This window comes from Brevundimonas sp. NPDC055311, assembly GCF_053645695.1.
Genome location: NZ_JBSHMV010000002.1, coordinates 724,089 through 779,250 on the forward strand (window position 1 = coordinate 724,089; position 55,162 = coordinate 779,250).

General features: G+C 68.0%; 52 protein-coding genes and 1 riboswitch (2 of these 53 only partly in view). Of the genes, 29 read left to right on the forward strand and 23 right to left on the reverse strand.

All coding sequences use genetic code 11. From position 1 onward, the window contains the following. Positions 1 to 519: the 5' portion of an aspartate/glutamate racemase family protein gene (locus ACWIDZ_RS09280; protein ID WP_453987814.1), read on the reverse strand. 144 nt of this gene lie to the left of the window's left edge; 519 of the gene's 663 nt are visible here — the first part of the coding sequence; it begins with the start codon at positions 517 to 519; its stop codon lies off the left edge, out of view. Between the two features lie 272 nt (positions 520 to 791). After that, a riboswitch (TPP riboswitch) is annotated at positions 792 to 901 on the forward strand. 65 nt (positions 902 to 966) lie between these two features. Here ACWIDZ_RS09280 and thiC point away from each other — a divergent pair. Continuing rightward, positions 967 to 2,874, forward strand: coding sequence for a phosphomethylpyrimidine synthase ThiC (gene thiC, locus ACWIDZ_RS09285; RefSeq protein ID WP_453987813.1), 1,908 nt, complete (start codon positions 967 to 969; stop codon positions 2,872 to 2,874). A gap of 185 nt (positions 2,875 to 3,059) precedes the next feature. Here the strand turns inward: thiC and ACWIDZ_RS09290 are convergent, their stop codons facing one another. Then, on the reverse strand, positions 3,060 to 3,911 hold the full coding sequence (locus ACWIDZ_RS09290) for a DUF3037 domain-containing protein (protein WP_453987812.1): 852 nt from the start codon (positions 3,909 to 3,911) through the stop codon (positions 3,060 to 3,062). Then, positions 3,908 to 4,720, reverse strand: coding sequence for a HipA family kinase (locus ACWIDZ_RS09295; protein ID WP_453987811.1), 813 nt, complete (start codon positions 4,718 to 4,720; stop codon positions 3,908 to 3,910). Before ACWIDZ_RS09295 ends, ACWIDZ_RS09290 begins: the two co-directional genes overlap by 4 nt. Before the next feature lie 213 nt (positions 4,721 to 4,933). Here ACWIDZ_RS09295 and ACWIDZ_RS09300 point away from each other — a divergent pair, with 213 nt between their 5' ends. Continuing rightward, positions 4,934 to 5,779 carry a hypothetical protein gene (locus ACWIDZ_RS09300; RefSeq protein WP_453987810.1) on the forward strand — a complete coding sequence of 282 codons (846 nt, stop codon included), beginning with the start codon at positions 4,934 to 4,936 and terminating at the stop codon, positions 5,777 to 5,779. Positions 5,780 to 5,889: 110 nt separating this feature from the next. Here the strand turns inward: ACWIDZ_RS09300 and ACWIDZ_RS09305 are convergent, their stop codons facing one another. Then, a complete protein-coding gene (locus ACWIDZ_RS09305) occupies positions 5,890 to 6,561 on the reverse strand; it encodes a DsbA family oxidoreductase (RefSeq protein WP_453987809.1) in 672 nt (223 codons plus the stop codon). Positions 6,562 to 6,672: 111 nt separating this feature from the next. On the opposite strand from ACWIDZ_RS09305, the gene ACWIDZ_RS09310 reads away from it, so the two are divergent. Together ACWIDZ_RS09310 and ACWIDZ_RS09315 are read left to right on the forward strand one after the other, a co-directional pair. Continuing rightward, entirely contained in the window at positions 6,673 to 7,608 is a 936-nt protein-coding gene (locus tag ACWIDZ_RS09310) for a nucleoside hydrolase (protein ID WP_453987808.1), read from the forward strand. Further along, a complete protein-coding gene (locus ACWIDZ_RS09315; protein ID WP_453987807.1) occupies positions 7,605 to 8,450 on the forward strand; it encodes a ribokinase in 846 nt (281 codons plus the stop codon). The genes ACWIDZ_RS09310 and ACWIDZ_RS09315 overlap by 4 nt, the downstream gene beginning before the upstream one ends. Before the next feature lie 11 nt (positions 8,451 to 8,461). On the opposite strand, the gene ruvB is transcribed toward ACWIDZ_RS09315, so the two are convergent. From ruvB to ACWIDZ_RS09350, 7 genes are all read right to left on the reverse strand, one after another. Then, positions 8,462 to 9,493, reverse strand: a complete 1,032-nt coding sequence (gene ruvB, locus ACWIDZ_RS09320; protein WP_453987806.1) for a Holliday junction branch migration DNA helicase RuvB — start codon at positions 9,491 to 9,493, stop codon at positions 8,462 to 8,464. A gap of 10 nt (positions 9,494 to 9,503) precedes the next feature. Further along, positions 9,504 to 10,130: a Holliday junction branch migration protein RuvA gene (ruvA, locus tag ACWIDZ_RS09325; RefSeq protein ID WP_453987805.1), complete on the reverse strand. Its 627-nt coding sequence runs from the start codon at positions 10,128 to 10,130 to the stop codon at positions 9,504 to 9,506. Next, positions 10,127 to 10,639, reverse strand: a complete 513-nt coding sequence (ruvC, locus tag ACWIDZ_RS09330; RefSeq protein ID WP_453987804.1) for a crossover junction endodeoxyribonuclease RuvC — start codon at positions 10,637 to 10,639, stop codon at positions 10,127 to 10,129. The genes ruvA and ruvC overlap by 4 nt, the downstream gene beginning before the upstream one ends. A gap of 58 nt (positions 10,640 to 10,697) precedes the next feature. Further along, positions 10,698 to 11,420: an MgtC/SapB family protein gene (locus tag ACWIDZ_RS09335; RefSeq protein WP_291777307.1), complete on the reverse strand. Its 723-nt coding sequence runs from the start codon at positions 11,418 to 11,420 to the stop codon at positions 10,698 to 10,700. A 59-nt stretch (positions 11,421 to 11,479) separates the two neighbouring features. Beyond that, entirely contained in the window at positions 11,480 to 12,181 is a 702-nt protein-coding gene (locus ACWIDZ_RS09340) for an MgtC/SapB family protein (protein ID WP_453987803.1), read from the reverse strand. Beyond that, positions 12,174 to 12,692, reverse strand: coding sequence for a hemerythrin domain-containing protein (locus ACWIDZ_RS09345; RefSeq protein WP_346486016.1), 519 nt, complete (start codon positions 12,690 to 12,692; stop codon positions 12,174 to 12,176). Before ACWIDZ_RS09345 ends, ACWIDZ_RS09340 begins: the two co-directional genes overlap by 8 nt. A 123-nt stretch (positions 12,693 to 12,815) precedes the next feature. Further along, complete coding sequence (locus ACWIDZ_RS09350; RefSeq protein WP_291777318.1) at positions 12,816 to 13,589, reverse strand: YebC/PmpR family DNA-binding transcriptional regulator; 774 nt, start codon at positions 13,587 to 13,589, stop codon at positions 12,816 to 12,818. 128 nt (positions 13,590 to 13,717) lie between these two features. Here ACWIDZ_RS09350 and ACWIDZ_RS09355 point away from each other — a divergent pair, with 128 nt between their 5' ends. The 12 genes from ACWIDZ_RS09355 to ftsH all read left to right on the forward strand — a co-directional run bounded on the left by ACWIDZ_RS09355 (position 13,718) and on the right by ftsH (position 24,859). After that, entirely contained in the window at positions 13,718 to 13,927 is a 210-nt protein-coding gene (locus ACWIDZ_RS09355) for a hypothetical protein (RefSeq protein ID WP_291777321.1), read from the forward strand. A 164-nt stretch (positions 13,928 to 14,091) separates the two neighbouring features. Then, complete coding sequence (locus tag ACWIDZ_RS09360; protein WP_312220599.1) at positions 14,092 to 14,448, forward strand: hypothetical protein; 357 nt, start codon at positions 14,092 to 14,094, stop codon at positions 14,446 to 14,448. Positions 14,449 to 14,451: 3 nt separating this feature from the next. Then, positions 14,452 to 14,907 carry a tol-pal system-associated acyl-CoA thioesterase gene (gene ybgC, locus ACWIDZ_RS09365; RefSeq protein WP_346520039.1) on the forward strand — a complete coding sequence of 152 codons (456 nt, stop codon included), beginning with the start codon at positions 14,452 to 14,454 and terminating at the stop codon, positions 14,905 to 14,907. 124 nt (positions 14,908 to 15,031) lie between these two features. After that, entirely contained in the window at positions 15,032 to 15,784 is a 753-nt protein-coding gene (gene tolQ, locus ACWIDZ_RS09370; RefSeq protein ID WP_453987802.1) for a protein TolQ, read from the forward strand. Positions 15,785 to 15,787: 3 nt separating this feature from the next. Then, positions 15,788 to 16,249 (forward strand): ExbD/TolR family protein, encoded by a 462-nt coding sequence (locus tag ACWIDZ_RS09375; RefSeq protein WP_291777333.1) that lies wholly within the window; start codon positions 15,788 to 15,790, stop codon positions 16,247 to 16,249. A gap of 6 nt (positions 16,250 to 16,255) precedes the next feature. Next, entirely contained in the window at positions 16,256 to 17,077 is an 822-nt protein-coding gene (locus tag ACWIDZ_RS09380) for a hypothetical protein (RefSeq protein WP_453987801.1), read from the forward strand. 267 nt (positions 17,078 to 17,344) lie between these two features. Further along, the gene (gene tolB / locus ACWIDZ_RS09385) at positions 17,345 to 18,718 is read left to right on the forward strand and encodes a Tol-Pal system beta propeller repeat protein TolB (protein WP_291777339.1); all 1,374 of its coding nucleotides are present in this window, start codon (positions 17,345 to 17,347) and stop codon (positions 18,716 to 18,718) included. A 152-nt stretch (positions 18,719 to 18,870) separates the two neighbouring features. Then, positions 18,871 to 19,425 (forward strand): peptidoglycan-associated lipoprotein Pal, encoded by a 555-nt coding sequence (gene pal, locus ACWIDZ_RS09390; RefSeq protein WP_291777342.1) that lies wholly within the window; start codon positions 18,871 to 18,873, stop codon positions 19,423 to 19,425. A gap of 106 nt (positions 19,426 to 19,531) precedes the next feature. Then, positions 19,532 to 20,680: a DUF3667 domain-containing protein gene (locus ACWIDZ_RS09395; protein ID WP_453990138.1), complete on the forward strand. Its 1,149-nt coding sequence runs from the start codon at positions 19,532 to 19,534 to the stop codon at positions 20,678 to 20,680. Positions 20,681 to 20,723: 43 nt separating this feature from the next. Then, complete coding sequence (locus tag ACWIDZ_RS09400) at positions 20,724 to 21,572, forward strand: tol-pal system YbgF family protein (protein ID WP_338576740.1); 849 nt, start codon at positions 20,724 to 20,726, stop codon at positions 21,570 to 21,572. Next, positions 21,572 to 22,864 (forward strand): tRNA lysidine(34) synthetase TilS, encoded by a 1,293-nt coding sequence (gene tilS, locus ACWIDZ_RS09405; protein WP_453990141.1) that lies wholly within the window; start codon positions 21,572 to 21,574, stop codon positions 22,862 to 22,864. Before ACWIDZ_RS09400 ends, tilS begins: the two co-directional genes overlap by 1 nt. A gap of 42 nt (positions 22,865 to 22,906) precedes the next feature. After that, complete coding sequence (ftsH, locus tag ACWIDZ_RS09410; protein ID WP_312220300.1) at positions 22,907 to 24,859, forward strand: ATP-dependent zinc metalloprotease FtsH; 1,953 nt, start codon at positions 22,907 to 22,909, stop codon at positions 24,857 to 24,859. Between the two features lie 79 nt (positions 24,860 to 24,938). Here ftsH and rnk read toward each other — a convergent pair whose 3' ends face one another. Further along, the gene (gene rnk, locus ACWIDZ_RS09415) at positions 24,939 to 25,346 is read right to left on the reverse strand and encodes a nucleoside diphosphate kinase regulator (protein WP_291777357.1); all 408 of its coding nucleotides are present in this window, start codon (positions 25,344 to 25,346) and stop codon (positions 24,939 to 24,941) included. Between the two features lie 30 nt (positions 25,347 to 25,376). Then, positions 25,377 to 25,550, reverse strand: a complete 174-nt coding sequence (locus ACWIDZ_RS09420; protein ID WP_343830550.1) for a hypothetical protein — start codon at positions 25,548 to 25,550, stop codon at positions 25,377 to 25,379. A gap of 260 nt (positions 25,551 to 25,810) precedes the next feature. Here ACWIDZ_RS09420 and folP point away from each other — a divergent pair, with 260 nt between their 5' ends. Further along, complete coding sequence (gene folP, locus ACWIDZ_RS09425; RefSeq protein WP_453990143.1) at positions 25,811 to 26,641, forward strand: dihydropteroate synthase; 831 nt, start codon at positions 25,811 to 25,813, stop codon at positions 26,639 to 26,641. Here folP and ACWIDZ_RS09430 read toward each other — a convergent pair. Then, on the reverse strand, positions 26,638 to 27,105 hold the full coding sequence (locus ACWIDZ_RS09430; RefSeq protein WP_453990145.1) for an SRPBCC domain-containing protein: 468 nt from the start codon (positions 27,103 to 27,105) through the stop codon (positions 26,638 to 26,640). The genes folP and ACWIDZ_RS09430 overlap by 4 nt on opposite strands. A 126-nt stretch (positions 27,106 to 27,231) precedes the next feature. Between ACWIDZ_RS09430 and ACWIDZ_RS09435 the strand changes: the two genes are divergently transcribed. From ACWIDZ_RS09435 to ACWIDZ_RS09445, 3 genes are all read left to right on the forward strand, one after another. After that, a complete protein-coding gene (locus ACWIDZ_RS09435; protein WP_291777365.1) occupies positions 27,232 to 27,576 on the forward strand; it encodes a DMT family transporter in 345 nt (114 codons plus the stop codon). A gap of 116 nt (positions 27,577 to 27,692) precedes the next feature. After that, on the forward strand, positions 27,693 to 28,475 hold the full coding sequence (thiD, locus tag ACWIDZ_RS09440; protein WP_346486000.1) for a bifunctional hydroxymethylpyrimidine kinase/phosphomethylpyrimidine kinase: 783 nt from the start codon (positions 27,693 to 27,695) through the stop codon (positions 28,473 to 28,475). Positions 28,476 to 28,729: 254 nt separating this feature from the next. After that, positions 28,730 to 29,311, forward strand: coding sequence for a nucleotidyltransferase family protein (locus tag ACWIDZ_RS09445; protein WP_453990148.1), 582 nt, complete (start codon positions 28,730 to 28,732; stop codon positions 29,309 to 29,311). Here the strand turns inward: ACWIDZ_RS09445 and ACWIDZ_RS09450 are convergent. Continuing rightward, positions 29,296 to 29,841, reverse strand: coding sequence for a hypothetical protein (locus ACWIDZ_RS09450; RefSeq protein WP_453990150.1), 546 nt, complete (start codon positions 29,839 to 29,841; stop codon positions 29,296 to 29,298). The genes ACWIDZ_RS09445 and ACWIDZ_RS09450 overlap by 16 nt on opposite strands. 264 nt (positions 29,842 to 30,105) lie before the next feature. Between ACWIDZ_RS09450 and pelA the strand changes: the two genes are divergently transcribed. Then, on the forward strand, positions 30,106 to 31,320 hold the full coding sequence (gene pelA / locus ACWIDZ_RS09455; protein ID WP_453990152.1) for a pectate lyase: 1,215 nt from the start codon (positions 30,106 to 30,108) through the stop codon (positions 31,318 to 31,320). A gap of 60 nt (positions 31,321 to 31,380) precedes the next feature. On the opposite strand, the gene ACWIDZ_RS09460 is transcribed toward pelA, so the two are convergent. After that, positions 31,381 to 32,757 carry a flavin-containing monooxygenase gene (locus ACWIDZ_RS09460; protein ID WP_453990154.1) on the reverse strand — a complete coding sequence of 459 codons (1,377 nt, stop codon included), beginning with the start codon at positions 32,755 to 32,757 and terminating at the stop codon, positions 31,381 to 31,383. 540 nt (positions 32,758 to 33,297) lie between these two features. On the opposite strand from ACWIDZ_RS09460, the gene ACWIDZ_RS09465 reads away from it, so the two are divergent. The 3 genes from ACWIDZ_RS09465 to ACWIDZ_RS09475 all read left to right on the forward strand — a co-directional run bounded on the left by ACWIDZ_RS09465 (position 33,298) and on the right by ACWIDZ_RS09475 (position 36,391). Further along, the gene (locus ACWIDZ_RS09465; RefSeq protein ID WP_453990156.1) at positions 33,298 to 34,254 is read left to right on the forward strand and encodes a glycosyltransferase family 9 protein; all 957 of its coding nucleotides are present in this window, start codon (positions 33,298 to 33,300) and stop codon (positions 34,252 to 34,254) included. 68 nt (positions 34,255 to 34,322) lie between these two features. Next, complete coding sequence (locus ACWIDZ_RS09470) at positions 34,323 to 35,660, forward strand: dihydroorotase (protein ID WP_346485992.1); 1,338 nt, start codon at positions 34,323 to 34,325, stop codon at positions 35,658 to 35,660. Then, positions 35,657 to 36,391, forward strand: coding sequence for a prephenate dehydrogenase/arogenate dehydrogenase family protein (locus ACWIDZ_RS09475; RefSeq protein WP_453990158.1), 735 nt, complete (start codon positions 35,657 to 35,659; stop codon positions 36,389 to 36,391). Before ACWIDZ_RS09470 ends, ACWIDZ_RS09475 begins: the two co-directional genes overlap by 4 nt. A gap of 153 nt (positions 36,392 to 36,544) precedes the next feature. Here ACWIDZ_RS09475 and ACWIDZ_RS09480 read toward each other — a convergent pair whose 3' ends face one another. The 3 genes from ACWIDZ_RS09480 to ACWIDZ_RS09490 are packed head-to-tail and all read right to left on the reverse strand — an operon-like array spanning position 36,545 to position 38,455. After that, positions 36,545 to 37,474, reverse strand: coding sequence for an alpha/beta hydrolase (locus ACWIDZ_RS09480; RefSeq protein ID WP_453990160.1), 930 nt, complete (start codon positions 37,472 to 37,474; stop codon positions 36,545 to 36,547). A 29-nt stretch (positions 37,475 to 37,503) separates the two neighbouring features. Further along, positions 37,504 to 38,175, reverse strand: coding sequence for an SdpI family protein (locus tag ACWIDZ_RS09485; RefSeq protein ID WP_453990162.1), 672 nt, complete (start codon positions 38,173 to 38,175; stop codon positions 37,504 to 37,506). Beyond that, the gene (locus ACWIDZ_RS09490) at positions 38,168 to 38,455 is read right to left on the reverse strand and encodes a metalloregulator ArsR/SmtB family transcription factor (RefSeq protein ID WP_312220071.1); all 288 of its coding nucleotides are present in this window, start codon (positions 38,453 to 38,455) and stop codon (positions 38,168 to 38,170) included. The genes ACWIDZ_RS09485 and ACWIDZ_RS09490 overlap by 8 nt, the downstream gene beginning before the upstream one ends. Before the next feature lie 117 nt (positions 38,456 to 38,572). Here ACWIDZ_RS09490 and ACWIDZ_RS09495 point away from each other — a divergent pair, with 117 nt between their 5' ends. Both ACWIDZ_RS09495 and ACWIDZ_RS09500 read left to right on the forward strand, forming a co-directional pair. After that, complete coding sequence (locus ACWIDZ_RS09495; protein ID WP_453990164.1) at positions 38,573 to 39,331, forward strand: 3-oxoacyl-ACP reductase; 759 nt, start codon at positions 38,573 to 38,575, stop codon at positions 39,329 to 39,331. Positions 39,332 to 39,368: 37 nt separating this feature from the next. Beyond that, a complete protein-coding gene (locus ACWIDZ_RS09500; RefSeq protein WP_452110998.1) occupies positions 39,369 to 40,118 on the forward strand; it encodes an SDR family NAD(P)-dependent oxidoreductase in 750 nt (249 codons plus the stop codon). Positions 40,119 to 40,136: 18 nt separating this feature from the next. On the opposite strand, the gene gltB is transcribed toward ACWIDZ_RS09500, so the two are convergent. The 4 genes from gltB to ACWIDZ_RS09520 all read right to left on the reverse strand — a co-directional run bounded on the left by gltB (position 40,137) and on the right by ACWIDZ_RS09520 (position 49,400). Next, positions 40,137 to 44,663 (reverse strand): glutamate synthase large subunit, encoded by a 4,527-nt coding sequence (gene gltB / locus ACWIDZ_RS09505; protein WP_453990167.1) that lies wholly within the window; start codon positions 44,661 to 44,663, stop codon positions 40,137 to 40,139. After that, positions 44,660 to 46,093: an NAD(P)-dependent oxidoreductase gene (locus ACWIDZ_RS09510; RefSeq protein WP_453990169.1), complete on the reverse strand. Its 1,434-nt coding sequence runs from the start codon at positions 46,091 to 46,093 to the stop codon at positions 44,660 to 44,662. The genes gltB and ACWIDZ_RS09510 overlap by 4 nt, the downstream gene beginning before the upstream one ends. A 218-nt stretch (positions 46,094 to 46,311) precedes the next feature. After that, a complete protein-coding gene (locus ACWIDZ_RS09515; protein WP_453990171.1) occupies positions 46,312 to 47,646 on the reverse strand; it encodes a sigma-54-dependent transcriptional regulator in 1,335 nt (444 codons plus the stop codon). Continuing rightward, the gene (locus tag ACWIDZ_RS09520) at positions 47,643 to 49,400 is read right to left on the reverse strand and encodes a sensor histidine kinase (protein ID WP_453990173.1); all 1,758 of its coding nucleotides are present in this window, start codon (positions 49,398 to 49,400) and stop codon (positions 47,643 to 47,645) included. The genes ACWIDZ_RS09515 and ACWIDZ_RS09520 overlap by 4 nt, the downstream gene beginning before the upstream one ends. Positions 49,401 to 49,709: 309 nt before the next feature. Between ACWIDZ_RS09520 and ACWIDZ_RS09525 the strand changes: the two genes are divergently transcribed. From ACWIDZ_RS09525 to ACWIDZ_RS09535, 3 genes are all read left to right on the forward strand, one after another. Further along, entirely contained in the window at positions 49,710 to 50,993 is a 1,284-nt protein-coding gene (locus ACWIDZ_RS09525; RefSeq protein WP_291777417.1) for an MFS transporter, read from the forward strand. A 112-nt stretch (positions 50,994 to 51,105) separates the two neighbouring features. Then, positions 51,106 to 53,616 carry a TonB-dependent receptor plug domain-containing protein gene (locus ACWIDZ_RS09530; protein ID WP_453990175.1) on the forward strand — a complete coding sequence of 837 codons (2,511 nt, stop codon included), beginning with the start codon at positions 51,106 to 51,108 and terminating at the stop codon, positions 53,614 to 53,616. Positions 53,617 to 53,682: 66 nt separating this feature from the next. Beyond that, a protein-coding gene (locus tag ACWIDZ_RS09535) for an acylase (RefSeq protein WP_453990177.1) crosses the window boundary here: on the forward strand, positions 53,683 to 55,162 show its 5' portion. The gene runs 683 nt beyond the window's last position; the window shows 1,480 of its 2,163 coding nt (coding positions 1-1,480); the start codon lies at positions 53,683 to 53,685; its stop codon lies off the right edge, out of view.

The window sequence follows — 55,162 nt, forward strand, 5'->3', positions numbered from 1 at the left end:
GGCCAGAGCGCGCATGGCCGCGCGCTGGTCGGCGCCGACATCGCCGGCCTTGACCCCGAACACCACCTGCATGAAGCGCTCGCCCTCGGCGGGGGAGGGGGCGACCCTCTCCAGCCCCTCGGCGGCCAGGGCCTCGGCGTAGAGGCGCGCGGCGCCCGGCGTGGCCAGCACCCCGACCCGTCGCGCCCCGGTCGCGCCCGCCGCCTTCGCTGTTTCCGCGATCATATCGATGAAGGGCAGGCCCGCCGCGCGGATGGCGTCGGCATGGGCGTGGGCCGTGTTGCACGGCATGGCCAGCACCTGCGCGCCCGCCGTCTTCAGCGCCCGCGCCATCTGGCCCAGCGTCCGGCCCGCCGCCTCGGGCTGAGTATGGCGATTGGGCACCTGGGGGTTGATGTCGGCGATGATGCGGATGTGGTCCTCGTCGCCCGTCGCCGGGGTCAGGGCCTGCAACCGCGCCAGAAAGGCTGTCGTCGCCGCCGGCCCCATGCCGCCCAGAACGCCCAGAACGCGCGCCATGCTTCTACTGTCCTGCTGAACCCCCGCGACCCCAAGTAAAACGGGCGCAGAGGGAAAAATGATTATTGTTCGACAAAGAGCGTTAACACGCTGAAACGGGCGGAACCAACCGCGCGGCCGGGGATTGTGCAATCGGACACGTCGGACGCCCCCCCAACCCCGACGAAGTCTGCGGCGGCCCGGCCTTAACGCCCCCCCGACTGAGAAGCCGGGCCGCCCCCTCTCTTCCCACATCGCTTCGCTTGACCCGCCCCGCAAACGGGCTAGGCTTGCCGCGTTCTCCGGGGGGTCGCAATCGAGCGGCTGAGATTGAGGTTTCTCCTCTGACCCGTCGAACCTGATCCGGGTCATGCCGGCGAAGGGACGAGTTCACCGCCTCCACGCCGGGAAACCGACAAGGGGCGCTCAAACCGCGCCGGCGGACCTCTTCTCGCAGGAGGCCGCCAAATGAATATCTACGTTTCCAACGAACAGCCGCACGAGCCGCAGGTCGACGTCGCCCTGGCCGACGCTCGCAAGCAGGTCGCCGCCGAGCACGGCACGATCCCCACCGGCCCTCGCGCAGGCAGCCAGAAGGTCTATGTCGCGGGCGAACTCTTCCCCGACATCCGCGTCCCCTTCCGCGAGGTCGCTGTCCACCCGTCCGCCAATGAGCCGCCGGTGACGATGTATGATTCTTCCGGCCCCTACACCGACCCGTCCGTGACCATCGACATCAAGAAGGGCTTGCCGCGCGTGAAGTCGTCGTGGCAGCTGGATCGCGGCGACATCGCCCCCGTCCTGAACCCGCGCGAGGTCAAGCCCGAGGACAACGGCCACGCCAGCGGCAAGCATCTGGCCCCCCGCTTCGACGTCTCCAACCACCGCGTGTTCAAGGGCGTCGAGGGCCGCCCCGTCACCCAGTACGAATACGCCCAGGCCGGGATCATCACGCCCGAGATGGAATACGTCGCCATCCGCGAGAACCTGCGCCGCGAACAGACCGCGCCCTGCATCCGCGACGGCGAGGACTTCGGCGCCGCCATCCCCGACTTCGTCACCCCCGAGTTCGTGCGTCAGGAGATCGCGCGCGGCCGCGCCATCATCCCGCACAACATCAACCACCCCGAAGTCGAACCGATGATCATCGGCCGCAACTTCCTGGTGAAGATCAACGCCAACATCGGCAACTCGGCGGTCCTCTCCAGCGTCGATGACGAGGTGGACAAGCTGGTCTGGGCCACCCGCTGGGGCGCCGACAACGTCATGGACCTGTCGACCGGCCGCAACATCCACAACATCCGCGACTGGATCATCCGCAACTCCTCCGTCCCCATCGGCACCGTGCCCATCTATCAGGCGCTGGAGAAGGTGAACGGCGTCGCCGAGGACCTGACCTGGGAAGTCTTCCGCGACACCCTGATCGAACAGGCGGAACAGGGCGTGGACTACTTCACCATCCACGCGGGCGTGCGCCTGCCCTTCGTGCCGATGACGGCCAAGCGGGTGACGGGCATCGTCTCGCGCGGCGGCTCCATCATGGCCAAGTGGTGCCTGTCCCACCACAAGGAGAGCTTCCTCTACGAGCATTTCGAGGACATCTGCGACATCATGCGCGCCTATGATGTCTCGTTCTCGCTGGGCGACGGCCTGCGCCCCGGCTCCATCGCCGACGCCAACGACGAGGCCCAGTTCGCCGAGCTGCGCACCCTGGGCGAGCTGACCAAGATCGCCTGGGCCAAGGGCTGCCAGGTCATGATCGAAGGCCCCGGCCACGTGCCGATGCACAAGATCAAGGCCAACATGGACGAGCAGCTCAAGCACTGCCACGAGGCGCCCTTCTATACGCTCGGGCCGCTGACCACCGACATCGCCCCCGGCTACGACCACATCACATCGGCCATCGGCGCGGCCATGATCGGCTGGTTCGGCACGGCCATGCTTTGCTACGTCACGCCCAAGGAGCACCTGGGCCTGCCCGACCGTCAGGACGTCAAGGACGGCGTCATCACCTACAAGATCGCCGCCCACGCCGCCGACCTGGCCAAGGGCCACCCCGGCGCCCGCGCCCACGATGACGCCCTCAGCCGCGCGCGCTTCGAGTTCCGCTGGGAGGACCAGTTCAACCTCTCCCTGGACCCCGAGACCGCCCGCAAATTCCACGACGAGACCCTGCCGAAGGAGGCCCACAAGACCGCCCACTTCTGCTCCATGTGCGGCCCCAAGTTCTGCAGCATGAAGATCAGCCAGGACATCCGCGACGCCGCCAAGGCCCAGAACGACGCGGGCGTGAGCCTAGCGGACGCCGAGGCGGGCATGGCCGAGATGAGCGCGAAGTTCAGAGCGGGGGGCGGGGAGATTGAGGTGAAAGTATAGCCGCCCTAGCCGCCCCGGCGCGGGCCGGGTTCAGGACTATGGACGCGAGGCCGCTTCAAGCTGGCCTCGCGTCTGATCTCTGAGAGGAGCGAGAGAGACATCGACGTATCTGAATCTAGATCAGACAGCGCCTACCTTACCTCAACCCTAGGCCCCATAGGCACAGATTGATCGCTGAAAAGCGGTCAATCGTGGTAGACTGCCGACTTCATTTGGACAGCCAAAGTGTCCACGAATGCGTCGATCTCCTCCTCCCGAATTACTCGAGGGGCGTGCGCAGTGGGAGCTTCGCCTAGGAAAGCGATTGCCCGTTCATAAGCATTGGCGAGTCTCGGCTCAGAAGGCTGTCCTACAATAAAGTAAGGCCGAAACTGGTCGTCAGCAGTTGATAGGCCTACCATATGACCCACCCAGCGAGCAGCTTTGTTTTGAATGCTATCGACGTCGGCTAGGTCAAACGATAGGGGCTGAAAGCAATGCCAAATACCGTTTTTCCATGCGTGATCAAATTCGACTTCATCACGTTTTGATCGAATTGTTTTGGATTCGAAAAAGTCAGCTAAATGCCGCTCTATCAACTTATCTCGAGCAGGGCGCCAAACATCGGCGTCTGACTTTCTAATTTTTGATACTGCTTCAAACCTACCGATATATCTTTGGAAGATTCTCTTTAGGTCATCTTCGGGAGATTTAGTTATTCCCGATTTCACTTCACTCCAAAAATAGGAACCGGCAGGATCATCAATGATGCGTCGGGCGAATTTAGCCGCGTCATCAACTGATGAAAACAGATCCGACATTTCAGCGTCAGCTAGCCGCTTTAAGGCGGTTTGAATCCGCCTCAAATCAGCGGTTAAGGCGCTTCCCTCAAAATCGGGATAAAGCTTCGACAAACGACCATAGGTCGTCCGCATCGCGCATTGCAGGAATCCTGATTGAGGAGCGTGCAGAACGATACCGACGTTTACGACCTCACCAGCGAGTGGGTCATGACGATACCGAAGCACCGTATATGTGTAGGGTTGCCTATCAGTCATTGAAGTATCCGCCTCAGTTCAGCGATACAGTCCGGCATATTGTTCCGTAGTTCTCCGAAATACGTAAATGCGTCCCGCAAAGCGGGTCGCGCTTCATCCCATGCCTGAGGGAGGAGCGCGTCATACGCGCCAAATCGGACCTCCGAAAGGCCGTTCCATTCAGCAGCTATTGCGTCGAAATCCAACTCGTCTCGCCCGACCAAAGCGGAATGGAACAGATGCTCGCCATCGCTGCCTCGCGCCGCAATGTGAGAGAGGTTTCCTAAAACCCACGGCGTAAGCCTTGGAAAAAGCTTCATCCGGATTCCAAATGCACACTCGTGGTCTATTAGGATCAGTCGAGGATCCGACTTATTCGTTAGCAAATTGGGATTCTTGGGGCTTCGGTCTGGATTCCCAATGAACGCGTCAAAGGCCAGAATTTTAAGGGCTAGATTGGCATTCTGCGCCGTAAGATGGTCCGTAGAGTTCCACTTCCGCCACTGAGATCCGACATCGGTTGAAGCGAAAGCTATCGGACAGGCGCTGGCGAGTCGGCCGCGCACTACGGCATTCGGAACACTGGCAATGAACTCGGGTGAAACGGTTACAAAGTATGGCTTTGGTATCGGAAGGCCGAGGTCACCCGCCAGCAATGCTCCAAGCATTTCATTGGCCAGTCCCTCGATCGACAAGTGCGGTGTCACGGTCGCCTTCAAAATGACATCCGTCATTTCGCCAGTTTCCGTTTCGATATGCACACGTAGTGGCGCTGTACGCCCTTGCTCTACTTCGCCGTCATAGCGAACCGCATAAGCGGCTTCGATCACAGTGCGCCCCCCGGCCGTTTCCTCAACGCATCGGATGCCCGCGCGCATGAGAGTGCAACTTAGGCGAACAATCATATTTCTCAAGGGTCGCATCTCCATGGTTTGCCAAGATCTGAGCCCTCCGGCGCGGCACGCCGCGAGCATTCCATCTGTCCCGTCCGATCCTGACGCACCCGTCCTCCATCCTCCGCCTTTCAGGCAGGAGGCGGCGCGATGGACGATCAGGCTTCGGGCGAGCGGGAGAAGGATTGGCATGAGGAGGCGCCACGCATCATCGCCTCCGGCCGGTGGGAGCAGGACGAGTACGGCGACACCACCTACATCCCCGACCATGTGCGGCCCTCGACCGCCGAGCGGGCCGAGACGGCTGAGGCCCCGCGCGGCCATTACTGCGAAGACCCGGCGCCGCGGGACGGCTATCGGGTCCGCTCCGAGGCGGTCTGGGCGGCGGCGCGGCGCGACTATCTGGCCGGGGATACGGCCGAGGCCGTCTGCGACCGCTATGGGGTGAAGCTGGGGACGCTGCGGTCCCGCGCCGCGCGCGAGGGCTGGCGCCGCTGCGACGCGGAGGACTCAAGCTCTTGGCCAGACCCCTGGCCCGACGACGACGATACGGTCGAGGATGCGGCGGCGGACGCTCCCGATCTGGCCGCGATGGCGGCTCAGGCCCTGATGCGGCTGAACCGGGCGGTGCGGCGCGGCCGGGCGGCCGAGGCGGCGTCGTGGCTGCGCACCTGGCGGGCGCTGACCGATCCGACCCTGCTGGCCGTCGCTGAGCCGGAAAGCCCGCCGCCTGCGCCCAAGCCCGACCCGCTCGATACGCTGGAAGCCGACATGAAGGCGGTCGCCGCCGTCGCCCGCGACGCCGCCCGCCTGGCCCCCAACGACCACGCGGGTCGCCGCGCCGTCGAGGCCCGCATCAACGCCCTCAGCGCCCGCCTCGCGCCGGTAGGAGAGGGGGCGATTTCAGACGATTCAGACGAATTGGACTCTGTTTTTCCCGACGAGGCGACGCCGCCTCCCGATCCTTCTCCCCTTGCGGGAGAAGGTGGCCCGTAAGGGCCGGATGAGGGGTCTCTCACCGGCCGATACATGGGGCGGACACGGCGTCGCCACCCCTCATCCGTCCGGCTTCGCCGTCCACCTTCTCCCACAAGGGGAGAAGGAAACTACGCCTTGCCCGCGATCTCGCGCAGGGCGTTGACGAAGACCTGCGTCGGCTGGCCGCCGGAGATCAGATACTTGTCCTCCACCACCACGGCGGGGACGGAGGTGATGCCCCGCGCGCGCCACAGGGCCTGCGCCGTGCGGACCTCCTGCATATAGCGGCCGGACGCCAGCACCTCGGCCGCCTCGGCGCGGTCCAGCCCGGCGGCCTCGGCGGCTTCGGTCAGGACGCCCGCGTCCGAAACGTTGCGGCCTTGCGTGAAGTGGGCGCCGAACAGGGCGTGCTTCAGCGCCGCCTGCTTGTCGGGCGCGGTCAGGCCGGCCCAGTGCAGCAGGCGGTGGGCGTCGAAGGTGTTCCACATGCGGCTGTCGTCGCGGAAGTTCATCTCGACCCCGACCTCGGCGGCGCGGGCGGTGATGGCGGCGCGGTTGGCGGCCGACTGTTCGGGGGTGGAGCCGTATTTGCGGGCCAGGTGCTCGCCCATGTTCTCGCCCTCGGGGGCGATGTCGGGGTTCAGCTCGAACGGCTGGAACGTGATGTCGGCGGCGATCCCTTCGCCCTGGAGCCGCTCCAAAGCTTGTTCGAGCCCGCCCAGCCCCACAGCGCACCAAGGGCACATGACGTCGGAGACGAAGTCAATCTTCAGCGGCTTGAGCGGGGCGGCGTCGGTCATGGCGGCGGCTTTCTGGAACAGCGTGTGTGACGAAGCATATGGGCGCGAGGCGGAAGGAGGCAAGGCGCGCCGGGCATTGATTCACGGCCTGCCAAACGGCACACCGGATCGGTGAAACAGAGCCTGATCATTGATTGCGACCCCGGCGTGGACGACGCCACGGGGCTGCTGACCGCCTTCGCCTCTGCTGACCTCGACCTGTTGGCCGTGACCACGGTCGGGGGCAACGTCAGCGCCGAAAAGACCGCACGCAACGCCCGCATCCTGCGCCAGATCGCCGGGCGCGAGGACGTGCCGGTGTTCGCGGGCGCCGACCGCCCTCTGCGCCGCGATCCGGCCGGGGCGGGCGAGTTCCACGGGCTTGAGGGGCTGGGCGACCTGACCCCGTTCGAGCCCGCCGCGCCTGTGGCCGAGGGCACGGCGGCTGAGGCGCTTGTGCGGCTGGTGATGGCGCAGCCTGCGGGGTCGGTGGCGCTGGCCATCATGGGGCCGATGACCAATCTGGCGCTGGCCCTGCGGGCCGAGCCGGCGATGGCGGCGCATCTGGGGCCGGTCGTGGCCATGGGCGGCGCGCGCTCGGAAGGCGGCAACATCACCGCCTCGGCCGAGTTCAACATCTGGGCCGACCCGGACGCGGCGGCCGAGGTCTTTGCTTCGGACTGCCGCATGATCGTCATGGGGCTGGACGCCACCCATCAGGTGCGGGCGACCGAGGAACGGATCGCGGCCATCGAGGCCCTGCCCACGGCCTCGGCCCGCACGGCGGCGGCCATGCTGCGCTTCTCCCAGCGGGTGGAGCGGCAGGTGGTCGGCTGGGACGCAGGGCCGCTGCACGACCCCTGCACCGTCGCCTGGCTGCTGAAGCCGGAGCTGTTCGAGCTGACGCCCTGCCGCATCGCGGTGGAGACGGACAGCGACCTGACCCGCGGCCACACTGCGGTCGAGTTCCGCGTCGACGTGGCCGGGGCGAACCATTTCTGGGCGAGGAAGGCTGACGCGGCCGGGATCTTCGCCCTGATCACGCAGAGGCTGGGAGAAGGCGCATGAGGATCACCGTCGTCGGCTCGATCAATCTGGATATGGTGGCGGCGGCGCCGTCCCTGCCTGCGCCGGGCGAGACGGTGACGGGGGCCGCCCTGTCGCGCCATCCCGGCGGCAAGGGCGCCAATCAGGCTCTGGCCGCGCGTCGGCTGGGCGCCGAAGTCTCGCTGATCGGCCGGGTCGGCGACGACGAGATGTCGGGCGCGGCGGTGGCCCTGATGCTGGCGCACGGCGTCGACCTGTCGGGGGTGGAGACGGACATCGCCGCCCCGACCGGCGTGGCCCTGATCACCGTCGATCCGACCGGCGAGAACCAGATCACTGTGGCCGCCGGCGCCAACCACTTCGTCACGCCGGAGCAACTGCCCGCCCGGATCGAGACGCCGCTGATCGCCCAGCTGGAGCTGCCGATCGAGACGGTGGAGGCGGCGGTGGGCCGGGCGACGGACTTCGTCTGCGTGAACCTGGCGCCCGCCGCGCCGGTGTCGGAGGCCCTGTTGCGCCGCGCCGACCTGCTGGTGGTCAATGAGACGGAGGCCGCCTTCTACGGCGACGCCCTGCACGTCGGCGGCGGGCTGGTGGTCGTGACCAAGGGCGCGCGCGGGGCGGTCATGTATCGGCGCGGGGTGGCGATGGCCTGGGCCACGCCGCCGCGCATCACGGCTGTAGACGCGGTGGGGGCGGGCGACGCCTTCGTCGGGGCGATCGCCGTGGCCCTGCTGGAGGGCATGGAGCCGGACGCCGCGCTTCACTTCGCCTGCGCCGCCGGGGCGCTGGCGGCGACCCGGCCGGGGGCGCAGCCGTCGCTGGGCGACCGCGCCGAGGTCGAGGCCCTGATGGCGGGGTAGGGGTGCGGCCTCTACTTGCCGAACAGGTCGGGCGGGGGAACGGGCTGCGCTTGCGGCGTCTCCAGCCCCAGATGTTCATAGGCGCGCGCGCAGGCCATGCGGCCGCGCGGCGTGCGCTGGATGAAGCCCTGCTGCAGCAGATATGGCTCGATCACGTCCTCGACGGCGTCGCGCGCCTCGGCGATGGCGGCGGCCAGGGTGTCCATGCCGACCGGCCCGCCGCCGTAGTTCTCGATCAAGGCCTTGAGGAAGCGGCGGTCCAGGCTGTCCAGCCCGGCCTCGTCCACCTCCAGCCGCGCCAGCGCCCGCGCCGCCGCCAGCCGGTCGATGGCGGTCCCTTCCGCGTCGGCGAAATCCCGCACCCGCCGCAGCAGGCGCCCGGCGATGCGCGGGGTGCCCCGCGCCCGGCGGGCGATCTCCATGGCCCCGTCCTCGGTGATGGCGGCGCCCATCTTGCGCGCCGCTCCCCGGATCACCGCCGTCAGCTCTTCGGGCGTATAGAACTCCAGCCGCAGCGGAATGCCGAACCGGTCCCGCAACGGCGTGGCCAGCAACCCCGCCCGCGTCGTCGCCCCCACCAGCGTAAAGGGCGCCAGGTCGATGCGCACGCTGCGCGCCGACGGCCCCTCGCCGATGATCAGGTCCAGCACATGGTCCTCCATCGCCGGATAGAGAATCTCCTCCACCTGCGGAGCCATGCGGTGGATCTCGTCGATGAACAGGACGTCGCGCGGCTCAAGATTGCTCAGGATCGCCGCCAGATCCCCCGCCTTGGCCAGGATGGGGCCGGAGGTGGCGCGAAAGCCCACGCCCAGTTCGCGCGACACGATCTGCGCCAGCGTCGTCTTGCCCAGACCCGGCGGTCCGAACAGCAGGACGTGATCCAGCGCCTCGGATCGCCCGCGCGCCGCGTCGATGAAGACCTTCAGATTGCCCTTGGCCGCCGACTGGCCGACGAACTCGGACAGGGTCTGGGGCCGCAGGGCGCGGTCGTGCTGCTCGCCGGGCGCGGGGGCGGGCGAGATGATGCGGTCGTCGGTCATGCGGCGCCCCTCACCGTCCCAGCTCCTGCAGGGCCGTACGGATGACCAGCGGCAGTTCGGCCTCCTCGCCCAGCTTGATCAGGGCGTGATCGACGGCGCGGCGGGCGTTGACCTCGGCGATGCCCAGACCCAGCAGGGCGGCGACCGCCTCGCCGGTAACGCTGGGCGGCGGAGGGGCGGCGACGGCGGCTTCGGCGTGGACGCCCGGCGCGCTGGGGGCGAAGACGCCGTCGGTCAGGCTCTTGCCCTTCAGCTCGGTGACGATGCGCAGGGCCAGCTTGGGCCCCACGCCGTTGGCGCGGCCGACGGCGGCCTTGTCCTCGCGCGCGACGGCGGCGCCCAGTTCAGCGGGCGGCAGCACGTCCAGCACGCCCAGCGCCGCCTTCGGCCCCACGCCTTGGATGGTCTGCAGGAGGGTGAAGACCTTGCGTTCGTCGCGGGTCAGGAAGCCATAGAGACGCGGCCCCTGATCCTGGCTCCACTGGCTGTGAATGAACAGGGTGGTCTCGTCGCCCGGCGCGGGCAGACGGCCCAGCGTCCGCGCCCCGCAGGTGGCGACATAGCCGACCCCGCCGCAGTCGATCAGGCATTCCGCCTCGCCGACCTCGGCCAGAATTCCACGCAGACGGCCGATCATGCCGCGCCTCGCACCGCGACCGCCTTGAACCGGCGATGATGGGCGTGGGTGACGGCCACGGCCAGCGCATCGGCGGCGTCGGCCTTCACATCGCCTGAGGCTGGCAGCAGGCGTTTGATCATGAAGGCGATCTGGCTCTTGTCCGCTTGCCCGGCCCCTACCACCGCCTTCTTGATCAGGCTCGGGGCGTATTCGGCCACGGAAAGGCCCGCCCGCGCCGGGGCCAGCATGACCGCCGCACGCGCATGGCCCAGCTTCAGCGTCGAGGCCGGATTGACGTTGACGAAGACCTCCTCGATCGCCGCCTCGTCGCAACTATAGGCGGCGCAGACCTCGCCCACCTGCTCCAGCAGATGCAGCAGCCGCTCGGAGAAGGGCGCCTTGTCGTCGGGCGCGACGACGCCGTGCGCGATCCAGCGCAGACGGCTGCCCTCGCTTTCGATGACGCCCCAGCCGGTGCGGCGCAGGCCGGGGTCCAGCCCCAGGATCCGAGTCGTTTCGTTCGCCATCCGTTCCTATTGCCCCAAAGAGGGTTAGCGAACAATGACCGGGCGGCCGGTCGCCGGCTCAATCGTCTCTGGGCATCACCGAGAAGCCCGCCAGACCCGCCTGTTCGCCCAGGGCGTGGGACAGGGCGTCGACCTTCAGCGGCATCGGGCCGCGCGCCTTGACGTGATGTTCGTGGATCTGGCCGTCGGGGCTGACGACGTGGCCGATGCGCGTGGGCTTGAGGCCGTTCTCGGCCAGAAGGGCGCGCAGGACCTTCTCGGCCGGCGCTGCGCCGCGCGTCCAGCGCAGGGTGACGTCCATCACGCCGACATGCGGCAGGCGCGCGTCGAGAAAGCGCAGGATGGCCAGCACCAGCAGGGTCGCGCCCGCCGCGATCAGCCCCAGCTTCCATAGGCCGACGCCGAACATCACCCCGATGGCCGAGGTGGTCCACAGCGACGCCGCCGTGGTCAGGCCGTGAACCGAGAAGCGCTCGCGGAAGATCACCCCGGCGCACAGGAAGCCGATGCCGGTCAGTATGCCGTGCGCCATCCGCGTCGGGTCGATCACCAGCCGCTGCTCGGGCAGGGCGACGAAGGCCCAGCTGGCCTGATGCATGGCCGCCAGCATCAGGACGCAGGAGGTCATGCAGACCAGGATGTGGGTGCGGAAACCCGCCGGATGGCCGTGATAGGTCCGCTCGATGCCGATCAGCCCGCCCGTGACCATGGCCGAAGCCACCGGCGCCATCAGGCTCAGCTCCTCGACGCCCCAATGCGTCACGCCCCAGTCGATCGCCATGGTCCAAACGCTCCCAACGACCGCTCAGGTTGAACCGCGCCGGGGCGCCCGGCAAGCCGTCAGTCGTCGCGCGGGTCCAGCACGTAGCCGCAGACGGCGGGCAGGGCGGCCAGCCGCGCCGACAGGGTCTTCAGCGCCGCCTCGCCCTCGGCGCGGACGCGCCAGCTGCGACGCACCACGGCGCCGTCGTCGATCAGTTCGAAACGGTCATGCGCGGGCGCCGGATCGACGGCGCGCAGGGCGGCTTCGACCTCGACCTCGGGCGAGGGAGCGTCCCGGCGCCAGCGCACCTCGACGTCGGTCAGGGTGCGGTCGGGCAGGCGCGCGCTGACCAGTCTCAGCGCGACCAGGATCAGGCCGGTGATCACCGTCCCCGCCGTCCCCAAGGCGAACAGCCCCGCCCCGAACAGCAGGCCGATGGCCGAGGTGATCCACAGCGAGGCCGCCGTCGTCAGGCCGTGGATGGAGAAGCCGGTGCGGAAGATCACGCCGGCGCACAGGAAGCCGATCCCCGTCAGCACCCCGTGGGCCATGCGGGTGGGGTCGGTGACGATGTTCTCGTCCGGCAGGGCGCGGAAGGCCCAGTCGGCCTGGGTCATGGCCGCCAGCATCAGCAGGCAGGACGCCAGGCTGACCAGGATGTGGGTGCGGAATCCCGCCGGCCGTCCGCGCCACTCGCGCTCGAAGCCGATCATCCCCCCGGCGATCAGCGCCCCGGCGATGGGCAGGACGACGCCTTCAATCCAGGCGGCGTCAGCCATGTTTCTCGACGTAGCCTTCCGGGTCCTTGTTGACCGGCTTCACCCCGGTGATGTGGCGGGCCTGGAAGGCGGCGAAGCGCACGCCCAGGTCGTGCCGCGTCTGCAGATCGGCGTTCAGGCGGAAGTCGGTCAGCCCCTGCCGCTCCTCTTCGCCCATGTGCTTGGAGTTGATGACGTTGGCCTCGCCGATCGCATCGAACCAGGCCTTTGCGCCCACCTTGTGCGCCGCCACCGCCTTGACCGCGTCGCGCAGCTTGTTGTGGTCTTCGATGGCGTCCTCGGTCTCGCCCTCGACCGTGCCGTCCTCGGCGTCGTTGGCGCCTTCGCCCAGCTTCAGAAGTTCGGGATAGAAATGCCGTTCCTCGGCTTCCGCGTGGGCGTCCAGAAAGGCCGACAGCCGCCCCCAGACCGCCTCCAGCGCCTCGACGTCGCTCGCGTCGATCTCCTCGATCAGGGAGAAGAGTCTTCGCTGTTCGGCGTGGTCGTCCAGGATCAGTTGGGTGATGTCCATGAGCACGGGCTCCTTGCAGCAAGGCTTGAGCTGCTAGAAGCCTCCGGACTCAGGTCCGGTTCCTGATCCCTCGACGCGCTCCCGCAGGGGAAGGGCGTCGAGGTCAGGATCTTGGCGTGCGGATCAGCCCGCGAACTTGGCCGCGTCCTCGTCCGAGACGTTCTCGTTGGAATAGACCTGCTGCACGTCGTCCTCGGCGTCCAGCGCGTCGAGCAGCTTGAACAGGACGCCGACGGGGTCGCCGGTCAGGTCGATCTCCGACTGCGGCTTCCACACGATGGCGGTCGACTTGGGATCGCCCAGCACCTTGGACATGGCCTCGGCCACCTCGTTCAGGTCCTCGAAGGCGGTCCAGATGGTGTGGCCCGGCGCGTCTTCATAGATGTCGGGCTTGACCAGATCGCTCTCGACGTCCTGGGCGCCCGCCTCGATCGCGGCCTCCATGACGGCGTCCTCGGTGCCCGCTTCGGCCGGGTAGTCGATCTTGCCGACCCGGTCCCACATGAAGGTGACCGAGCCGCTTTCGCCCAGGGCGCCGCCGTTCTTGGCGAAGGCCGAGCGCACGCCCGAGGCGGCGCGGTTGCGGTTGTCGGTCAGGACCTCGACGATGATCTGGACGCCGCCGGGGCCGCGGCCCTCATAGCGGATCTCCTCCATCGCATCGACTTCGCCGCCGGAGGCCTTCTTGATGGCGCGCTCGATGTTGTCCTTCGGCATCGATTCGGCCTTGGCGTTGTTCACCGCCAGACGCAGGCGCGGGTTCATCGCCGGGTCGGGCATCCCCGACTTGGCCGCCACGGTGATTTCCCGTGACAGGCGCGAAAAGAGCTTGGAGCGGACCGCGTCGGCGCGGCCCTTGCGGTGCATGATGTTCTTGAATTTGGAATGGCCGGCCATGGAGTCGCTCGCCCGAAGTCAAATATGCTGGAGGGCGCCCTTTACTGGATGCCGCTTCCTCTGTCACGAGAGGGGGGAACCGCCCGAACGCGCCGGGGATTATGCGCAGGCAAGAATTGGAGACGCCGATGGCCGCCGCCGACGACACCTATCTGGACGACGCTTATGACGAGGGCATCGACCACGCCCACGCCGGCGAGATCGTCCAGTGGTACGCCAAGCGGCCTGTCACGGTGTCGACCGCGGCGGCCACGGGCTCGCTGGTCGGCGCCTTTGCGCTGGGCGTGCTGACCACCATCGGCGCCCTGGCGGTGCTGCGCCTCTACGATCGGGACTAGGCCGTTATCGGTTCGGACTGAACAACCCCCGTCCGCCTGACCGAAGAGGCGAGGGAGAACCGCGACTCTTTCGCAAAAAAGGCTTCACCTGCCCGGCGAAGCCGGTCATTCTTCCTGTCCGAGTAAGGAGGCCGCCCTTGGCGCATCCCCGCAGGATGGAGCGAATGATCGCCGTGCTCGGCGTGGCGGTCCTCGTGTTGGGCGGGTTCAGCCTCTACGCCCTGACCCAGGGCGCGCGCTTCGGACCGCGCCAGGCGACGGCGGCCGAACGCGCCCTGACCCAGGTGCGCGAGCAGATGGGGCCCCAGGCCGAGGTGCGGCATGTCGAGGCGGGACGCGGCCGCGCGGCCTGCGGCTATGCGGGGTTGAAGGGCAGCAAGGAGGCCGTGGCCTTCGTCTCGCGCCCCAATCGTATCCTGATGAGCCATGACCCCCTGAAGGGTGAGTTCGCGACGCTCAAATCGCGTTATTGTCCGGGCTTCGACGCCCCCGCGCCCGCAGCTGTCTCCGGCAAGAGTTGAATCATGATCGACCAACCCAGCGCCGGCCGCTTCGACGGCCGCGATCACCTGTTGCCCGTGCGGGTCTATTACGAGGACACGGACTTCACCGGCCTCGTCTATCACGCCAACTATGTCCGCTACTTCGAGCGGGGACGATCGGACTTCCTGCGCCTGGCCGGCGTCGGACACGTCGACCTGCTGGAGCAGGACGAGCCGCTGGCCTTCGTGGTGTCGGACCTGGCGATCAAATACCTGAAGCCCGCGCGGATCGACGACGCCCTGGTGGTGCGCACCCGCTATGAGGCGATCAAGGGGCCGCGCCTGATCATCCGCCAGACGGTCGAGCGCGGCGGCGAGGTGCTGTGCCGGGCCGACGTCACGGCCGTCTGCATCCATCTGGACGGGCGTCCGCGTCGCCCGACGAGGCGGTTGGTCGAACTGGTGACGCCCTGGCTGTCCGGCGAAGTCTCGCAATAACGAGGTTGTCAGCCTCAAGGCTGATGACGCGGGCCGCGACGCCCGTTAGACCCGCCGCCATGAAACCGCCACGACCGCCCGGTGCAACTGGCGGAATAAACGGACTCTTCGCCAAGGACCACGCATGACTCCGCCCGTCGACGCCTCCCTGCTGAATCCCATCGAGCTGTTCATGACCGCCGACTGGGTGGTCAAGACGGTGATGATCGGCCTGGCCGCGGCCTCGGTCTGGTCCTGGACCATCATCATCGACAAGGCCGTGCGCTTCTCGCGCATGAACGCCCGCGCGACCGAGTTCGAAAAGCAGGTCGAGAGCGGCCGCTCCCTGGAGGAGGTGGCCGCCCAGGCCGGACCCCAGCCCGCCGATCCTCTGCCGCGCATGCTGGTCCTGACCCTGCAGGACTGGCGCGAGGCCCGCGCGCGCGGCGCGATGACGGATACGCAAGGCTCCATGCTGATCGCCCGTATCGACCGCGCCCTGGATTCGGTCATCGCCCGTGAGAGCCAGAAGATCGAGAACGGCCTGGGCGTGCTGTCGGTGGTCGCTACCGCCTCGCCCTTCATCGGCCTGTTCGGCACGGTCTGGGGCATCATGAACGCCTTCGACAGCATCGCGGCGGCGGGCAACACCAATCTGACCACCGTGGCCCCGGCCATCGCCGAAGCCCTGTTCGCCACGGCCATCGGTCTGGCGGCGGCCATCCCGGCCTATATCGCCTTCAACGCCTTCTCGGCGTCGGCGGGCAAGTTCACCGGGCGTCTGGAGGCCTTCGCCGACGACCTGCAGGCCGCCATCGCGCGACGCCTGGGCGCGCCGGCGACCCCGCCGCCGCCTCCGCCGCCGTCGTCCGATCTGAACCTGCGCCGGGGCGCCTGATCCATGGCCATGGGTGGTGCAGGAGGCTCCAGCGGCGGTCGCGGTCGTCGCCGCGCGCGCAAGCGGCCGCTGAGCGAGATCAACGTCACGCCCCTGGTGGACGTCATGCTGGTGCTGCTGATCATCTTCATGATCTCGGCGCCCTTGCTGACGGTCGGGGTGCCGGTCGAGCTGCCCAAGACCGAGGCCAGCGCGGTCGAGACGACCGACAAGCCGGTCACGGTCTCGATCGACCAGAACGGCGCCATCTTCATCGGCGAGAGCGAGGTCCGCTGGGAGCAGCTGGCCCTGCGCGTGGCCGAAGAGGGCGGCGAGAACGCGCGCGACAAGGCCATCTTCATCCGCGCCGACGGCCGCGCCCCCTATCAGGCAGTAGCGCGGGTGATGGCGCGCCTGTCGGCTTCGGGCTTCACCAAGCTGAACCTGATCACCGACACCGCCGCCGACGAGCCGACGGAGGGCTGACGGACCTTGCGCCGCCCCAGTCCCGCCATCCTCGGCTCCATCGCCCTGCACGCGGGGGTGGTGGCGCTCGCCTTCGTGTCGTGGTCGTCGAAGGACGAGATGAAGCCGCTGGTGAATTCGGTGCCGGTGTCGATCGTCTCCGACGTCGAGATCGCCGCCGCTCCGGCCGACAATCCGCAGGAGGAGCCTTCTCTGGAAGACGGCGAGACGGCCCCCGTCGAAGCGCCGCCCGAGCCGACTCCGCCCGAGCCGGAACCCACGCCGCCGACGCCACAGCCGCAACCGCGCCCGACGCCGCGACCGACCCCCGCGCCGCCGGAGAAGAAGGCGCCGACGCCGCGTCCCACGCCTACGCCGCCTGAGAAAAAGGCGCCGGCGCCCCGGCCGGCGCCGACCCCGCCTGAAAAGAAGGCGCCCGCCCGTCCGGCGCCGGGGCTGGACCTCGACGCCCTGGCCGGGCCGCCGCGCCCGACCCAGAACCGCGGCCGGCCGGCGACGGGGCAGCAGGGGACGGGACAGGCGTCTCAGGCCACCGGGCCGCAGATCACGGCGATCTTCAATCAGGTCTATCCGAACTGGATTCTGCCTTGTGATATCCCCGGTGCGAACGAGCTCCGCATCCAGGTCGATCTCACCCTGTCGGCCGACGGGCGGATCACTCGGGGGCCGACCCTGGTGAATCCTCAGTCCAGCGCGGTCTATCGCGCAGCGGCGGACGGCGCCTTGCGGGCGCTTCGCCAGACCGCGCCCTTCGATGTTCCGGCGGGCTTCCCCGGCGGCGCCTATCGCCCGACCTTCAACACCGAACGCGCCTGCGCCAATCGGTAGGGTTTTGAACGCCGTCATCCTCCGGCAAGCCGCGAAGCGGCGCTGACCGGGGGACCCAGCGGCGCCCGCTGTGAAGATCGCCTTCGGCGCCGCTGGGTCCCCCGGTCTCGCTCCGCTCGCCGGAGGATGACGGAATGAGGCGGGCGGGACGTCGCCAAAGTCTGAAAGTCGCCCCATTCCGGGGCAAGCTTGTTTTTCGCAATCTGGTTTTTGTCATACGGTCTGGCGATAAGGACCGATGAGCCGTCCAACTTCAGGGAGCCCCCTATGCGTCTGCACCTTCTCCTCGCCTCGGCCGCCGCGGTCCTCATGGCGGGCCCGGCGACGGCCCAGACGCAACCTGCCGCCGCGCCGCAGCAGTCGGGTCCGGTCGAGGTCGAGATCGACCAGGGCGTGCTGCGCCCGCTTCAGATCGCCGTCGTGCCCTTCACCGGCCAGAACGGGTCGCAGATCTCGGGCGTCATCAGCGGCAACCTCAAGCGCTCGGGCTTCTTCGATCCGCTGAACCCGGCCAGCTTCATCGAGACCGGCCTGACCCTGGCCAATGCGCCGAACTTCCCGCAGTGGACCTCCATCGGCGCCCAGGCGGTGCTTTACGGCGGGGTGACGCCGCGCGCGGACGGGCGGATCGACGTGGGCTTCCGCCTGTATGACCCCTATCGCCAGTGCCAGCTGGTCTCCTACCAGTTCACCGCCACCTCCGAGCAGTGGCGCCGCATCGCCCACAAGATTTCGGATGTCGTCTATCAGCGCCTGACCGGCGAGGCGGGCTTCTTCGATTCGCGCGTCCTGTTCGTCTCTGAAAGCGGCACTCAGCTGAACAAGCTGTCGCGCCTGACCATCGTCGACCAGGACGGCTACAACCCCGTCTTCCTGACCCAGGGCGACGAGGTGATCATGTCGCCGCGCTTCTCGGCCTCGAACCCCGATGAAGTGACCTATGTGGCGCTGGGCAAGGACTATAGCCGCATCTACCTCTACAATCTGTCGACCGGGCGCCGCGAAAGCCTGGGCGAGTTCGACGGCCAGGTGCTGGCGCCGCGCTTCTCGAACGACGGGTCCAAGATGGCCTTCTCGATCATCCGGGGCGGCAACACCGACGTCTATGTGATGAACCTGCGCAGCCGCCAGCTCTCGCGCCTGACGACCGACCCCGGCATCGACACCTCGCCCTCGTTCAGCCCCGACGGGAATCAGATCGTCTTCACCTCGGACCGTTCGGGCTCGGCGCGGCTCTACACCATGCGGGCCGACGGCTCGGGCCAGCGCCCGATCAGCCGCGGCGGCGGCCTCTACACCGCCCCGGCCTGGAGCCCGCGCGGCGACCTGATCGCCTTCACCAAGCAGCAGGGCGGCCGCTTCCACATCGGCGTGATGAAGTCCGACGGCACGGGCGAGCGCATCCTGTCGTCCTCCTATTTCGAGGAAGGCCCGTCCTGGGCGCCGAACGGCCGCTACATCGCCTTCGCGCGCCAGAGCCCCGGCGGCGACACGCGGCTGTGGACGGTGGACCTGTCGGGCCGGGTGGTGTCTCAGGCCGGCTATGACGGACGCGGTTCGGACCCCGCCTGGTCGGGTCTGCTGGACGCCCCGCCGGTCAATCTGGGCATCGGCCAGGGGCCGGATTCCTGCCCGGCGTAACGCGGTTACGTTTTCGTGACATCGACCAGCGGAGCCGTTTGCGTAAACTGTGCGTTATCGCTGCTGGCGCGGGCCTTCGCGACGGGCTAGCAGGCCGTGTAAGGCCAAGCTTCAGGCCGCTGTTCTCGGACCCCAATCAAGGAGACGACCTTATGAAGACCTCCCATATGTTCAGGCTCGCCGCCGTGGGCGCGGCCGTGGCGGCGATGGCCGCCTGCGCTCCCAAGCCCAAGGTCGAACCGGCCGTGCCGGTCGAGCCGGCGCCGCCTGCCGGCCCGCAGTATCCGACCGCCCCGACCGGCCCCGTCAGCGGCGGCAACGTCGGCGCTCCGGCGCCTGGCTCGGAACAGGACTTCGTCGTCAACGTCGGCGACCGCGTCTATTTCGACCTCGACTCCTATTCGGTCCGCACCGAGGCCCAGCCGCGTCTGGACGCCCAGGCCGCCTGGCTGGCCCGCTATCCGCAGGTCACGGTCCGCATCGAAGGCAACGCCGACGAACGCGGCACGCGCGAATACAACCTGGCCCTGGGCGCCCGCCGGGCCGAGGCCGTGCGCTCCTATCTGATCAGCCGCGGCGTGCCCGCCGCCCGCATCGACACCATCAGCTTCGGCAAGGAACGTCCGATCGCGGAAGGCTCGAACGAGTCGGCTTGGGCCCAGAACCGCAACGCCCACACCGCCATCGTGTCGGGCGCGCCGCGCTAAGCCGTACGGCGAAAAAGCGACGGATGGAGGCGTCGGCGCAAGCCGGCGCCTCTTTTCTTTGCGCCCCGCCGCCGTCAAAGTCCGCCGCGAATCCGGGAGGGACGGCATGGATCTGGAAGCGGCAGGCGGAGCGGTGACGGCGGGCGTCATCGCCGGGGCGATCGAAAAACCGGGCGGCCGTGCAGGCGAGCCTCACGGCGCCTGCGCCGACTGCGGGGCCGAGGTCACGGGCAATTTCTGCTCCAACTGCGGCCAGGCGGCCCATGTCCACCGCACCTTGCTGCATCTGGGCGAAGAGCTGCTGCACGGGGTCATGCATTTCGATGGACGGCTGTGGCGCACCCTGCCGCTGCTGATCACGAATCCGGGGCGGCTGACGCGTGAATGGGTGCAGGGCAGGCGGACCCGCTACGTCTCCCCGTTGGCGATGTTCCTGTTCACCCTCTTCGTCATGTTCTTCGCCCTCAGCTTCATGCCGCATCAGGCGGTGACCCTGCCGTCCCTGCCGCAGCAGATCGAGGCGCAGAAGACGGCGATCGCCGAGGCGGAGCAGGTGGTCGCCGCCGCCCGACAGGAGGTCGCCGCGACAGAGGCCGTCGTCAGTCCTGCCGATGGTTCGCCCCCGCCGGTGGACAGCGGCGCCCGCGCGGGCGTCGCGGCCGGCGTCCTGGCCGGGGCCGAAGCGGCTCTCATCGGTGAGAAGGCCAAGCTGGAGCGTCTGCAGAAGGATGCGATCGAGGGCCGCAAGGACGGTCTGACGTCCGGCAGCTGGCAGGCGCAGGTGGCGGATGTCGCCGCCAGCCTCGGCACGGACGGCCAGACCAACGGCCTGACGAAGACGGTCGCCAAGAAGCTGAAGAACCCCGACCTGGCGCTCTACAAGCTGCAGCAGACCATCTACAAATTCGCCTTCCTGTTGGTGCCGCTATCGATCCCGTTTGTGGCCCTGATGTTCCTGTGGAAGCGGGGCTTCACCCTGTACGATCACGGGGTCTTCGTCCTCTATTCCCTGACCTTCATGTCGCTGCTGCTGATGGCGGTGGTGCTGGTCGCCACGACGCTGAAGGGCGCGGGCGCGGCGGCCGGGACGATCGCGGTCCTGATCGTGCCGGCGCACATGTTCGCCCAGCTGAAGGGCGCCTACAGCCTGAAGGTCTTTTCGACCCTGTGGCGGACGATCGCCCTGCTGATCTTCTGCGAGATCGCGGCGACGCTGTTCATCGTCTCCATCATCTATCTGGGCCTCGGACATTGATCGGGGCCTTGCCGTCGCCGCAAATCGATGGGACGACAGGACCATGCTGAAGACGCCATTCCGCCTCACCAAACCCGCCGTCCTGACGGCGATCGGCCTGACCCTGATCGGGGGCGCGGTCATCGCCCAGGTCCAGCCGATGGAGCCGGTCCAGTGGGACAAGCGCCGACTGGACCAACTGGACCGCAACGTTCGTCGCCTGGAGCGCGCCCTGACCCAGCGCAACGCCGCCGGTCAGCCCGTTCTGGTCGAGCCGGATCCCGAGGTCGTCGCCCTGCAGGGGCAGGTCTCCATCATGGAGCGCCGCCTGGGCGACGTGGAGCAGACCTTCCAGCGCATGAACGCCGACACTGAACGCCTGACCTTCCAGCTGGACGAGGCGACGCGCGAGAACACGCAGCTGAGCCGCCGCCTGCGCGACCTTGAAGGCCGCGTCGAGCGCGCCGAAAAGGCCGCCGAGGAAGCCGCCGAACTGAACGGGCCGATCGTCGCCAACTCGCCCACCGGCGATGCGGCGCAGGATCTTCAGGCGGCCATGCGCCTGGCCGGCGAGGACGCCGCGCGCGGCGGGCGCGCGCTGGAGACCGTCATCGTCACCTGGCCGAACACGCCCCAGGCGCGCGAGGCCAACAGCCGTCTGGGCGATCTGCACGTCGCCGCGCGCGACAACGCTTCGGCGGTCCAGGCCTACGCCGCCGCCCTGAACGGCTGGCCGCGCACGCCCTGGGCGCCCGAGACGACGCTGAAGCTGGCCGAGGCCCTGCGCGCCACCGACCGGGCGACCCAGGCCTGCGGCGCCCTGACCGAGTTCGGCCGCCGCTACGCCGAGGCGGCCACGGCGGCGCAGAAGACCCGCGCGACCCAGCTGCGGACGCGCGCCAGCTGCAACTGATGAGCGACCTGGCCGGCCGGGTCTTCACCCGGCTGGACGCGCGCCTGAACCATGCCGGACCTGAGCCGGTTACCCTGGCCCTGTCGGGCGGAGGCGACTCCCTGGCCCTGCTGGACCTCTCTGCCGAATGGGCCAAGGCGAGGGGGCGGCGCCTGCTGGCCCTGACGGTCGATCACAATCTCAACCCTGACAGCGCGGACTGGACCCGTTTCGCCGCCGAGGCCGCGCGCGCGGCGGGCGCAGACTGGCGGGGGCTGGTGTGGGAGGGCGCGCGCGGCGGGTCGGGCGTTCCGGCGCGGGCGCGAGCGGCGCGCCACGCCCTGCTGGCCGAGGCGGCGAGGGAGGCGGGCGCGCGCGTCATCCTGACCGGCCACACCGCCGATGATGTCGCCGAGGGCGACTGGATGCGGGCGGACGGCGCCACGCTGGGCCGGCTGCGTGATTGGTCGCCGTCGCCGGCCTGGCCTGAGGGGCGGGGACAGATGCTGCTGCGCCCGGTGCTGGATGAGCGGCGCGAGGCGCTGCGGGACCATCTGCGCGCGCGCGGCCTGACATGGTTGGAAGATCCCGCCAACGCCGACCTGCGTTTCGGACGAGGCAGGGCGCGCGCGGCGCTGGCGCAGGGTGAAAGCCCTGTCGAGCGCTCGGCGTCGGCGGCCGATGCGGGTGCGGCCTATGACCCGGGCGATCAGACTTGGGCCGGGGTTCTGCCTCTGTCGCGCGACCTGTCGGCATCGACGCTGGCCGCCGTGTTGCTGTGCGCGGGCGGCGGCGCGACGCCCCCGAGAGGCGACCGGCTGGCGGCGCTTCAGGCGAGATTGGCGTCCGGAGAGGATTTCACCGCCGTCCTGTGCGGCGCCCGCGTCGAGGCGTCAGGCGAGCGCGTTCAGGCGATGCGCGAACCGGGCGAGTGGAAGCGTCGTCCGCCTGCCTCTCTGGCCCTGACGCCGGGGCGGCCGGCCGTCTGGGACGGGCGTTTCGAGATCAAGACTGAACAGCCGGGTCTGCGTGTCGCAGCGGCGGCTGGACGGCTGGCGCAGTTGTCGGAGCGGGACCGCGCGGCTCTGGCGCCCCTGCCGCCCGCCGCGCGGGCCGCCGCGCCGGTGCTGATCAAGGGCGAAGGACGTCCTGTCCTGGCCTGGCGTGCGGCGGATGTCCGTGCGCTGGGCCTGCGTCGTCTGGCGCTCGCCCTGGCGGGTTTCGGGGGCGAAACGACGCAGGAAGACGGACTCTTTCAAACCCTTCATGGCGAAACGCCGCCGTCTGACCTATTTTCAGACGAAGACTGCTGATCGACGGGCCGAGCGCGGCCCCGTCGAGGAACCGAGGACCGAATGAACCTGCGCAATTTCGCCATCTGGGGCGTCATCCTTCTGGGACTGGTGACGGTCTACGCCGCGATCAGCCAGAACGGCGGCGCGCCCGCCATGCCCGGCGCCAAGGGCGCGGCGGCCGCCGGCCGTCCCGAGCCCATCACCTATTCCCAGCTGATGACCGCCGTGGAGCGTCAGGAGATCAAGTCGATCGTCGCGCGCGGCGAGACGATCACCGGCGTCTTCAAGAACGACAGCAAGTTCACCGCCGTGACGCCGGTGCCGAACGCCGAGCTGGTCGAGCAGATCCGCAAGTCCGGCGTCGAGGTCGAGACCAAGAGCACCCGTCAGCCGTGGTGGTCGGGTCTGCTGGGCCTGCTGCTGCCGGTGGCGCTGATCATCGGCTTCTGGCTGTTCATCATGAACCGGATGCAGGGCGGGGCGAAGGGCGCCATGGGCTTCGGCAAGTCCAAGGCCAAGCTGCTGACCGAGCACAAGGGCCGCAAGACCTTCGACGACGTCGCCGGCGTGGACGAGGCCAAGGACGAACTGCAGGAGGTCGTCGACTTCCTGAAGGATCCGGCCAAGTTTCAGCGCCTGGGCGGCAAGATCCCCAAGGGCGCCCTGCTGGTCGGCCCTCCCGGCACCGGCAAGACCCTGCTGGCGCGCGCCGTGGCGGGCGAGGCGGGCGTGCCCTTCTTCTCGATCTCGGGTTCGGACTTCGTCGAGATGTTCGTCGGCGTCGGCGCCAGCCGCGTGCGCGACATGTTCGAGCAAGCGAAGAAAAATGCTCCGTGCATCATCTTCATCGATGAAATCGACGCCGTCGGTCGTCACCGCGGCGCAGGTCTCGGCGGCGGCAACGACGAGCGCGAACAGACCCTGAACCAGCTGCTGGTCGAGATGGACGGCTTCGAGGCGTCCGAGAACATCATCCTGATCGCCGCAACCAACCGGCCCGACGTGCTGGACCCGGCCCTGCTGCGTCCCGGCCGCTTCGACCGTCAGGTCGTGGTGCCCAACCCCGACGTCTCGGGCCGCGAGCGCATCCTGCGCGTCCACATGAAGGACGTGCCCCTGGCCGCCGACGTCAACGTCAAGACCCTGGCGCGCGGCACGCCGGGCTTCTCGGGCGCGGACCTGGCCAACCTGGTCAACGAAGCGGCCCTGATGGCGGCCCGCAAGGACCGTCGCATGGTCACGCACCGCGACTTCGAGGACGCCAAGGACAAGGTCATGATGGGCTCCGAACGGAAGTCCATGGCCATGAACGAGGAAGAGCGCCGCCTGACCGCCTATCACGAGGCCGGTCACGCCATCGTCGCCATCAACGTCAAGATGGCCGACCCGGTGCACAAGGCGACCATCGTCCCGCGCGGCCGCGCTCTGGGCATGGTGATGCAGCTGCCGGAAGGCGACCGCTATTCGATGAAGTTCCAGCAGATGATCGATCGCATCGCCATCATGGCGGGCGGCCGCGTCGCCGAGGAGCTGATCTTCGGGCCGGAGAGCATCACCTCGGGCGCCAGCTCGGACATCGAACAGGCGACCAAGCTGGCGCGGGCCATGGTCACGCGCTGGGGCTTCTCCGAGAAGCTGGGCACGGTGGCCTATGGCGAGAACCAGGAGGAGGTCTTCCTGGGCCACTCGGTGTCGCGCAGCCAGAACGTCTCGGAAGAGACGGCCCGCATCATCGACGAAGAGGTCCGCCGTATCGTCACCGAAGGCTGGGAAGAGGCGCGCCGCATCCTGACGGAGAAGGCAGGCGACCACGAGAAGCTGTCCCAGGCCTTGCTGGAGTACGAGACCCTGTCGGGCGACGAGATCAAGGACCTGCTGGAGAACGGCCAGCCGCCCAGGCGCGACGACGACAACGACACGGTCGTCGGCCCGTCCCTGTCGGTTCCGGCCACGCCGGAAGACGAACCGGCGGCGGAGCCTCAGGCCGCCGCCCAGCCCGCGCCGAGCGCCTGAGGGCGATCGGGACGACGGATATGAAAAGGGGCGCGCCCGCCGGGCGCGCCCCTTCTTTTTTGTCCTGATGCGATGAGGCTCAGTTCGTCGCTTCGGGCTCCTCGAGCTTGACCAGGGTCAGCTTGCGCACGGCGCCGGAGGTGTCCGGCCAGGCGATCGACTGGCCTTCCTTCAGGCCGATCAGGCCGGCGCCGACAAAGGACAGGATGGAGACGCGGCCCGCGTCGATGTCGGCGTCCTTGGGCAGGACCAGCTGCACGCGGCGCACCTCGGGGCTGTGGTCGTCGGAGTAGTGCAGCCAGCGGTTCAGGGTGACGACGTTCTTGGGCATGGCCTTGGGCTCGCACACCTTGGCGCGGTCGAGCTCCTGTTGCAGCAGGCCGGCGGGGCCCGTGCCGGGCAGGTCGCCGACCAGGCGGTCCAGGGCGTCGAAGTCGTCGCTGCGAAGCGTGATGGCGGGCAGGGCGCCCTTGCGAGGGGTGGTCATGAAGAAAACTTTCTGGAAATTCGGGCGACGTCAGGCGGCTGAGGGGCCGTCATCGTCGGGATGTTCTGGATCGGTCGTTTCGTGATCGGCGGGCGACGCGGGCGGCGCGGCGGGCGCGATCGGCCTTCGAAACGGGATGATGTCGGCGCCGCGCGGCGCTTCGCCGGTGCGGCTCTCGTCCGTGATGTCTGGGCGGCGTGTCATGGCGCAAATCTTCGCGAACGGCCCCAGGCCGGCGCGGTCCTGCAGAATGAAGAGGTGGAAGTAGAGACTTTAAGCAACTGGGTCCCGTAGCGGGCGCCCGGCGCAGGGCGCACGGCGGGACCGCTACGGGTTAAAGGCCTTCGACGCGGCGTCCCGCGTGGGTGAGGCGTCGAGCCTGGCTGACGAAGCGTTCCATTGCCGTTAGAGGCTGGACCCAGGCGCGGTGAAAGTCAAACCGCGCTCTTCGGAGCTGCTGTCGCATGACCCATCAATCCCTCGTGAAGCCCCCGCTCGTCATGGGGATCGTCAACGTCACGCCGGACAGCTTTTCCGACGGGGGGCGCCTCGCCACCCATGAGGCCGCCCTGGCCCACGCCCTGAGGCTGATCGATCAGGGCGCCGACGTGCTGGACGTGGGCGGCGAAAGCACGCGGCCGGGCTCGGACCCGGTCGGCGAGGCGGAGGAGATCGCCCGCGTCGTCCCGCTGATCGCCGCCCTTCGCGCGCGGTGGGGCGGGGCGATCAGCATCGACACCATGAAGCCCGCCGTGGCCCGCGTCGCCGTCGCCGCAGGCGCGACGATATGGAACGACGTGACCGCGCTTCGCCACGCGCCCGACAGTCTGGCGACCGCCGCCCAACTGGGCTGCGAGGTAGTGCTGATGCATATGAAGGGGGCGCCCAAGACGATGCAGGACGACCCCCACTATGACGACGTCGTGTCCGAGGTCGCCGGGTTTCTGGCGGAACGCGCCGAGGCGGCTGTGGCGGCGGGGGTCGCGCGCGAGAAGATATGGCTGGACCCCGGCGTCGGCTTCGCCAAGACGACGGCGCATAATCTGGCGCTGACGGCGCGTCTGGACGCCCTGGTCGATCAGGGCTTTCCGGTGCTCTACGCCGCCAGCCGCAAGCGCCTCATCCAGGGGGTGGACGAAACGGCGACGGAGGCGACCGACCGCCTGGGCGGCTCACTGGCCCTGGCGCTGGAAGGGGCGCGACGCGGCGCCCGAATGGTGCGGGTTCACGGCGTGCGCGAGACGGTTCAGGCGTTGAAGATTCAGGCGGCGGTCGCGGCGGCGGCCCGGCCCTAGCGTTTCCAGTCCGGCGACACCTGATCGGGGAAGCGGTCGACGATGAAGGCCGGTTCGATCGCCCGCTCCAGCCACAGCTTGGCGCCGGCCAGCACCAGGGTGAAGCCCTCCATGGCGTCCAGAGCCGCCGCCACGCCTTCATCCGTCGCGGCGAAGCCCCGGTTGAAGATCTCGACCCAGCTCGTCCGGTCGCGCGCCTGGAAACGCCATTCGACCTCGGTCGGCTGATCGTCCAGATTCCAGTCGATGAGGATGCGGCTGTTGACCTGGACGTCCTTCACGGCGACGCGAGTGGACACGCCGTACATCCCCCAGGTCCACGTCGCCCTGGCGCCGGGCGACAGACGTCGGTCGCCGTGAGTGAACCAGAACCACGAGGTCACGGCGGGCTCGGTAAAGGCCTGGTAGACCTCATCGACCGGGCGGCGGATCAGCATTCCGGTGCGGACTTCAGGGGCGCGCATTCGATCCCGACCTCTTCAGCGACTGAGGCGGCAACGCACGCCGTCTCCAATTTGTTTCCCGAGACGGGCGCCGAGCAGCAGGCGAGGGCTCTTGTCTGGAGGCGCGCCATCCGCCATTCAGCCGCCATGTCTTGGCTTCTGTCTCTCAATCCCTGGCTGGTTCTCGTCGTGGCGGGGCTGTTCGAAGTGGGCTGGGCGTCCGGCGTGAAATACGTCGGGGTGCAGCGTCCGCTGATTTCCTTGGGGGTGGCCCTGGCGCTGGCCGCCAGCATGATCGGCCTGTGGGCGGCGACGCAGCGCCTGCCGGTCGGCACGGCCTACGCCGTCTGGACCGGCATCGGCGCCGTGGGCGCGGCGGTGATCGGGGTCGCCGTCTATGGCGAGCCGGCGACGGCGGTGCGGGCGGTCTGCATCCTGCTGATCGTCGCGGGCATCGTCGGGCTGAAGCTGTTTTCGGGCGTGACGGCATGAGCCAGGCCCAATCTTCTCAAGCCGTCTCCGGCCGCGCCGGAGAGAAGAAAGGCGCCAATCCCCCTCAAGCAGTCTCCGGCCGCGCCGGAGACGATAGGGGAACCAAAAAAGGCCGGGTGCTGATCCTGGCCGGCTCCGACTCCGGGGGCGGGGCGGGGATTCAGGCCGACATCAAGGCCGTGACCATGCTGGGCGGGTTCGCCGCCACGGCCATCACCGCCGTCACCGTTCAGAACACCCTGGGCGTCCACGGCGTCCATCCCCTGCCGCTCGACGTCATCGAGGCCCAGGCCAGGGCCGTGCTGGACGACATCGGCGCCGACGCCCTGAAGACCGGCATGTTGGGCTCGGTCGAGGTGGTCGAGACCGTCGCGGGTCTGATCGACTATGCGGCGGGCGTTCCGGCGGTGGTCGATCCGGTGATGATCGCCAAGGGCGGCTCGCCCCTGCTGGCCGAAACGGCGGTGGAGGCGGTGCGTCGCCTTATGGTTCCCCGCGCCTTTCTGCTGACCCCCAATGCGCCCGAGGCCGAGGCTCTGACCGGACTGGCGGTCGCCGATCTGGACGGCCAGCGTCGGGCGGGCGAGGCGCTGCTGAAGATGGGCGCGCGCGCCGTCCTCATGAAGGGCGGCCATGTGCCGGGCGCGACGGTCGTCGACCTGCTGCTGACCGCTGACGGCGAGACGGTGCTGGAGAGCGAGCGGGTCGAGACGCGCCACACTCACGGCACCGGCTGCACCCTGGCCAGCGCCTGTGCGGCGGGGATCGCCAAGGGGCTGCCTCTGCCGGTCGCGGTCGCGGAAGGCTGGGCCTATGTGGCCGAGGCCATCCGTCGCGCGCCGGGCCTGGGCCAGGGTCACGGCCCGCTGGACCACGCCTGGCCGGTGCGGGGCCGATAGCGCCCCCTCTCCCGGCGGGAGAGGGCTTGAGCGCACGAGAGCGAAGCGATCGTTCTTTGCGCGAAAGGGTGAGGGGCTTGTCCTGTCAGTCGGCGTCAGCCGTCGCACAACGGCCCTTGGCCGACTTCACCCGCGAACCCTCACCCTTTCGCCTATGCCAATCGCCTTCGGCTCTTGGAGGCTCAAGCCCTCTCCCATCGGGAGAGGGGCGATCCGTCCTTGGCGCACTCGCGGAATCGCCCTCACAGGACGGCATGACCCTGGAAACTCGCCTGACCGAGATCGCCCGCGCCGACGCGGGCCTGATGCATGTGCTGACCGTGATGCGGGACCTGAACCTGCCTGACTGGCGGCTGTTCTCGGGAGCCGTCTATCAGGCGGTGTGGAACGTCCAGACGGGCCGCCAGATCGGCTATGGAATCAAGGACTACGACATCGGCTATTTTGACGCCGACACCTCCTGGGACGCCGAGGACGTCGTCATCAAGCGCGTCGCCGCCGCCTTCGCGCCGCCGGTGCGCGATCAGGTCGAGGTGCGCAACCAGGCGCGGGTCCACCTGTGGTTCGAGGGCAAGTTCGGCGAACCCTATACGCCCCTGACCTGCACCGACGACGCTCCGGCCCGCTTCGTCGCCCCGGCCTTCGCCGTCGGGGTGCGGCTGGAGGCTGACGACGCGATCAGCGTGATCGCGCCCTTCGGGCTGGAGGACGTGTTCGACATGGTCATTCGCCCCAATCCCACGCGCGACCTGGCCAGGGGCTGGGAGCGCGTGATCGCCAACGCCCGCGGCCGCTGGCCCGAGATCACGGTCGTGGAGCCTCAGGCGACGGCGTAGCGCGCCGTGATCCCGTCCGGCTGGAAGTCGTGCTGTTCGAGCCGATCCAATGAGGCGAGGACGCGCGCGGCGAAGGCGTCGGGATCGCCCTCCTCGATGGCGGGGCGCAGCCAGTCGGTCACGACGGCGCGGGCCGGATAGGTTCCGACCGGGCCGGGGACGCTGAGCGCCACCTCAATGCCTTCGGCGATCCAGCCCGCCACGGTTGCGAAGAAGTCGATCCCGACCAGGAAGTCCGAGCGGCGCAGGACATAGAGGGTGATGACGCCGTCCTCGACCCCATCGGGCCGCACGATCACGCCGCTGCGGTCCGGCCGCCAGTCGTCCGACAGTTCCACCGCGCGCCACAGGCAGAACCAGATGCGGCAGGTCTGGGGGCGGATCCGATGCACCGAACAACCCGCGCCGTCGACGCAGTAGGCGCACAGTTCGCCGGTCGGCTTGGCCAGTTCCGGCAGGTCGAGCGGGATCACGCGGCAGCATTCGACGCAGCCGCCGCAGGTCCGATCGGGAAGAAGGGGCAGGGACATGGCCGGGGTCTAGCGCATCGCGGCCGGGAAGCGGAGAGGGGACGGCGTCCCGCGTCCGGGCCGGCGCACAAAACCGCGCCGGCGGCCGTCTGGGTGCTTGCCCATCGAATGTCACCATGCAAAATGATGGACTACATAATGGAATGATGTTCGGAACGAACGCAGTCGGGAAACGCCTCAGTGAAACACGCCCTCGCCTTTTCCTTGTTAGCCTTGGCCGTTGCGGCTCCCGGCGCCGACGGCGCGCACGCCGAAGTTCTTCGGATGAATACGCCGGCGCTCGGACTGACCTTCGACCGCATCGGCGCCCTGCCGGACGACGAGCGCCCGGCGTGGCAGGCCTATCTGGAGCGGTCGCAGGCCCAGATGAAGGCGGACCGTGCGGCCCTGGCCGCCGAACTGCCGGCCGGCGCGACGCCGCCGCCGCCGCCGTTGGCCATCCGCGGCAACAGCTCTCACATGCCGCTGGATCGGCCGGCTGAATGGTACGCCGGGGCCGAGGCCCGCGCCGTCGCCGACGCGGTCGTCAGCTTCCAGACCCCGGCGGGCGGCTGGAGCAAGAACCAGGACCGCAGCATCGTCCGACTGCCGGGGCAGCGTTTCTCCAACGACGCCGAAACCATGGAGCAGAATCCGGCCAATTTCGACGCTCCGGCGGACCGCTTCTGGACCTTCGTCGGCACGCTGGACAATGACTCCACCTGGACCGAGATGCGCTATCTGGCCAAGGTCGCGGCCCAGGCGCCCGGCCCCGAGGGCGACGCCTGGCGCGCCAGCGTGATCCGGGGCGTCCATTATCTGTTGAACGCCCAGTATCCGAACGGCGGCTGGCCGCAGAACTGGCCGCTGGAAGGCGGCTTCCACGATTCCATCACCTTCAACGACAACGCCGTGGCCAATGCGGCCATGGTGCTGCGCGACGTGGCCCAGGGCACGGAAGGCTTCGGCTTCGTCCCCGCCGACCTGGAGGCGCGCGCCGCCGAGGCGGTGAAGAAGGCCATCGACGTCACCCTGGCCGCCCAGGTTCGAAAGGGCGATCAGCTTCAGGGCTGGCCGCAGCAGCTCGAACCCATGCGCCTGGTGCCCACCAGCGCCCGCAACTATGAGCCGCGTTCGATCGCCAGCGGCGAGACGACCGACGTGCTCGAGTTCCTGATGGCCGAGCCGAACCCGTCGCCGGAGGTCAAGAGGGCGATCCGCGGGGCTGTGGCCTGGCTGGAGTCGGTGCGCGTCTATGACAAGTCGTTCGAGATGACCGACGACGGCCGCAAGCTGATCGACAAGCCCGGCGCGGGACCGATCTGGTCGCGCAACTATGACCTGGTCACGGGGCAGCCCATCTTCGGCGACAAGGATCAGACGATCCACGACGACGTCAACGGCATCTCGATCGGTCGCCGCAACGGCTATTCCTGGTGGATCGGTTCGCCTCAGCGGGCGCTGGACGCCTATGCGGTCTGGTCTGCGGCCAATCCCTGATCCGGGCCGGACATGAGCATGGTCCCCTCCGAACGCTTGTCGTTCGGAGGGGATATTGCATCAGGCGCGCGCGGCTTGGCTGCGGGTCGAGGGCAGGCGCAGATAGGCCTCGAGCGAATCGTCGAACGCCTTCATCCACGGCACATGGTGGCGCGCCGCCAGGGTGCCGGTCAGGACCGACCGATAGCATTTGTCGCGATAGCCCATGATGTCGGCCTTCTTGTCCTTCTTCCACTGCAGGAAGATCCGGTTGATGTTGTCGACATCAAGATCCGGATAGTCGGTCTGGGCGATCAGGCGCTTGATGTAGTCGCCCTGATATTCAAAGGCCTGCTCATCCGTGCGAATGGCGACTTCCTTCTCGCGCCAGAGGTCGTTGGCGGCCTCCATGTCGGCGCGTGACGGAAGGGCGATGCGGTCCATGATGATGTCGCGCGTCAGCCAGGCCTGGGCGTCGAACATGTTGAAGCTGTACCAGAGGTCCTGCATCCCCAGGTAGAACAGCTTGGGATTGGGCGTGAAGACCACCCCTTCGTACAGGTTCAGCGGCCACAGGCGGTTGCTGGTCTTCAGCCGCAGCGCATCCGGCAGGAAGGGGAAGTGGTGCTTGTAGCCGGTGCACAGGATGATGGCGTCGACATCGCGGTGCGTGCCGTCGCTGAAGTGGGCGGTCTTGCCGTCCACGCGCGTCAGGCAGGGCTTTTCCTCCCAGCCCTTGGGCCAGTCATAGCCCATCGGTTGGCTGCGATAGCTGGTGGTGACCGACTTCGCGCCGTACTTGTAGCACTGTGAGCCGATGTCCTCGGCCGAATAGCTGGAGCCGATCAGCAGGACGTCCTTGCCCTTGAACTCGGCCGCGTCGCGGAAGTCGTGGGCGTGCAGGATACGGCCGGGGAACAGGTCGAAGCCCGGATAGGACGGGGCGTTCGGCGTCGAGAAGTGGCCGGTGGCGACGATCACATGGTCGAACGTCTGCGAGGTGCGGCGACCGGCGGAATAGTCCTGGGCCGTCACGGTGAACTGGCCCGACGCCTGGTCGAAGGCCACGTCCTTCACCGCCGTGTTGAAGCGGATGTACCGGCGGATGTTCGCCTTCTTCACGCGGCCCTGGATGTAGTCCCACAGGACTTCGCGCGGGGGATAGGAGGAGATCGTCTTCTTGAAATGCTCGTCGAAGGTGTAGTCGGCGAACTCAAGGCATTCCTTGGGGCCGTTCGACCACAGATAACGGTACATGCTGCCGTGAACGGGCTCGCCGTTCTCATCGATGCCGGTGCGCCAGCTGTAGTTCCACATGCCGCCCCAGTCCTTCTGCTTCTCGTAGCAGACGATTTCGGGGATGTCCGCGCCCTTGTCCTGGGCGGATTGGAAGGCGCGCAACAGGGCCAGGCCGGACGGGCCGGCGCCGATGATGGCGATACGTTTTTGCTTGGGCATATTCACCTTGGTCTGATGGGGAAGAAGTCCCGGGCGCAGGGCGGCGCGGCGGCCGAAAAACCCATGGGACTGCAGGAGGGCCGAACCACCGGAACGGGTAATGATTGAGCTGTAATTCGGGGATCGGCGAGGGTTATGAAAATCATTTCAATACATTAGAGTTCATGCGCACGAGGCGTCATGATTGATCGTTCCACTTTGTCGAAAACTGACAATGATCAAGCAAGCTGCGATCTAAAAGCTATCTCAAGGATAGTCGCCACAGAGGCTGCATATTGTCATATCAATATGGGAAGTATGCCTATTTGCTGGGCGTAAGGCAAGTTTCTGACCTCACATCACTGTGAAGGTGAGGCTGTTCCGTGCAAGGAGCGACGCCGGTCGAGTCGCGAGAGCGTCGAGCTTCCCCAGCCCGCTGCGCGGGCCGGAGGACGATGGCCGGGCTGCGGATTCACGATGCGCAGGGCCTTGGAGCGAGGTGATGAAGGCCCGCGCCATCTTCCCGCTGAATTCCGAAGGGAATCCGGCTAGACTCACCTCATGCATGGTCGTTTTCCGATCCTCTACATCGCCGAGGCGGACGCCGAGGAGGCGGTCCTGTCGTCAGGGGCGCTGGCCCAACTGGTCGAGGCGGTGCCGCAGGCGACCTTCACCGTCGTCGGCTCGCCGGCCAGCGCGCCGCTGTTCGCCGATCTGCCGCGCCTTCAGCGACTGATCATGCTTGATCGCGACGGGCGCTGGGACTGGATCGCCCTGTGGAACCAGGTGCGCGAGACCAGCTGGGGCCTGGTGGTCGACATGCGCGGCTCGACCCTGTCGGGCAAGCTGCGGCGCCAGCGGCGGGCGGTGAAGGGCAAGCCCCTGCCGGGCGTCCACCTGGTCGAACAGGCGGCGCGGACCCTGCAACTGGACGAAATTCCCGCTCCCCGCCTGTTCATCGGGCGCGATACGCAGGAGGCCGCCGACGCCCTGATCCCGGCGGGCGACGGTCCGATCCTGGCGATCGGACCGGGCGCCGACTGGATCGGCAAGCGCTGGCCGGCTGATCGCTACGCCAAGATCGCCATCTCCCTGCTGGGCGAGGGCGGGCCGCTGGCCGGCGGGAGGCTGATGATCGTGGGCGAGGAGGCGGACCGCGACGCGGCCCAGACCGTCCGCTCGGCGGTCAAGCGCGGCCGGGTGATCGAACTGCAGGGACGGCTGACGCGGCTGCAGACGGCGGCCGCCCTGTCGCACGCGACCCTCTATCTGGGCGGCGACTCCCTGTGGACCCAGTTGGCCGTGGCGGCGGGCGTTCCGGCGGTGGCGGTGTTCGGCCCTTCGGATGAGACGCTGAAGCGCCCCTGGACTGGCGTCGCCGTGCGCGGCCCGCGCACGCTTCAGGAATTTCAGGACCTGGACCCGCGCCTGAACCAGCACATTCAGCACATGATGGACCTGCCCTATGAGCGGGTGCTGAAGGCGACGAAAAAGCTGCTGGCGGAACGGGCGGCCTGATCGCCGCTCGGCTTGCGCCCCCGGCTGTTCGGCGCGCATAAGCGCCGAAGTTTCAGGAGATGCGCGCGATGACCCAGACCTATGACCTGATCGTTCGGGGCGGCGAGGTGGCCAACCACGCCGGGCGGGGCAAGGCCGACGTCGGCGTCATCGACGGCCGCATCGCCTTCATCGGCGACCTGAGCCAGGCCTCGGCGGGCGAGGTGTTCGACGCGACGGGCCTGACCGTCCTGCCCGGCGTCATCGACACCCAGGTCCACTTCCGGGAGCCGGGCCTGGAGTGGAAGGAGGACCTGGAGACCGGCAGCCGCGCGGCGGCCCTGGGCGGCGTCGTCGCCGTGTTCGAGATGCCGAACACCAACCCCAATACGACAGATCCGACCACGCTGGAGGACAAGCTGGCGCGGGCGCGCGACCGGATGTGGACGGACCACGCCTTCTACATCGGCGGCACGCATGAGAACGCCGACCATCTGGCTGAGCTGGAGCGCCTGCCGGGCTGCTGCGGGGTCAAGGTCTTCATGGGCGCCTCGACCGGCGACCTGCTGATCGCCGACGACGAAGGGGTGCGCAAGGTTCTGTCCAACGTGCGCCGCCGCGCCACCTTCCATTCCGAGGACGAATACCGCCTGGCCGACCGTCGCAATCTGGCCCGCACCGGCGACTGGACCAGCCACCCGGAAGTCCGCGACGCCGAAAGCGCCATCATGTCCACCCGCCGTCTGGTCGGACTAGCCAAGGAGACCGGCGCCCGCATCCACGTCCTGCATGTCACGACCCGCGACGAGATGGAGTATTTGCGCTTCCACAAGGACGTCGCCACCGTCGAGATCACGCCCCAGCACCTGACGCTGGCGGCGCCCGAGGCCTATCAGCGTCTCGGCGCCTACGCCCAGATGAACCCGCCGATCCGGTCGCAGGAACACGTCGACGCCCTGTGGCTGTGGGGGATGCAGCAGGGCGTGGCCGACGTGCTGGGCTCGGACCACGCGCCGCACACCAAGGAAGAAAAGTCCAAGCCTTATCCGGCCTCGCCCTCGGGGATGCCGGGGGTGCAGACGCTGGTGCCGCTGATGCTGACGCACGTCGCGAACGGCCGCCTGTCGCTGGAGCGCTTCATCGACCTGACCTCGGGCGGGGCGCAGCGCGTGTTCGGCACGGCGAACAAGGGGCGGATGGCCGTCAGCTATGACGCCGACCTGACCATCGTCGACCTGAAGGCGAAGAAGACCATCACCCACGACCAGCAGGCCACGCGCTGCGGCTGGACCCCCTTCGACGGCTTCGAGGCGACGGGCTGGCCGGTGGCGACCATCGTGCGCGGTCGCGTGGTGATGAAGGACGGAGAACTGATCGGTCAGGCGCATGGCCGCCCGGTGCGGTTCCAGGAGACGCTGGCGGGGTGAGCGCCCTCAAGCCAAAGCTCGGCCTGATCGGCTTCGGCGCCTTCGGGCGTCTGACCGCGAAGCATCTGTCGCCGTGGTTCGACATCCTAGCCCATGATCCGGCGGTCAGCGACAGCGAGGGGCTCGCCCGAATGACGACGCTGGAGGAGGCGGCCGCCTGTTCGACGGTGGTGCTGGCCGTGCCGGTGGGCGTCCTGGCCGAGACGGTCGCGGCGATCGCGCCGCATCTGGCGCCGGGCGCGCTGGTCCTCGATGTCGGCTCGGTGAAGGTGAAGCCGGCCGAGGTGATGCTGGACGGCCTGCCCGAAGGCGTCGCCATCGTCGGCACCCACCCCCTGTTCGGCCCTCAGAGCGGCAAGGACGGAATCGCAGGGCTGAGGATCGCCGTCTGTCCCGTGCGTGGCGACAAGGCGGCGTGGCGTGTCGCCGCCTTCTGCAGGAAGGCGCTGGGGCTCAAGGTCTTCGTCGTCACGCCAGAGGATCACGACCGCGAGGCGGCGACGGTGCAGGGCCTGACCCACCTGATCGCCAAGGTGCTGCTGGCCATGGAGCCGCTGCCGACACGCATGACCACGACCAGTTTCGAACGCGTCGTGCAGGGCGTCGACATGGTTCGCCACGACAGCGCGGCGGTGTTCCGCGCCATCGAACACGACAACCCCTTCGCCGCCGAGGTCCGTCGCCGCTTCTTCGACCTGGCCGAACAGGCGCGGGCGGAACTGGACGGATGACCGCTTTCCTTCTCCCCTTGCGGGAGAAGGTGGCAGGCGGAGCCTGACGGATGAGGGGTCTCTCCAAGGTAAGATGAAGGCCTGCGGCTTGCTGTCGTGAAACCCCTCATCCGGCCCTGACAGGCCACCTTCTCCCGCAAGGGGAGAAGGGGTTCATTTCAGCATGAAGTCCGCCACGGCCTCGACCACGCCGGGCGCCAGCGGCAGGGCGGGGTCCATATAGGTCGCGACATTGGCGGCGCGTTCGGCGGGCGCGACCTTTAGGACGTGGTTCACTCCGTCCCAGATCGCCAGTTCGGCGCGCGGCTGGGCGGTCTTCAGCGCCTCGGCGTCGGCGACCGTCACCTGAAGGTCCGTCGTCCCCTGACCGATGAAGATCGGGCCCTCATAGGCGGCCGCCAGCTTCGCCGGGTCCAGCGTCAGCCAGGAGATGAGGTAGGGCTGGACCGAGGGCCGGAATAGCGCCGCCAGCGACGCGGGCGGATCGGCGACCGTGCGGCCCGCTTCCAACTCCTCGACGGCGGCATAGGACTCGGTCTTCAACGGTTCGGGCAGGGCGTTCAGCTGTTCACGCAGCACGACGCCCGCCGGGCGACCGGCGCCGGACAGCAGCACTAGGCCGCAGACCTTGTCGCCCTCTCCGTCGGGTTTGGCGGCGACAGCGGCCAGAGCGACCAGCGCGCCCTCGCTGTGGCCGATCAGCCAGGCGCAGGGGCGGCCCGTCTTCGCCGCCGCCTCGGCCGCCCACGTGCGGGCGTCCTCGGCATAGGTTGAGAAGCGCAGGTCGGCTTCGGAGGGACCGGCGGCGGCGCTCTCGCCGATGCCGCGCTTGTCGATACGGACAGTGGCGACGCCGCGCTCGGCCAGGCCTTCGGCCAGCAGGCGATAGGTCGCGGCCTGAATGCCGAACTGCGGGCTGTTCCCGTCGCGATCCGTCGGTCCGGAGCCGGGAATGATGACGGCGGCTGCGCGCGTTTCGCCTTCGGGCGTCAGCAGGGTTCCATGCAAGGGCGCAGGGCTGGACGGCGACTCGACCGGCGTCGAAACCGGTGAGAGGAGCAGGGCGGCGGCGAGGGTCAGCATGGCAGTCTCCGTCGTCAGATGGGCAGGGGTCAGAAGGGTTGTCGGTCCGGATCGACGCGCCACACGCGCCAGCTCTCGAACACCGACCAGGTGGTGGCGATCAAGACGCCGATGATCAGGGCGCTGAACCCCAGAGGCTGGGGCGCGATCGGCGCGGCGACCAGTCCGGCCAGACCCAGGCCGAACATCAGCCGTCCAGCTAAGCGGTTGGAGCGTTCCCACGCCAGCTTGCTCTTGTAGTTCCACGGCGTGCGCACCCCGACGGCGACGTTGGGCCCGACGCGGCCGAGGAAGGCGCCGACCGCCAGCAACAGCAGGGCGGTCAGGGCCATGTGCGCGCCCTGGCTGGGCGGGGCGGCGCTGAACAGGGGAAAGGCGATCAGGCCGATGCAGCCGGCGAAGGCCAGCAGGCTGACCAGCTGAGCGCTCTTGAGGCTGCGTCGGCGCGCGGGATCGGTCTGCGCTCGCCGCGCGTAAAGGCTGCATCCGCCGACGGTCGCGGCGGCGACGACGCCGAGGCCGCCGATCATCCACGCGACCTGGCCGCGCGGGGCCCAGCCGTCGGCTTCTCCCGCCAGGTTGAAATGGATGGGGATCGGCGTCGTCGGGCCTGCGGTTCCGACCCAGATCGCCAGGGAGGCGACGGCGACGATCAGAATGATCGAGGCCAGGTCCAGGGCGTCCGGTTTCAGTCTAGTCATGACGGTCCTCCTCCTTTGCTGCGCCCGTCCCGCTCAGATCCATCAGGAAGGCCAGAGCCTCCTCGACCGCCGAAATCTCCAGCCGATAGCGGATCGACTGCCCTTCACGCTCGGGGCTGACCAGACCGGCCTCCTTGAGCGCGTTGAGGTGGCCGGTGATGGTCGGCCAACTCATGTCGAAGGCGGCGGCGATGTCGCCGGACGCCAGCGGCCCCTTGCGCAGCATGGCGATGATGCGCCGCCGCACCGGATGGGACAGGGCCTTGAACAGGCTGTTCATGGGAAAAGCGTACTTAGGAAATTCCCTAAATACAACCCGTGTTCGGCGAGGCGTGCTGGCGTTCACGGCAGGCGCGGCCTATGGCTGAGGTCGGTTCAGAAGCTGCGAGTTGTTCTCATGGAAATCCGCGATCAGATCGTTCTCATCACCGGCGGCGCGCGCGGCGTGGGCGCGGCGGCGGCGCGGGCCTTCGCCGGGCAGGGCGCGCGGGTGGCGATCAACTGGCGCAGCAGCGGCGAACGGGCCGAGGCGCTGGCGACGGAGCTGGGCGAGCGTGCGCTCGCCGTTCAGGCTGACGTGACGGATCGTGCAGGCGTTGACGCCATGATCGCCGGGGTCGAGGCGCATTTCGGCGGACCGGTCAGCACGGTGGTCAACAATGCACTGGACTACAGCTTCAACGGCGACGCCCGCGCCCAGATGGCCGATATTCCGTGGGCGGACATGGAGCGCCAGTTCACGACCGTTATCCGCGGCGCCCTGAACGTCATTCAGGCCACGGCGCCGGGCATGACGGCGCAAAAATTCGGCCGGGTCGTCAACATCGGCACCAACCTGTTCCAGAATCCGGTCGTGCCCTATCACGACTACACGGCCGCCAAGGCCGCCCTGCTCAGCCTGACGCGGACGGCGGCGGGCGATCTGGGGCCGTCGGGCATCACCGTCAACATGATCTCGGGCGGCCTGCTGCGCACCACCGACGCCAGCGCGGCGACGCCGGAAGCGGTGTTCGACCTGATCGCGAGCATGACGCCGTTGCGCTCGGTCACCACGCCGGAAGAGTTCGCCGACGCCGCCCTCTTCTTCGCCTCGCCGTGGAGCCGGGCGGTGACGGGACAGAATCTGGTGGTCGACGGCGGCCTGGTGCGGGATTAAGTCACCCCACAGCAGAGCCTCAGCCAGGACGGATATCATGAGCGGCGTCATTCTGATCACCGGAGCCACCTCGGGCATCGGCCGGGCGGCGGCGCGCCGTTTCGCCGGTGCGGGCTGGAAGGTGATCGCCACCGGCCGCCGTCAGGAACGTCTGGACGAACTGGTCGCCGAACTGGGCGCGGATCGGGTTCACGCCGCCGCCTTCGACATGCGGGACGAAGCCGCCATCGACGCGGCGCTGGATGCACTTCCCGAAGGCTTCCACAACATCGACGTGCTGATCAACAACGCCGGTCTGGCGCTGGGCACGGCGACGGCGCAGGAGGCTGATCTGGCCCAGTGGCGCCAGATGATCGACACCAACATCACCGGTCTGGTGACGCTGACCCACCGCCTGCTGCCGCGCCTGATCGCGCGCAAGGGGGCGATCCTGAACATCAGTTCGGTGGCTGCGACCTATCCCTACAAGGGCGGCAACGCCTACGGCGGGACCAAGGCCTTCGTGCGCCAGTTCTCGCTGGGCCTGCGGTCGGACCTGCACGGGACGGGGGTGCGCGTCACCTCCATCGAGCCGGGCATGGCCGAGACGGAGTTCACCCTGGTCCGCACCGGCGGCGACCAGGCGGCGTCCGACGCCCTCTATGGCGGCGCTCAGCCCATGACCGGCGAGGACATCGCCGAGACCCTGTTCTGGGTCGCGACCCTGCCGGCGCACCTGAACATCAATGCGCTGGAGCTGATGCCGGTCAGCCAGTCCTTCGCCGGCTTCCAGGTGGCGCGCGCCTGACGCGACGGGGGAATGACGTCAGGCCGGTTGGGCCAGCCCGACGTTGGTTTCGGCGGCTTCGGCGGCGAGGACGGTTTTCGGCGCGATCCGGACGAAGCGCGGCGCGTACTTCGGCCAATCCGCCAGGATGCGCTGGGCTAGGGGCGAGGCGGTGGCGCTGGCGTGGGCCTCGATCAAGGTCTTCAGCCGAGAGTCGGCTTCAGCATCGATGCGGCCGATCCCGGCCAGGTCGCCGTTCAGGGCCTGGGCGGCGCGACCGTCGACATCGAGCACGAACAGTTCGCCGCCGCTCATGCCCGCGGCCAGGTTCCAGCCGACCGCGCCGAGCACCACCACCCGGCCGCCGGTCATGTATTCGCAGCCGTGCGCGCCCAGGCCCTCGACCACGGCCTCGGCGCCGGAGTTACGGACGGCGAAGCGTTCGCCCGCCGCGCCCGCCACGAACAGACGGCCTGACGTCGCGCCATACAGGGTGGTGTTGCCGCAGACCTGCTGGTTCTCGCGCCACTCATGGGGGCGGACATGGATGTCAGCGCCCGACAGGCCCTTGCCGACGTAGTCGTTGACCTCGCCCGTGACGTCGAGGATCAGGCCGCGCGCGCCGAAGGCGCCGAAGCTCTGACCGGCGATGCCTTCCAGCTTCAGCTTCAGACGGCCTTGCGGGCCCTGCGGGCCGAACTTGCGGACGATGGCCGAGGACACGCCGGCGCCGGCCGTGCGCTGGGTGTTGTTCAGCGGATAGGACAGCTCCAGCGTCTGGCCGCGCTCCAGGAAGGCGCCCGCGTCCTTCAGCACCTGGGCGTCCAGGCTCTCGGGGACGGGCTGGCGCGCCTTGTCGGCCCAGCGGCCGGGCCGGTCGACATCGACCTTCATCAGCAGCGGATTGAGGTCCAGGTCGTCCAGATGCGAACCGCCGCGCCGTGTCTGACGCAGCAGGTCGGTACGGCCGACGATCTCGTCGATCGTGCGCGCGCCGATGGAGGCCAGGATTTCGCGGACCTCCTCGGCGATGAAGGAGAACAGGTTGACCACCTTCTCCGGCGTGCCGGTGAACTTGGCGCGCAGGCGCTCGTCCTGCGAACAGACGCCGACCGGGCAGGTGTTGGAATGGCATTGGCGCACCATCAGACAGCCCATGGCGATCAGGCCCGAGGTGCCGATGCCGTATTCCTCGGCCCCCAGCAGGGCGGCCAGGACCACGTCGCGGCCGGTGCGGATGCCGCCGTCGGCACGCAAGGACACGGAGGAACGCAGGTGGTTCAGGCTGAGCACCTGATGGGCTTCGGCCAGACCGATCTCCCACGGCATTCCGGCATGCTTGACCGAGGTCTGGGGCGAAGCGCCCGTGCCGCCGTTGTGGCCGGCGATCAGGATCGCGTCGGCCTTGGCCTTGGCGACCCCGGACGCAATGGCGCCGATGCCGGTGGCCGAGACCAGCTTGACCGTGACCTTGGCGTCGGGATTGATCGCCTTTAGGTCGTAGATCAGCTGGGCCAGATCCTCGATCGAATAGATGTCGTGGTGCGGCGGCGGGCTGATCAGGGTCGTGCCCGGAACGGCGTGGCGCATCCGGCCGATGAACTCGGTGACCTTGAAGCCGGGCAACTGGCCGCCCTCGCCGGGCTTGGCGCCCTGGGCCACCTTGATCTCGATCTCGCGGCACTGGTTCAGATATTCGGCGGTGACGCCGAAGCGCCCCGAGGCCACCTGCTTGACCGCCGAGTTGGCGTTGTCGCCGTTGGGACGCGGCGCATAGCGGGCCGGGTCCTCGCCGCCCTCGCCGGAGACGGCGCGCGCGCCCATCCGGTTCATGGCGATGTTCAGGGTCTCATGCGCCTCGGGCGACAGGGCGCCGAGCGACATGGCTTGCGACAGGAAGCGGCGGCGGATGTCCGAGACGCTCTCGACCTCGTGCAACTGCACCGGGGTCAGACTGTCCTTGAAGTCCAGCAGATCGCGTAAGGAAAGGTCAGGCTGCTCGCGGACGGCTTCGGAGTATTGCTTGAAGCGCTTGTAGTCGCCGCGGTTCACCGCGTCCTGCAACAGGTGGATGGTCTTCGCGTCATGGGCGTGGGCCTCGCCGCCCGCGCGGATGCGGAAGAAACCGCCCATGGACGGGGAGGGAACCGCCGCGCCGAAGGCTGCGCTGTGACGCTTCAGCGCCGCCTGCTCCAGACCGGCCAGACCGATGCCGGAGATGCGCGACTGCGCGCCGGGGAAGAACTCGGCGGCCAGGGCCCGCGACAGGCCCAGGACCTCGAATTCGCAGCCGCCGCGATAGGCGGAGATGATGCTGATGCCCTTGCGCGCCAGCACCTTCAGCAGACCGGCCTCTATGCCGTGCTTGTAGTTGAGGCAGGCGTCGTGGAGCGTCAGTCCCGGATAGGCGCCGCGATCCAGACGCTCCTGGAACAGCTCCTGCGCCAGCCACGGATTGACGGCGGTGGCGCCGACCCCGACCAGGACGGCGAAGGCATGCGGGTCCAGGGTCTCGGCGGAGCGCACCACCAGAGAGCAATAGGTGCGCAGACCAGCCGCGATCAGGCGGCCGTGCGTCCCGGCGGTGGCCAGGATCATGGGCGCGGCCAGACGCTCGGCCGAGGCGTGCTCGTCGGTCAGGACGATCAGGGTGGCGCCGTCGCGGGCGGCGGCCTCGGCTTCGTCGCGGATGCGGTCGAGCGCCTGACGCAGGCCGGCGCCGGGGCGGTCGCCTTCTGCCGGAACGGGATAGGTGCAGTCGATCACCGTGGTCGAGCCGTCGGCGACGACGCCCAGCAGGCGCTGGTACATGCCGGTGGTCAGGACCGGGCTGTCCAGCACGAAGACCTCGGTCTGGGCCTCGTCCTGGGCCAGGATATTGCCCAGGTTCTTGAAGCGGGTCTTCAGGCTCATGGCCCCGGCTTCGCGCAGGGGGTCGATGGGCGGGTTGGTGACCTGGCTGAAGTTCTGGCGGAAGTAGTGCGCCAACGGGCGCGGCAGGCTGGACAGGACGGCGGGCGGGGCGTCGTCGCCCATGGAACCCACGGCCTCCTTGCCGTCGCGGATCAGAGCGTCCAGCAGCAGGTCCAGATCCTCGCGGCTGAAACCGGCGGCGATCTGGCGACGGATCAGGGCCTCGCCGGTGGCGGCGCGCGGCTCCGGTCCGGGGCCGATGATCGGCTCCAGATCGACCATGTTGTCCAGCCAGTCGGAATAGGGCTGGGCGGCGGCCAGGGCGTCGACGGCCTCATGCTCGTCGTAGATCCGGCCATGCTTCAGATCGACGGCGATCAGCTTGCCGGGGCCGATGTGCAGGCGGCGCTTGATGCGGCCTTCGGGCAGGGGGACCAGACCGGCCTCCGAACCTGCCAGCAGCAGGCCGTCCACGGTCTCGACGGCGCGCAGGGGGCGCAGGCCGTTGCGGTCCTTGCCCGCCACGACCCAGCGGCCGTCGACGGCGCAGAGGGCGGCGGGGCCGTCCCACGGCTCCATCACTGCATTGCAATAGGCGTAGAGGGCGCGGTGCTCGGGCTTCATCACCACGTCGTCCGAAGACCAGGCCTCGGGGACCAGCAGGGCCTTGGCCAGGGGGGCGGGGCGCCCGGCGCGGACCAGGACCTCGAAGACATTGTCCAGGGCCGCCGAGTCCGAGCCGCCCGGCTGGACCACCGGCTTGACCTCCTGGTCGCGGTCGCCGAAGGCCGAGGCCGCCATGCGGATCTCGTGGCTGCGCATCCAGTTCAGATTGCCCTGAAGCGTGTTGATCTCGCCGTTGTGGGCCAGCATGCGGAAGGGCTGGGCCAGCTTCCATTCGGGGAAGGTGTTGGTCGAATAGCGCTGATGGAAGACGGCGTAGCCGGCCTCGACCGTGGGGTTGTTCAGGTCATGAAACAGCTGACCCAGCAGCTCGGCGCGGACCATGCCCTTGTAGACGATGGAGCGGGCCGACAGGGAGCAGAGGTAGAAGCCGTTCAGGCCCGAGGCCTGCACCGCCTTTTCAATGCGGCGGCGACACAGGAAGAGCTCGCGCTCCAGCTCCTCGATCTCCATGCCTTCCGGGGCGGCCAGCATGATCTGCTCGATCTCGGGCCGGGTGGCGTCGGCGCGCACGCCGACCACCGACAGGTCCATGGGCGTCTGGCGCCAGCCGTAGATGTAGAAGCCCGAGCGGATGGCCTCGGCCTCGACGATGGCGCGGGCGTGGTCCTGGGCGCCCAGGTCGGTGCGCGGCAGGAAGACCTGGCCGACGGCGATGGGGCCGGGGCGCAGGGTCTGGCCGACCGCGCGCGCCTGGGCCGCGAAGAAGGCCTGGGGCAGTTCGATCATGACCCCGGCGCCGTCGCCGGACAGGCCGTCGGCGTCGACCGCGCCTCGGTGGGCCACGGCCTTCAGCGACTTGATGGCCATCTCGACGATCTCGCGGCGCGGCTTGCCGTCGATGGCGCAGACCAGACCCACGCCGCAGGCGTCGCGTTCCGAGGACGGATCATAGGCGCCGCCTTCGATCAGTCGGGCGCGGTTTTCTTCGTACTGGGCCAGCCAATTCTGTTGCGATGCGTCGGTCATGCGGCGGCTTCCTCGGTGCGCGCGCGCAGGTAACGGTCGATTTCGGCAGCAGCGTCCTGGCCGTCGCGCACGGCCCAGACGACGAGAGAAGCGCCGCGTACGGCGTCCCCGGCGGCGAACACGCCGGGCAGGGTGGTGGCGAAACCGCCACGCGCCACCTGCAGGGTGTTCCACCTGGTCAGGCCGAGCCCGGCGTCCAGCTGTTCGCCAAAGGCCTCGGGCTCGAAGCCCAGGGCCTCGATCACCAGATCGGCAGGCAGGTCGAAGTCCGAGCCGGGCACAGGGGCGACGTCGCGACGGCCGCCGGCCGCGGCCTCGGTCAGGGCCATGCGGTGGGCGCGGACGGCGACGACGGCCTCGCCCTTGGACATCAGGGCCTTGGGCGCGCCCAGCCATTCGAAGCGGACGCCTTCCTCCTCGGCGTTCTGCACCTCGCGGGCCGAGCCCGGCATGTTGTCGCGGTCGCGGCGATAGAGGCAGACGACGCTGGCGGCCCCCTGACGGACGGCGGTGCGGACGCAGTCCATGGCTGTGTCGCCGCCGCCGACGACGACGACGTCGCGACCGGCCGCGTGGGGGGCAGAGGCATCGGCGGCGTCGCCGCAGTCGACGCGGTTCTGGGCGATCAGGAAGTCGAGCGCGGCGACGGTGTCGTTCGGACCGCGACCGGGAACGCTCAGGGTGCGGGCCTGATAGACGCCCATGGCCAGAAGGACGGCGTCGTGGCGCGCGCGCAGCTCGTCCATCGTCACATCGACGCCGACATTGGTATTCAGCATGAACTCGACCCCGCTTTCGATCAGGCGGTCGACGCGGCGCTGGACGATGCGCTTCTCCAGCTTGAAGCCGGGGATGCCGTAGGTCAGCAGGCCGCCGGCGCGGTCGTGGCGGTCATAGACGACGACGGCGTAGCCTTCGCTGCGCAGGCGATCGGCGGCGGCCAGACCGGCGGGGCCGGAGCCGACGATGGCGACGCTCTGGCCGCGTTCGGCCAGGGGGCGGATGGGCTCGACCCAGCCGTTGTCGAAGGCCGCATCGGCTATCCAGGCCTCGACCGAGCCTATGGTGACGCCGTCCCAGCCGGACTGCTGCAGGGTGCAGGCGCCTTCGCACAGACGGTCCTGCGGACAGATGCGGCCGCAGATTTCGGGCATGGTCGAGGTGGCCGAGGCGACGCGCCAAGCTTCGCGCAGGTCGCCGTCCGCCGACAACGCCAGCCAGTCGGGGATGTTGTTCTGAAGCGGACAGGCGTTCTGGCAGAAGGGCACGCCGCAGTCGGTGCAGCGCGACGCCTGGGCCGTACCGCGCTCGGCGGTCGGTTTGAGCGCGATCTCCGTGAAGGCGCGTATGCGCTGCTCGGCCGGCTGTTTCTCAAGCCGCCGCTGTTCAATCAGGAAACCGCCTGGGTTGGATCGTCCGCCTTTTTGCATCCGCTCATTAAACGGTGTGACGAAGCGACTGACAAAATATTTTTTCTTAATCTGGCTAAAAATGTAACTAACCGGAAGATTTTTTCTCTAGTTTGCTGCTTTCCGGCAGCAATGGGCCTTTCTGTGGTGTGCGATGCAGTGGGTTTTGCGAGCGTCGCTCAGGGCGCGCAACGCGTCTCGCCGGAGCGTATCCGCACGAAGCGGTCGCGAAAGTCGGGCTAGCGATAGTCCGCCGGATCGATGTTGAGGCGCTTAAACTTGCCGTAAAGCGTCTTCCTGGGCGTCGCCAGGCGGGCGATGACCTCGGAGACGTTGCCCCTGGCGGCCTGTAAGGCTTCGCGGATCAGAGCCGCCTCGAAGGCATCCACCCGATCTGTGAGACTTTGAGGCGACGGCGTCGCGGCGGGTTCGACGTCGGGGGCGTTGACCAGGGTGCTGAGGGCGAAATTGCGCAACTCCCGCACATTGCCGGGCCAGCTATGCTCCATAAGGTGTCGGCGAATGGGGTCGGATACGGCGTAGGCGTCCATCTCCGTCCCCTGCTTTCGGTCCGCCAGGAAATGCGCGAACAGCGGAAGGATATCCTCTCGTCGTTCGCGCAGCGGGGGCATCCGCAAACGCACGACGTTCAGGCGATAGAACAGGTCGGATCGGAAAGCGCCCTCTCGAGCCGCGCCTTCCAGATCGCGTTTCGAAGCGGCGATGACCCGGATATCGACAGGATAGGGCTCGCCGCCCGGCGTCAGGGTGCGTTCCTCGAGGACGCGCAACAGCTTGACCTGGACGCCGGGGCTCATGCTGTCGATCTCGTCAAGGAACAGCGTGCCCTTGTCCGCCGCCTCGATCCGGCCGACCTGGGCGGTGCGACGATAGCCGGAGCCGTCCAGCGTCTGGCCGAACAGCTCGACCTCGGCGAAGTGATCGGGGATGGCGCCGCAGTTGACCGGTATGAAGCTCTTGCCGCGTCGCTTGCTGAGGCGGTGCAGGGTCAGGGCCGCCAACTCCTTGCCGGTGCCGGTTTCCCCTTCGACCAGAACGTCCAGATCCGATGCGGCGATGCGGGCGATGGCCTCGCGCAGGGCGACCATGGCGGCGCTTTCGCCGATCAGCAGGGCGTTGGCGTGGGCGGCGGCTTCCGTCGCCGCGCGGAGCGCGCGATGCGCCAGGGCGCGGGTCCGATAGTTCTGCGCCTGATTCACGGCGTTGATCAGCCGATCCATGGCGAAGGGTTTGGTCAGGAAATCGAAGGCGCCGTCCTGCAGCGCCTGAACCGCCATCGGAACATCGGCGTGCCCGCTGATCAGAATGACGGGAATCTGCGAATCCAGTTCGCGAATGCGCGAGAACAGCTCCAGTCCGTCCATGCCCGGCATGCGGATGTCGGACACCACCACGCCGCGGAACTGAGGCGTCAGGGCGGCGAGGGCCTGGGCGGCGTCAGGCAGGGCCTGAACGACGATGGATTCAAGATCCAGCGCGTCGACGATCGCGCGCCGCAACTCGGCGTCATCCTCGATGAACAGAACCGAGGGGGGAGTTTCCGGAGTCGTCATGCGCGTCTCAATCGAACACGAAACGCAGCGCCGCCCAAGGGCGAAGCCGCCAGGGAAAGGGAACCGCCGAACTCACGGGCGATGTCTCGGGCGATGCCGAGGCCGAGGCCCAGTCCAGTCGGCTTGCTGGTGACGAAAGGCGTGAAGAGGGACCCCGCCAGCTCGGGAGAGACGCCTGGACCATTGTCGGCGATGACAATGGAAACATCCTCTTCGCCGATCTCCATGGCGACGGCGATGGTCGGGTCGGGCCGACCCTGCAAGGCGTCGGTCGCATTCTGGATCAGGTTGATGAAGATCTGCTCCAGCCGCATCTTGTCGGCGCAGACTCGCAGAGTCTCCACAGGCGGGGTCCAGTCCAGGCGAACGCCGGCCGTGCGTAAACGGTCGCCGATCAGCAGCAGGGCGCCCTCCAGCGCCTCGTTCAGGCTGACTTCGTCCACCAGCGGGGTCCGCTTGCGTGAAAAGGAGCGCAGCTCCGTCGTGATCCGCGCGACGCGGTCGGTCAGATCGACTATGGACGCCAGATCGTCCTGAACCTTGGCGATGCTGCCGCGCTGCAGATAGCGCGCGCCGTTTTCGGCGAAGGCGCGGATCGCGGCGATCGGCTGGTTGATCTCGTGGGCGACGCCGGCCGTGACCTGGCCGATCAGGCCGAGGCGGTTGGCCTGGGCCAGTTCTTCGCTGGCGGCGCGCCACCGACGGTCGGCCGCCAGGCGCCCTTGTGATTCCTCGCGCAGGCGGCGATTGGCGTCGCGCAACTCGCTGGTGCGCGCATCCACTTCCTCCTCCAGGGCCTGACGGGCGCGAACCTGGGCCAGGCGGCCCATGTGGATGCGCCAATAGGCGGCGAAGGCCATGACGGCGGCGGCCAGGACGGCGAAGACGACCAGGCGGGCCTGGAGGTTGGCGCTCCTGTAGGCCGGCTCCAGCGAAGCCACATGCAGCAGGGATGCGCCTTCGATGGCGGCAGCCGTTCTCGACGAACGAAAGCGGCCTTCCGCATCGGCCATGCTCAGGTCCCCGTCTCTATTCTGCATGAACCGGAGCGGCGACAGCGGCAGGGAGGCGAACTGAAGGGCGCTGCGGATGCCCTGATGATCTTCAGGCGTCAGCGGGCGTGTGGCGCGAAATCGCCAGGGGTCGTGGTCGGTGATGATGACGACGCCGCGAGGATCGACGACCAGGGTGTGCTCGGCCGTTCCGCTCCATTGCGCTTCCAGATCGGCGAAATCGATTTTGACGACGATGACGCCCAGGGTTCGAGCGCCGTCGTCGATCCTGCGGGCGATGAAGAAGCCTGGACGCCCGGTGACCGAGCCGACCGCAAAGAGTTCGGCCTCCCCATGGGCCATGGCGTTGAGGAAGTAGGGGCGATAGCTGAAATTCTGTCCGACGAAGCTGCCGGGCTCGTTCCAGTTGTTCGCCGCCAGCGTCAGGCCGTTCGGCGCGATGACATAGATGGCGGCCGCGTCGGTCCGCTCCGCCAGCAGCTCCAGCTTTCCGTTCAGCCGCGCCACGGAATCGGGACGGGCGTCGCTGAGCACGGCGTGGACGTCGGGGTATTCGCTCAGCACCAGGGGAAGGAGGCGGAACTTCTGGAGGGCGCCGGCCAGTTGACGCGCGCGCTTGTCCGCCTGCTCGGCGGCGGCGGCGTCCGTCGCCAGCCGGGCCTGGCGCGCAGCCCAGTAGGCGCCGCTCCAGACCGCCAGTCCGCAGCCCAGGAAGAGGCTGACCGCCACCAGCGTCAGCATGCGGTGTCGCGGCTGCAGGGCGTTTCGCACGGAACTGTGTGGTTTGCGGGACAAAAGGCGGTCTCACATGGGCGGTTTTCGGCACGCCGGAGCGGCGCGGGATCGGGACGAGACAGGCGTTAAAGTGAAGAAAAACATCGCGTTGTGAAGTTTTCGCGCGACTGCGTTGCCGCCTCGATCATCCCCATGACTATCATTCTTCATCGAGCCGTCGCAGAGCGGTTTAAGGGATTGGGGGCGCGGATATGTCAGATTTGATGAGCCGGGATCACTGCGATTGCAAGAATAGATTCTCCCGGAGCCGGTGATATGTCTTCAATGACTAACGCGCGCCGCCTCAAGAACATCATAGGTGGATCAACAGGCAATCTAGTCGAGTGGTTTGACTGGTATGCCTATGCTGCGTTCGCGCTTTATTTTGCGCCGATCTTTTTCCCGAGTGAGGATGGAACGGCCCAACTTCTGGGCGCCGCGGCCGTTTTTGCGGTCGGTTTCCTGATGCGGCCCATCGGCGCCTGGATCATGGGCGTCTACGCCGACAGACGAGGCCGCAAGGCCGGCCTGACCTTGTCGGTCACCCTGATGTGCGCCGGCTCCCTGCTGATCGGCTGCACGCCGGGGTACGCCCAGATCGGCATCGCCGCGCCGGCCCTGCTGCTGGTCGCCCGGCTGTTGCAGGGCGTCAGCGTCGGCGGAGAATACGGTTCTTCGGCCACCTACCTGTCCGAGATGGCGACGGCCAAGAACCGCGGCTTCTGGTCCAGTTTCCAGTATGTGACCCTGATCTCGGGCCAGCTTCTGGCCCTGCTGTTGCTCATCGTCCTGCAGGCGACGATGACGGATGAGGCGCTGAGCGCCTGGGGCTGGCGCATTCCCTTCTTCGTCGGGGCGGGCCTGGCCGTGGTGGTGTTCTGGCTGCGCCGGGGTCTGGACGAGACCAACGCCTTCAAGGCGGAAGACACCCGCGCCGCGCCGAAATCCAGCGCCATGCTGCTGATCCTCAAGCACCCGAAGGAAGCGCTTCTGGTGATGGGGCTGACGGCCGGCGGCACGCTCGCCTTCTATACCTACACCACCTATCTGCAGAAGTTCCTGGTCAACACGTCGGGCTTTTCCAAGGACGCGGCCACCCAGATCAGCGCTGCGGCCCTTCTGGTCTTCATGCTGCTGCAGCCCGTCGTCGGAGCCTTGTCGGACCGGATCGGGCGGCGGCCGGTGATGATCGCCTTCGGCGTGCTGGGCGTGCTCTTCACCGTGCCGATCATGTCGGCCCTGGCCACGGTGAACAGCGCGCCGGCGGCCTTCGCCCTGGCTCTTGCGGCCCTGGTGATCGTGTCCGGCTACACCGCCATCAACGCCGTGGTGAAGGCCGAACTGTTCCCGGCGCATGTGCGGGCCCTGGGCGTGGCCCTGCCTTACGCCATCGCCAACGCCCTGTTCGGCGGCACGGCCGAGTACGCCGCTCTGTGGTTCAAGTCACAGAATAACGAGAGTGCCTACTTTTGGTATGTGACGGTCATGATCGGCATATCGCTCATAGTTTTTGTTTTCATGAGAGATACTAAACATAAGAGCATGATTACTCACGATTGAAATCAGTATTAGCGAGCGTAATCACAAGAACCCGGCTGCGCAGCGAGGGGCTGTAACGCAGGTCTGGAGTGGGAGGGACTGAGCGATGATTAGGGATTTCAGTGAAGTTGGCTTGAAAGCGGCGAGCCTGGCGTCAGCCAGTCTGCTCAGCCTGACGGCGGGGACGGCGTTCGCTCAGGAACGAGCGCAGCCTGAAGCCGCCGAGGCCGCGCGGGTGGACGACATCATCGTCACCGGCGTGCGCGGAGCGCCGCGCACGGCGATCGAGAGCCCGACGCCCATCGACGTGTTCAACGCCGAACAGTTGCAGCAGGGGGCTCAGACCGGCGTGTTCGAGTCGGTGCGGTACCTGGTGCCGTCCTTCAACCTGCCGGCGCGATCCGGCGGCGGCAGCTCCACCGTCATCGCCACCGGGGCGTTGCGAGGCCTGAACCCGGACCAGACGCTGGTGCTGGTCAATGGGAAGCGTCGTCACCGGACGGCGCTGATCAATTCGGTTTCGACGCTCTACAACGGCTCGGTCGGGGTCGACCTGAACATGATCCCGTCCAGCGCCATCGCCCGGGTCGAGGTGCTCCGCGACGGGGCCGCCGCCCAGTACGGTTCGGACGCGGTGGCGGGCGTCATCAACGTCATGCTGAACTCCAGCGCCCAAGGCGGCAGCGTCTCGGTCGCCCATGGTCGAAACTTCGACCGCAATGACGGCCGCTATGTGAACCTGGACGCCAACCTCGGTCTGGCGCTGGGCGAGGACGGCTTCCTGAACCTGTCGTACAGCTTCATGGATCGCGGCGCGTCGAACCGGGCGGAGCGCATCGCCGATTCCGTGCGCCTGTATCCGCTGTTGCCCGACGGTTCGCTCGACCCGCGCGAAGCGATCATCGACCGGATGGTGACGACCAACTACGGCACCATGCCTCAGGTCTCCAACGTCTTCGGGGCGAATGCGGCCTATACGGTCAGCAATGAGCTCGAACTCTACGCCTTCGGCACCTACGGTCAGCGCAAGTCCGACCTGAGCTGGACGTGGCGGCCGCCCACCAACATCACCGTTCTGCCCGAGATCGCGCCGGACGGCCTGCGCACCCTGACCGTCATCAAGGACAAGGACTATGAGGCGGTCCTCGGCGCCCGTGGCGCTCTGGCCGGCTGGGATTGGGATCTGTCGACGGGTTACGGCTCGAACGTTTCGGACTGGGAGAACTACAGCCTGAACGCCAGCCTGGGGCCGAGCAGTCCGCGTCATTTCTACATCGGACAATTGGCGTCGGCCGAGTGGGTCAATGCGCTGGATGTGACGCGCGGCTTCACGCTCGAGAACGCCGGCGAGTTGCAGGTGTCCTTCGGCCTGCAACACCGCTGGGAGAACTACACGATCGAGCAGGGGGACGAGGCGAGCTGGATCCAGGGCGATTACGTCCGTCCGCCGGGCCAGCCGTTCGCGGGCCAGCCCCTGCCTCCCGGCACGCAGTCCACGCCGGGGTTCCGGCCTGAAGACGAGGCCGACGTTAGCCGCAACAACTACAGCGTCTATGGCGAACTGGGCTGGAATCCGACCGAGCGGTTCTATCTCGGCGGGGCCGTGCGCTACGAGAATTTCGACGACTCGGCCGGCGACACCACCATCTACAAGATCAGCAGCCGGTATGAGTTGAACGACTGGGCCGCGCTGCGGGCTTCGTTCAACACGGGCTTCCGCGCTCCCAGCCTGGCGCAGCAGGCCTATTCCGCCACCACCAGCCAGTTGCGCGACATCCGGGGCACTGGGGTCGCCGAGTCCCTGCGGTTGAAGAACTTCCAGGTCAATTCGCCGGAGGCGATCGCCCTGGGCGCGAAGCCGCTGACGCCGGAAATGTCGGAGAACCTGAGCGTGGGCTTCACCCTGACGCCCTTCTCAAACTTCGTCCTGACGTTTGACGCCTATCAGATCGACGTCGCCGATCGCATCGCCGTCACGACGACCTTCTCGCCGATCGATACGCGTCTGTCGGCGGACGGGGTGACGACCATCGGCGAACAGCTTCAGGCCATCATGGTGGCCAACGGCCTGTCGCCGGATGTCAGCGGTCAGTACTACACCAACGCCATCGACACGCGGACGCGCGGCTTCGACATCGTCGCGACCTACAAGTACGGCACGGTCGGTTTCGGCGATTTCGATTTCAGCTTCGGCTACAATCAGAACGAAACCGAGATCACCGGCATCATCGACAATCCGCCGGAGCTGGCGGCGCTGGGCGATATCGTCATCTTCGACCGCAGCAAGCAGGCGGCGCTGACGGAATCCTTGCCGAAATCCAAGATCTCGCTCAACGGCGGCTGGACGCTGGATCGGCTCAGCGCCAACCTGCGTCTGACGCGGTTCGGCGAATACACCACGCGACACTCGTCCAATCCGGCATTGGACCGCGAGATCGAAGCCGCCTGGATCACCGATCTTCAGGTCAACTACGACGTGACGGACGCCGTTCGCCTGACGCTGGGCGCCAACAACATCTTCAACGTCTACCCGACCAAGATTCAGGAGCCGTCGGCCGACCTGGGCAATGGGATGTACAGCGGGCTTGCGCCGTTCGGCTTCACCGGCGGATCCTGGTTCGTACGCGCCGCCTACAAGTGGTGATCTAGGGGAACGTTCCGGGGGCGCCGCTGCAACGGCGTCTCCGGATCTGGGTGAGAGGGGAAATCCATGCTGAGAGTTCTGCACCGGGCGACGTCCGCCCTGGTTATGGCGACTGTGATCGGCCTTGCGCCCGGCGTCGCCTTTGCGCTGGCCGAGCCGACCTCGACGCCGCAGGCGCCGATTGCGGCCTATAAACCGAGAAGCAATGAGATCCTGTGGGACGGCTACGGCGTCCCGCACATCTACGGGGTCGACGCGCCCTCAGCCTTCTACGGCTACGGCTGGGCCCAGGCGCGCAGCCACGGCGACAATATCCTGCGCCTGTATGGAGAAGCGCGGGGCAAGGGGGCCGAATACTGGGGACCGGATTACGAACAGACGACCGTCTGGCTGCTGACGAACGGCGTGCCGGAGCGCGCCCAGCAGTGGTATGCGCAGCAGTCGCCTGATTTCCGGGCCAACCTCGACGCCTTCGCGGCGGGCATCAACGCCTATGCGCAGCAGAACCCCGACGACATCTCGCCCGAGGTGCGGCAGGTGCTGCCGGTCTCCGGCGCCGACGTGGTGGCCCACGCCCATCGCCTGATGAACTTCCTCTATGTCGCGTCGCCCGGCCGCACCCTGGGCGAGGGCGACCCGCCGGACCTGGCCGATCAGGGATCCAACTCCTGGGCTGTGGCGCCGGGCAAGACGGCGAACGGGAACGCCCTGCTGCTGCAGAACCCGCACCTGTCCTGGACGACGGACTACTTCACCTACTACGAGGCGCATCTCGTCACGCCGGACTTCGAAATCTATGGCGCGACCCAGATCGGCCTGCCGGTCATCCGCTTCGCCTTCAACCAGCGGATGGGCATCACCAACACCGTCAACGGCATGGTGGGGGCCACCAACTATCGGCTGACGCTTCAGGACCGCGGCTATCTGTATGACGGTCAGGTGCGGCCGTTCGAGCGGCGTCAGGCCTCGTATCGCCTGCGTCAGGCGGACGGGTCGACGATCGACAAGCCGTTGGAGATTCGCTCCAGCGTCCATGGTCCGGTCTTCGAGCGCGCGGACGGCACGGCCGTCGCCGTTCGGGTCGCCGGCCTGGATCGACCGGGCATGCTCGAGCAGTATTTCGACATGATCACGGCCGACAGCTTCGACGACTACGAAGCGGCCATGGCGCGGATGCAGGTGCCGACCTTCAACATCGTCTACGCCGACCGCGAAGGGACCATCAACTACAGCTTCAACGGCGTGGCGCCCAAACGGGCCGAGGGCGACATCGCCTTCTGGCAGGGGCTCGTGCCGGGCGATTCTTCGCGTTACCTGTGGACCGAGACCCACCCGCTGGACGATCTGCCGCGCGTCACCAATCCGCCGGGCGGCTTCGTGCAGAACTCCAATGATCCGCCGTGGACGCCGACCTGGCCCGTCACCTACACGCCCAGGGACTTCCCCTCCTATCTGGCGCCCCAGACGCCGCATTCCCTGCGTGCGCAACAAAGCGTGCGTCTGATGTCCGAGAACGACGACCTGACGCTGGAGCGCTTCATGGCGC

Excerpts from the sequence above, each read along its gene's own strand:
- ACWIDZ_RS09300 (WP_453987810.1), top strand. The coding sequence starts at position 4,934 with ATGGACGATCAGGCTTCGGGCGAGCGGGAGAAGGATTGGCATGAGGAG.
- ftsH (WP_312220300.1), top strand. The coding sequence starts at position 22,907 with ATGAACCTGCGCAATTTCGCCATCTGGGGCGTCATCCTTCTGGGACTG.
- ACWIDZ_RS09360 (WP_312220599.1), top strand. The coding sequence starts at position 14,092 with ATGATCGCCGTGCTCGGCGTGGCGGTCCTCGTGTTGGGCGGGTTCAGC.
- ACWIDZ_RS09430 (WP_453990145.1), bottom strand. The coding sequence starts at position 27,105 with ATGCGCGCCCCTGAAGTCCGCACCGGAATGCTGATCCGCCGCCCGGTC.
- ACWIDZ_RS09490 (WP_312220071.1), bottom strand. The coding sequence starts at position 38,455 with ATGAACAGCCTGTTCAAGGCCCTGTCCCATCCGGTGCGGCGGCGCATC.
- ACWIDZ_RS09400 (WP_338576740.1), top strand. The coding sequence starts at position 20,724 with ATGCTGAAGACGCCATTCCGCCTCACCAAACCCGCCGTCCTGACGGCG.
- ACWIDZ_RS09355 (WP_291777321.1), top strand. The coding sequence starts at position 13,718 with ATGGCCGCCGCCGACGACACCTATCTGGACGACGCTTATGACGAGGGC.
- ACWIDZ_RS09480 (WP_453990160.1), bottom strand. The coding sequence starts at position 37,474 with ATGCTGACCCTCGCCGCCGCCCTGCTCCTCTCACCGGTTTCGACGCCG.
- ACWIDZ_RS09375 (WP_291777333.1), top strand. The coding sequence starts at position 15,788 with ATGGCCATGGGTGGTGCAGGAGGCTCCAGCGGCGGTCGCGGTCGTCGC.
- ACWIDZ_RS09395 (WP_453990138.1), top strand. The coding sequence starts at position 19,532 with ATGGATCTGGAAGCGGCAGGCGGAGCGGTGACGGCGGGCGTCATCGCC.
- rnk (WP_291777357.1), bottom strand. The coding sequence starts at position 25,346 with ATGACCACCCCTCGCAAGGGCGCCCTGCCCGCCATCACGCTTCGCAGC.
- ybgC (WP_346520039.1), top strand. The coding sequence starts at position 14,452 with ATGATCGACCAACCCAGCGCCGGCCGCTTCGACGGCCGCGATCACCTG.
- tolQ (WP_453987802.1), top strand. The coding sequence starts at position 15,032 with ATGACTCCGCCCGTCGACGCCTCCCTGCTGAATCCCATCGAGCTGTTC.
- ACWIDZ_RS09345 (WP_346486016.1), bottom strand. The coding sequence starts at position 12,692 with ATGGACATCACCCAACTGATCCTGGACGACCACGCCGAACAGCGAAGA.
- ACWIDZ_RS09495 (WP_453990164.1), top strand. The coding sequence starts at position 38,573 with ATGGAAATCCGCGATCAGATCGTTCTCATCACCGGCGGCGCGCGCGGC.
- ACWIDZ_RS09450 (WP_453990150.1), bottom strand. The coding sequence starts at position 29,841 with ATGTCCCTGCCCCTTCTTCCCGATCGGACCTGCGGCGGCTGCGTCGAA.
- pal (WP_291777342.1), top strand. The coding sequence starts at position 18,871 with ATGAAGACCTCCCATATGTTCAGGCTCGCCGCCGTGGGCGCGGCCGTG.
- thiC (WP_453987813.1), top strand. The coding sequence starts at position 967 with ATGAATATCTACGTTTCCAACGAACAGCCGCACGAGCCGCAGGTCGAC.
- ACWIDZ_RS09525 (WP_291777417.1), top strand. The coding sequence starts at position 49,710 with ATGTCTTCAATGACTAACGCGCGCCGCCTCAAGAACATCATAGGTGGA.
- ruvB (WP_453987806.1), bottom strand. The coding sequence starts at position 9,493 with ATGACCGACGACCGCATCATCTCGCCCGCCCCCGCGCCCGGCGAGCAG.
- ACWIDZ_RS09515 (WP_453990171.1), bottom strand. The coding sequence starts at position 47,646 with ATGACGACTCCGGAAACTCCCCCCTCGGTTCTGTTCATCGAGGATGAC.
- ruvA (WP_453987805.1), bottom strand. The coding sequence starts at position 10,130 with ATGATCGGCCGTCTGCGTGGAATTCTGGCCGAGGTCGGCGAGGCGGAA.
- tilS (WP_453990141.1), top strand. The coding sequence starts at position 21,572 with ATGAGCGACCTGGCCGGCCGGGTCTTCACCCGGCTGGACGCGCGCCTG.
- ACWIDZ_RS09290 (WP_453987812.1), bottom strand. The coding sequence starts at position 3,911 with ATGACTGATAGGCAACCCTACACATATACGGTGCTTCGGTATCGTCAT.
- ACWIDZ_RS09485 (WP_453990162.1), bottom strand. The coding sequence starts at position 38,175 with ATGACTAGACTGAAACCGGACGCCCTGGACCTGGCCTCGATCATTCTG.
- tolB (WP_291777339.1), top strand. The coding sequence starts at position 17,345 with ATGCGTCTGCACCTTCTCCTCGCCTCGGCCGCCGCGGTCCTCATGGCG.
- folP (WP_453990143.1), top strand. The coding sequence starts at position 25,811 with ATGACCCATCAATCCCTCGTGAAGCCCCCGCTCGTCATGGGGATCGTC.
- ACWIDZ_RS09350 (WP_291777318.1), bottom strand. The coding sequence starts at position 13,589 with ATGGCCGGCCATTCCAAATTCAAGAACATCATGCACCGCAAGGGCCGC.
- ACWIDZ_RS09315 (WP_453987807.1), top strand. The coding sequence starts at position 7,605 with ATGAGGATCACCGTCGTCGGCTCGATCAATCTGGATATGGTGGCGGCG.
- ACWIDZ_RS09520 (WP_453990173.1), bottom strand. The coding sequence starts at position 49,400 with ATGCTGACGCTGGTGGCGGTCAGCCTCTTCCTGGGCTGCGGACTGGCG.
- ACWIDZ_RS09460 (WP_453990154.1), bottom strand. The coding sequence starts at position 32,757 with ATGCCCAAGCAAAAACGTATCGCCATCATCGGCGCCGGCCCGTCCGGC.
- ruvC (WP_453987804.1), bottom strand. The coding sequence starts at position 10,639 with ATGGCGAACGAAACGACTCGGATCCTGGGGCTGGACCCCGGCCTGCGC.
- ACWIDZ_RS09500 (WP_452110998.1), top strand. The coding sequence starts at position 39,369 with ATGAGCGGCGTCATTCTGATCACCGGAGCCACCTCGGGCATCGGCCGG.
- gltB (WP_453990167.1), bottom strand. The coding sequence starts at position 44,663 with ATGACCGACGCATCGCAACAGAATTGGCTGGCCCAGTACGAAGAAAAC.
- ACWIDZ_RS09420 (WP_343830550.1), bottom strand. The coding sequence starts at position 25,550 with ATGACACGCCGCCCAGACATCACGGACGAGAGCCGCACCGGCGAAGCG.
- ACWIDZ_RS09340 (WP_453987803.1), bottom strand. The coding sequence starts at position 12,181 with ATGGCTGACGCCGCCTGGATTGAAGGCGTCGTCCTGCCCATCGCCGGG.
- ACWIDZ_RS09445 (WP_453990148.1), top strand. The coding sequence starts at position 28,730 with ATGACCCTGGAAACTCGCCTGACCGAGATCGCCCGCGCCGACGCGGGC.
- ACWIDZ_RS09435 (WP_291777365.1), top strand. The coding sequence starts at position 27,232 with ATGTCTTGGCTTCTGTCTCTCAATCCCTGGCTGGTTCTCGTCGTGGCG.
- ACWIDZ_RS09305 (WP_453987809.1), bottom strand. The coding sequence starts at position 6,561 with ATGACCGACGCCGCCCCGCTCAAGCCGCTGAAGATTGACTTCGTCTCC.
- ACWIDZ_RS09465 (WP_453990156.1), top strand. The coding sequence starts at position 33,298 with ATGCATGGTCGTTTTCCGATCCTCTACATCGCCGAGGCGGACGCCGAG.
- ACWIDZ_RS09470 (WP_346485992.1), top strand. The coding sequence starts at position 34,323 with ATGACCCAGACCTATGACCTGATCGTTCGGGGCGGCGAGGTGGCCAAC.
- pelA (WP_453990152.1), top strand. The coding sequence starts at position 30,106 with ATGAATACGCCGGCGCTCGGACTGACCTTCGACCGCATCGGCGCCCTG.
- ACWIDZ_RS09335 (WP_291777307.1), bottom strand. The coding sequence starts at position 11,420 with ATGGCGATCGACTGGGGCGTGACGCATTGGGGCGTCGAGGAGCTGAGC.
- ACWIDZ_RS09510 (WP_453990169.1), bottom strand. The coding sequence starts at position 46,093 with ATGCAAAAAGGCGGACGATCCAACCCAGGCGGTTTCCTGATTGAACAG.